Source organism: Serratia sp. TSA_105.2 (assembly GCF_052692115.1).
Window position 1 is genome coordinate 453629 of record NZ_JBQZFT010000002.1, and the last position, 54309, is coordinate 507937.

At 60.4% G+C, this 54309-nt stretch carries 60 protein-coding genes (2 of these 60 only partly in view); 28 read left to right on the plus strand and 32 right to left on the minus strand.

The window, feature by feature from the left end; all coding sequences use genetic code 11:
• The 5 genes from ACUTSC_RS08510 to ACUTSC_RS08530 all read right to left on the minus strand — a co-directional run.
• Positions 1-1786 carry the 5' portion of a molybdopterin cofactor-binding domain-containing protein gene (locus ACUTSC_RS08510; RefSeq protein ID WP_445653268.1) on the minus strand. Its footprint begins 458 nt before the window's first position, so only the first 1786 of its 2244 coding nucleotides appear in the window; it begins with the start codon at positions 1784-1786; its stop codon lies off the left edge, out of view.
• A gap of 2 nt (positions 1787-1788) precedes the next feature.
• Positions 1789-2241, minus strand: coding sequence for a (2Fe-2S)-binding protein (locus tag ACUTSC_RS08515; RefSeq protein WP_445653269.1), 453 nt, complete (start codon positions 2239-2241; stop codon positions 1789-1791).
• A 15-nt stretch (positions 2242-2256) separates the two neighbouring features.
• The gene (locus tag ACUTSC_RS08520; protein ID WP_197766662.1) at positions 2257-3588 is read right to left on the minus strand and encodes a c-type cytochrome; all 1332 of its coding nucleotides are present in this window, start codon (positions 3586-3588) and stop codon (positions 2257-2259) included.
• Complete coding sequence (locus ACUTSC_RS08525) at positions 3585-4109, minus strand: MarR family winged helix-turn-helix transcriptional regulator (protein WP_197766663.1); 525 nt, start codon at positions 4107-4109, stop codon at positions 3585-3587. Before ACUTSC_RS08525 ends, ACUTSC_RS08520 begins: the two co-directional genes overlap by 4 nt.
• Before the next feature lie 168 nt (positions 4110-4277).
• Positions 4278-5033, minus strand: a complete 756-nt coding sequence (locus tag ACUTSC_RS08530; protein WP_197766664.1) for a CDP-diacylglycerol diphosphatase — start codon at positions 5031-5033, stop codon at positions 4278-4280.
• Positions 5034-5269: 236 nt separating this feature from the next.
• On the opposite strand from ACUTSC_RS08530, the gene ACUTSC_RS08535 reads away from it, so the two are divergent.
• Positions 5270-6070 carry an alpha/beta fold hydrolase gene (locus ACUTSC_RS08535; RefSeq protein ID WP_445653326.1) on the plus strand — a complete coding sequence of 267 codons (801 nt, stop codon included), beginning with the start codon at positions 5270-5272 and terminating at the stop codon, positions 6068-6070.
• Between the two features lie 41 nt (positions 6071-6111).
• Here the strand turns inward: ACUTSC_RS08535 and ACUTSC_RS08540 are convergent, their stop codons facing one another.
• From ACUTSC_RS08540 to ACUTSC_RS08550, 3 genes are read right to left on the minus strand one after another with little or no spacing between them, the layout of a single operon-like run.
• Positions 6112-6714 carry a LuxR C-terminal-related transcriptional regulator gene (locus tag ACUTSC_RS08540; RefSeq protein ID WP_197766665.1) on the minus strand — a complete coding sequence of 201 codons (603 nt, stop codon included), beginning with the start codon at positions 6712-6714 and terminating at the stop codon, positions 6112-6114.
• Positions 6715-8004 (minus strand): O-antigen ligase family protein, encoded by a 1290-nt coding sequence (locus ACUTSC_RS08545; protein ID WP_445653270.1) that lies wholly within the window; start codon positions 8002-8004, stop codon positions 6715-6717.
• Between the two features lie 41 nt (positions 8005-8045).
• Positions 8046-8198 carry a hypothetical protein gene (locus ACUTSC_RS08550; protein WP_197766667.1) on the minus strand — a complete coding sequence of 51 codons (153 nt, stop codon included), beginning with the start codon at positions 8196-8198 and terminating at the stop codon, positions 8046-8048.
• A 346-nt stretch (positions 8199-8544) separates the two neighbouring features.
• Here ACUTSC_RS08550 and ACUTSC_RS08555 point away from each other — a divergent pair, with 346 nt between their 5' ends.
• A complete protein-coding gene (locus ACUTSC_RS08555; protein WP_445653271.1) occupies positions 8545-9342 on the plus strand; it encodes a winged helix-turn-helix domain-containing protein in 798 nt (265 codons plus the stop codon).
• Positions 9339-9854, plus strand: a complete 516-nt coding sequence (locus ACUTSC_RS08560) for a hypothetical protein (protein ID WP_197766669.1) — start codon at positions 9339-9341, stop codon at positions 9852-9854. Before ACUTSC_RS08555 ends, ACUTSC_RS08560 begins: the two co-directional genes overlap by 4 nt.
• Positions 9855-10005: 151 nt before the next feature.
• On the opposite strand, the gene ACUTSC_RS08565 is transcribed toward ACUTSC_RS08560, so the two are convergent.
• The 5 genes from ACUTSC_RS08565 to ACUTSC_RS08585 form a co-directional block, all read right to left on the minus strand.
• A complete protein-coding gene (locus ACUTSC_RS08565; protein ID WP_197766928.1) occupies positions 10006-10731 on the minus strand; it encodes a substrate-binding domain-containing protein in 726 nt (241 codons plus the stop codon).
• The gene (locus tag ACUTSC_RS08570; protein ID WP_197773765.1) at positions 10724-11503 is read right to left on the minus strand and encodes an ATP-binding cassette domain-containing protein; all 780 of its coding nucleotides are present in this window, start codon (positions 11501-11503) and stop codon (positions 10724-10726) included. Before ACUTSC_RS08570 ends, ACUTSC_RS08565 begins: the two co-directional genes overlap by 8 nt.
• Positions 11496-12497, minus strand: coding sequence for a FecCD family ABC transporter permease (locus ACUTSC_RS08575; RefSeq protein ID WP_049201062.1), 1002 nt, complete (start codon positions 12495-12497; stop codon positions 11496-11498). Before ACUTSC_RS08575 ends, ACUTSC_RS08570 begins: the two co-directional genes overlap by 8 nt.
• Entirely contained in the window at positions 12494-13543 is a 1050-nt protein-coding gene (locus tag ACUTSC_RS08580; RefSeq protein WP_197766672.1) for an ABC transporter substrate-binding protein, read from the minus strand. Before ACUTSC_RS08580 ends, ACUTSC_RS08575 begins: the two co-directional genes overlap by 4 nt.
• A gap of 185 nt (positions 13544-13728) precedes the next feature.
• Positions 13729-14121, minus strand: a complete 393-nt coding sequence (locus tag ACUTSC_RS08585) for a hypothetical protein (RefSeq protein ID WP_197773766.1) — start codon at positions 14119-14121, stop codon at positions 13729-13731.
• Positions 14122-14476: 355 nt separating this feature from the next.
• Here ACUTSC_RS08585 and ACUTSC_RS08590 point away from each other — a divergent pair, with 355 nt between their 5' ends.
• Both ACUTSC_RS08590 and ACUTSC_RS08595 read left to right on the plus strand, forming a co-directional pair.
• Positions 14477-14785, plus strand: coding sequence for a hypothetical protein (locus ACUTSC_RS08590; protein ID WP_443003005.1), 309 nt, complete (start codon positions 14477-14479; stop codon positions 14783-14785).
• Between the two features lie 6 nt (positions 14786-14791).
• Positions 14792-15505: a methyltransferase gene (locus ACUTSC_RS08595; RefSeq protein WP_445653272.1), complete on the plus strand. Its 714-nt coding sequence runs from the start codon at positions 14792-14794 to the stop codon at positions 15503-15505.
• Here ACUTSC_RS08595 and ACUTSC_RS08600 read toward each other — a convergent pair.
• From ACUTSC_RS08600 to ACUTSC_RS08610, 3 genes are all read right to left on the minus strand, one after another.
• Positions 15502-16425: a DUF7916 family protein gene (locus ACUTSC_RS08600; RefSeq protein WP_197766674.1), complete on the minus strand. Its 924-nt coding sequence runs from the start codon at positions 16423-16425 to the stop codon at positions 15502-15504. The genes ACUTSC_RS08595 and ACUTSC_RS08600 overlap by 4 nt on opposite strands.
• Before the next feature lie 71 nt (positions 16426-16496).
• Positions 16497-18794, minus strand: a complete 2298-nt coding sequence (bglX, locus tag ACUTSC_RS08605) for a beta-glucosidase BglX (RefSeq protein ID WP_197766675.1) — start codon at positions 18792-18794, stop codon at positions 16497-16499.
• A gap of 112 nt (positions 18795-18906) precedes the next feature.
• Positions 18907-19827 carry a LysR substrate-binding domain-containing protein gene (locus ACUTSC_RS08610; protein ID WP_197773767.1) on the minus strand — a complete coding sequence of 307 codons (921 nt, stop codon included), beginning with the start codon at positions 19825-19827 and terminating at the stop codon, positions 18907-18909.
• 118 nt (positions 19828-19945) lie between these two features.
• On the opposite strand from ACUTSC_RS08610, the gene ACUTSC_RS08615 reads away from it, so the two are divergent.
• Together ACUTSC_RS08615 and ACUTSC_RS08620 are read left to right on the plus strand one after the other, a co-directional pair.
• Positions 19946-21100, plus strand: coding sequence for a methionine aminotransferase (locus ACUTSC_RS08615; RefSeq protein ID WP_197766677.1), 1155 nt, complete (start codon positions 19946-19948; stop codon positions 21098-21100).
• A 34-nt stretch (positions 21101-21134) separates the two neighbouring features.
• The gene (locus tag ACUTSC_RS08620; RefSeq protein WP_060421038.1) at positions 21135-21914 is read left to right on the plus strand and encodes an ABC transporter substrate-binding protein; all 780 of its coding nucleotides are present in this window, start codon (positions 21135-21137) and stop codon (positions 21912-21914) included.
• 34 nt (positions 21915-21948) lie between these two features.
• Here ACUTSC_RS08620 and ddlA read toward each other — a convergent pair whose 3' ends face one another.
• Positions 21949-23052, minus strand: coding sequence for a D-alanine--D-alanine ligase (gene ddlA, locus ACUTSC_RS08625; RefSeq protein ID WP_197773768.1), 1104 nt, complete (start codon positions 23050-23052; stop codon positions 21949-21951).
• Positions 23053-23220: 168 nt separating this feature from the next.
• Here ddlA and ACUTSC_RS08630 point away from each other — a divergent pair, with 168 nt between their 5' ends.
• The 5 genes from ACUTSC_RS08630 to ACUTSC_RS08650 all read left to right on the plus strand — a co-directional run bounded on the left by ACUTSC_RS08630 (position 23221) and on the right by ACUTSC_RS08650 (position 28232).
• Complete coding sequence (locus ACUTSC_RS08630) at positions 23221-23424, plus strand: ParD-like family protein (protein WP_006324220.1); 204 nt, start codon at positions 23221-23223, stop codon at positions 23422-23424.
• Positions 23421-24215 carry a type I methionyl aminopeptidase gene (map, locus tag ACUTSC_RS08635; protein ID WP_063991218.1) on the plus strand — a complete coding sequence of 265 codons (795 nt, stop codon included), beginning with the start codon at positions 23421-23423 and terminating at the stop codon, positions 24213-24215. Before ACUTSC_RS08630 ends, map begins: the two co-directional genes overlap by 4 nt.
• A 125-nt stretch (positions 24216-24340) precedes the next feature.
• Positions 24341-26047 (plus strand): D-lactate dehydrogenase, encoded by a 1707-nt coding sequence (gene dld / locus ACUTSC_RS08640; RefSeq protein WP_197773769.1) that lies wholly within the window; start codon positions 24341-24343, stop codon positions 26045-26047.
• Between the two features lie 230 nt (positions 26048-26277).
• The gene (locus ACUTSC_RS08645) at positions 26278-26703 is read left to right on the plus strand and encodes a PAS domain-containing protein (RefSeq protein ID WP_060421025.1); all 426 of its coding nucleotides are present in this window, start codon (positions 26278-26280) and stop codon (positions 26701-26703) included.
• A 5-nt stretch (positions 26704-26708) separates the two neighbouring features.
• Complete coding sequence (locus ACUTSC_RS08650; RefSeq protein ID WP_445653273.1) at positions 26709-28232, plus strand: flavodoxin domain-containing protein; 1524 nt, start codon at positions 26709-26711, stop codon at positions 28230-28232.
• Between the two features lie 13 nt (positions 28233-28245).
• Here ACUTSC_RS08650 and ACUTSC_RS08655 read toward each other — a convergent pair whose 3' ends face one another.
• From ACUTSC_RS08655 to ACUTSC_RS08665, 3 genes are read right to left on the minus strand one after another with little or no spacing between them, the layout of a single operon-like run.
• Complete coding sequence (locus ACUTSC_RS08655; protein WP_197773771.1) at positions 28246-29253, minus strand: iron chelate uptake ABC transporter family permease subunit; 1008 nt, start codon at positions 29251-29253, stop codon at positions 28246-28248.
• Positions 29250-30206: an ABC transporter substrate-binding protein gene (locus ACUTSC_RS08660; RefSeq protein ID WP_443003001.1), complete on the minus strand. Its 957-nt coding sequence runs from the start codon at positions 30204-30206 to the stop codon at positions 29250-29252. Before ACUTSC_RS08660 ends, ACUTSC_RS08655 begins: the two co-directional genes overlap by 4 nt.
• Positions 30207-30222: 16 nt before the next feature.
• Positions 30223-30939: an ABC transporter ATP-binding protein gene (locus tag ACUTSC_RS08665; RefSeq protein WP_445653327.1), complete on the minus strand. Its 717-nt coding sequence runs from the start codon at positions 30937-30939 to the stop codon at positions 30223-30225.
• A gap of 64 nt (positions 30940-31003) precedes the next feature.
• Between ACUTSC_RS08665 and ACUTSC_RS08670 the strand changes: the two genes are divergently transcribed.
• On the plus strand, positions 31004-31294 hold the full coding sequence (locus ACUTSC_RS08670; RefSeq protein WP_445653274.1) for a hypothetical protein: 291 nt from the start codon (positions 31004-31006) through the stop codon (positions 31292-31294).
• Positions 31295-31538: 244 nt separating this feature from the next.
• Positions 31539-32390: an EamA family transporter gene (locus tag ACUTSC_RS08675; protein ID WP_197773774.1), complete on the plus strand. Its 852-nt coding sequence runs from the start codon at positions 31539-31541 to the stop codon at positions 32388-32390.
• A gap of 57 nt (positions 32391-32447) precedes the next feature.
• Here the strand turns inward: ACUTSC_RS08675 and ACUTSC_RS08680 are convergent, their stop codons facing one another.
• On the minus strand, positions 32448-33038 hold the full coding sequence (locus ACUTSC_RS08680) for a Yip1 family protein (protein ID WP_004939641.1): 591 nt from the start codon (positions 33036-33038) through the stop codon (positions 32448-32450).
• 205 nt (positions 33039-33243) lie between these two features.
• Between ACUTSC_RS08680 and ACUTSC_RS08685 the strand changes: the two genes are divergently transcribed.
• From ACUTSC_RS08685 to ACUTSC_RS08710, 6 genes are all read left to right on the plus strand, one after another.
• Positions 33244-33711: an acyltransferase gene (locus ACUTSC_RS08685; RefSeq protein ID WP_033637546.1), complete on the plus strand. Its 468-nt coding sequence runs from the start codon at positions 33244-33246 to the stop codon at positions 33709-33711.
• Entirely contained in the window at positions 33711-34253 is a 543-nt protein-coding gene (locus ACUTSC_RS08690; protein ID WP_063991211.1) for a GNAT family N-acetyltransferase, read from the plus strand. The genes ACUTSC_RS08685 and ACUTSC_RS08690 overlap by 1 nt, the downstream gene beginning before the upstream one ends.
• Before the next feature lie 104 nt (positions 34254-34357).
• Complete coding sequence (locus ACUTSC_RS08695) at positions 34358-35209, plus strand: N-acetylmuramoyl-L-alanine amidase-like domain-containing protein (protein WP_197766685.1); 852 nt, start codon at positions 34358-34360, stop codon at positions 35207-35209.
• Between the two features lie 130 nt (positions 35210-35339).
• Positions 35340-36152 (plus strand): MetQ/NlpA family lipoprotein, encoded by an 813-nt coding sequence (locus ACUTSC_RS08700; protein ID WP_049201095.1) that lies wholly within the window; start codon positions 35340-35342, stop codon positions 36150-36152.
• Between the two features lie 158 nt (positions 36153-36310).
• Positions 36311-36850, plus strand: coding sequence for a GNAT family N-acetyltransferase (locus tag ACUTSC_RS08705; protein ID WP_197766686.1), 540 nt, complete (start codon positions 36311-36313; stop codon positions 36848-36850).
• Positions 36851-36953: 103 nt separating this feature from the next.
• Positions 36954-37037, plus strand: a complete 84-nt coding sequence (locus ACUTSC_RS08710) for a membrane protein (RefSeq protein WP_016928643.1) — start codon at positions 36954-36956, stop codon at positions 37035-37037.
• A 42-nt stretch (positions 37038-37079) separates the two neighbouring features.
• Here the strand turns inward: ACUTSC_RS08710 and ACUTSC_RS08715 are convergent, their stop codons facing one another.
• The 5 genes from ACUTSC_RS08715 to ACUTSC_RS08735 form a co-directional block, all read right to left on the minus strand.
• The gene (locus ACUTSC_RS08715) at positions 37080-38000 is read right to left on the minus strand and encodes a DUF808 family protein (protein ID WP_197766687.1); all 921 of its coding nucleotides are present in this window, start codon (positions 37998-38000) and stop codon (positions 37080-37082) included.
• A 122-nt stretch (positions 38001-38122) separates the two neighbouring features.
• On the minus strand, positions 38123-39040 hold the full coding sequence (locus ACUTSC_RS08720; protein WP_197766688.1) for an AEC family transporter: 918 nt from the start codon (positions 39038-39040) through the stop codon (positions 38123-38125).
• A gap of 11 nt (positions 39041-39051) precedes the next feature.
• Entirely contained in the window at positions 39052-39837 is a 786-nt protein-coding gene (locus ACUTSC_RS08725; protein ID WP_204275824.1) for a TauD/TfdA family dioxygenase, read from the minus strand.
• Positions 39838-40225: 388 nt separating this feature from the next.
• Positions 40226-41236: an alpha/beta fold hydrolase gene (locus ACUTSC_RS08730; RefSeq protein ID WP_197766690.1), complete on the minus strand. Its 1011-nt coding sequence runs from the start codon at positions 41234-41236 to the stop codon at positions 40226-40228.
• 25 nt (positions 41237-41261) lie between these two features.
• Entirely contained in the window at positions 41262-41666 is a 405-nt protein-coding gene (locus ACUTSC_RS08735; RefSeq protein WP_197766691.1) for a VOC family protein, read from the minus strand.
• A gap of 76 nt (positions 41667-41742) precedes the next feature.
• Here ACUTSC_RS08735 and ACUTSC_RS08740 point away from each other — a divergent pair, with 76 nt between their 5' ends.
• A complete protein-coding gene (locus tag ACUTSC_RS08740; protein ID WP_033637538.1) occupies positions 41743-42198 on the plus strand; it encodes a GNAT family N-acetyltransferase in 456 nt (151 codons plus the stop codon).
• A 34-nt stretch (positions 42199-42232) separates the two neighbouring features.
• On the opposite strand, the gene pbpG is transcribed toward ACUTSC_RS08740, so the two are convergent.
• The 3 genes from pbpG to ACUTSC_RS08755 all read right to left on the minus strand — a co-directional run bounded on the left by pbpG (position 42233) and on the right by ACUTSC_RS08755 (position 45407).
• The gene (gene pbpG / locus ACUTSC_RS08745) at positions 42233-43162 is read right to left on the minus strand and encodes a D-alanyl-D-alanine endopeptidase (protein ID WP_149572059.1); all 930 of its coding nucleotides are present in this window, start codon (positions 43160-43162) and stop codon (positions 42233-42235) included.
• Between the two features lie 151 nt (positions 43163-43313).
• Complete coding sequence (locus ACUTSC_RS08750; RefSeq protein WP_197766692.1) at positions 43314-44417, minus strand: adenosylhomocysteinase; 1104 nt, start codon at positions 44415-44417, stop codon at positions 43314-43316.
• A 45-nt stretch (positions 44418-44462) separates the two neighbouring features.
• Positions 44463-45407, minus strand: coding sequence for a GlxA family transcriptional regulator (locus ACUTSC_RS08755; RefSeq protein WP_049234986.1), 945 nt, complete (start codon positions 45405-45407; stop codon positions 44463-44465).
• 91 nt (positions 45408-45498) lie between these two features.
• Here ACUTSC_RS08755 and ACUTSC_RS08760 point away from each other — a divergent pair, with 91 nt between their 5' ends.
• Positions 45499-46176 (plus strand): DJ-1/PfpI family protein, encoded by a 678-nt coding sequence (locus tag ACUTSC_RS08760; protein WP_197766693.1) that lies wholly within the window; start codon positions 45499-45501, stop codon positions 46174-46176.
• A gap of 50 nt (positions 46177-46226) precedes the next feature.
• The gene (locus ACUTSC_RS08765; RefSeq protein ID WP_142109449.1) at positions 46227-46790 is read left to right on the plus strand and encodes a DedA family protein; all 564 of its coding nucleotides are present in this window, start codon (positions 46227-46229) and stop codon (positions 46788-46790) included.
• Positions 46791-46806: 16 nt separating this feature from the next.
• Here the strand turns inward: ACUTSC_RS08765 and ACUTSC_RS08770 are convergent, their stop codons facing one another.
• The gene (locus tag ACUTSC_RS08770; protein WP_197766694.1) at positions 46807-47700 is read right to left on the minus strand and encodes a LysR substrate-binding domain-containing protein; all 894 of its coding nucleotides are present in this window, start codon (positions 47698-47700) and stop codon (positions 46807-46809) included.
• Between the two features lie 112 nt (positions 47701-47812).
• Here ACUTSC_RS08770 and ACUTSC_RS08775 point away from each other — a divergent pair, with 112 nt between their 5' ends.
• A complete protein-coding gene (locus tag ACUTSC_RS08775) occupies positions 47813-48250 on the plus strand; it encodes a PACE efflux transporter (RefSeq protein ID WP_149558848.1) in 438 nt (145 codons plus the stop codon).
• 436 nt (positions 48251-48686) lie between these two features.
• Positions 48687-50153: an L-asparagine permease gene (gene ansP / locus ACUTSC_RS08780; protein WP_070914074.1), complete on the plus strand. Its 1467-nt coding sequence runs from the start codon at positions 48687-48689 to the stop codon at positions 50151-50153.
• A 37-nt stretch (positions 50154-50190) separates the two neighbouring features.
• On the opposite strand, the gene ACUTSC_RS08785 is transcribed toward ansP, so the two are convergent.
• The gene (locus ACUTSC_RS08785) at positions 50191-50970 is read right to left on the minus strand and encodes a HalD/BesD family halogenase (RefSeq protein ID WP_197766695.1); all 780 of its coding nucleotides are present in this window, start codon (positions 50968-50970) and stop codon (positions 50191-50193) included.
• 116 nt (positions 50971-51086) lie between these two features.
• Here ACUTSC_RS08785 and ACUTSC_RS08790 point away from each other — a divergent pair, with 116 nt between their 5' ends.
• Positions 51087-51983 (plus strand): LysR substrate-binding domain-containing protein, encoded by an 897-nt coding sequence (locus ACUTSC_RS08790; protein WP_197766696.1) that lies wholly within the window; start codon positions 51087-51089, stop codon positions 51981-51983.
• Here ACUTSC_RS08790 and ACUTSC_RS08795 read toward each other — a convergent pair.
• Positions 51968-52720, minus strand: a complete 753-nt coding sequence (locus tag ACUTSC_RS08795; RefSeq protein ID WP_197766697.1) for an SDR family oxidoreductase — start codon at positions 52718-52720, stop codon at positions 51968-51970. The two genes, ACUTSC_RS08790 and ACUTSC_RS08795, sit on opposite strands and share 16 nt — an antisense overlap.
• A gap of 150 nt (positions 52721-52870) precedes the next feature.
• Here ACUTSC_RS08795 and ACUTSC_RS08800 point away from each other — a divergent pair, with 150 nt between their 5' ends.
• Both ACUTSC_RS08800 and ACUTSC_RS08805 read left to right on the plus strand, forming a co-directional pair.
• Positions 52871-53635, plus strand: a complete 765-nt coding sequence (locus tag ACUTSC_RS08800; protein ID WP_197766698.1) for an arylamine N-acetyltransferase — start codon at positions 52871-52873, stop codon at positions 53633-53635.
• Between the two features lie 123 nt (positions 53636-53758).
• Positions 53759-54309, plus strand: the 5' portion of a protein-coding gene (locus tag ACUTSC_RS08805; RefSeq protein ID WP_063991159.1) for a response regulator transcription factor. 79 nt of this gene lie beyond the right edge of the window; 551 of the gene's 630 nt are visible here — the first part of the coding sequence; it begins with the start codon at positions 53759-53761; its stop codon lies beyond the right edge, outside the window.

Here is a 54309-nt window from a genome sequence, read left to right on the forward strand (position 1 = left end):
GCGGCGGTTCGTGCTGCCAACCCGCCGCCGCCGCGGTGGCGTCCAGTACGCGCAGCGCTTCCGGAGTGTCCTGCAGCAGATGCCGCCGATACTGATACTCGTCCCGCTTGGCCTTATGGCTGAGTTCGCTGATAAAGCTTTCCAAAAAGAACAGGCTGGCGACGCTGCCGACGCCGCGCAGATAGCTCAGGGAAATCGGCTGTTCGACGATGCCGGCCTCTACCTTCAAATGAGGGATGCGATACGGCGTGCTGTAAACGCACTCCACCATACTTTCATCCCATCCCCCGGCCTCGTGTACCGTTTCGCGCCGCATTTGCCAGAATAGAGACTGCCCGGCATAGCGCGCCCACAGCGCCTGCGGGTAGCCGTTTTCATCCAGCAGCGCCCGATAATGGCTGATGCAGGCCGGACGATAATATTCATGCCGCATGTCAATCTCGCGCGGATAGATCACCTTGACCGGTTTTCCCACCGCCCGCGAGGCGGCGGTAGCATGCATTACGGCATCCGGCAGATATTTGCGCCCAAAGCTGCCCCCCAGGTAGGTCGTATTCACCACCACATCCGCCGGCTTCAGCCCGAACATTTTCGCCAGAACGTTGCGCACCATGTCCTGCCCCTGGAAAGGGCCCCAGGCTTCGATACGGCCCTCTTCATAATGGCTGGTGGCGTTGCAAGGCTCCAGGGTGGCATGCGCCACATAAGGCGCGCTGTAACGCGCCTCATGCAGGCGCGAACCCTGCCCAGCGTCATGGATCAACGCCGACGCCTCGCCGCGATCGACCGCCGGCACCAAGGTATCGCCGTCCAGCATCGCCAGATTCTCCGCCGCAATCGTGCTATCGGTCAGCGCTTGCCCTGCGCCCGGCAGCCAGTCAACCTCCAGTAAATCCGCCGCCTTTTTGGCCTGCCAGTAGCTCGCCGCCACCACGATCACCGTATTGAGCGACATATCGTGATCCAATCCGACCATGTTGTTCATCGACCACTGCCGGGTCAGCACCAGATCCACCACGCCGGGCATGGCCCGAATCTGCCGTTCATTACGCACGGCGACCAGCTTTCCGCTGAGGTCGGGCACCATCCAGGGGACGCCGATCAGCATCTCCGGCAGGTCGATATCGATACCGTAAATCGCGCTGCCGTCCACTTTCTCCGGCGTATCGACCCGCAACAACGGCTTGCCGATGAAGCTCTCTTGCTCTTGCGCTTCGCTCTTTAAACCAGGCTGCGGATCCAACGGCAGCTCGGCGGCATAGCGCACCAAATCGCCGTAGGCGACCTTGCGCTGCCCGCCCTCCTCAATCACCCAGCCTTTCTCCGTGCGGCACTGCTGCGGTGAAAGCGCGAGATGTCTCGCACCGGCCCGCAGAAAGAAATCTCTCGCCTGCGCGCCGGCCAACCGGGTGCGCTGATAAAATTTGGTCATGGAGGTTGAAGCGGCGACAAATTGCGCGAAAGCCTCGCCCCCGGCAACCTGACGGTAGGCATCGCGGCCGGTGACGAACTTCACCGTCACCTGCGCCCAATCGGCATCCATTTCCGCCGCCACCACTTCGGCCAGGCCGGTGTAAATCCCCTGCCCGACCTCACATTGCGAGACGCCGATAACGATGCGGCCGCCGCTATCAATCCAGATCCAATCATTCAATTCGTACTGACCGTCGGGCGGCGCCGCGTCCTGTGAAACCACGGCCGCCAGGCTGCGCGTCGATATCGGCAGCAGCATGGCGGCCACCGCCAACGCGCTGCCTTTTAGCAAGGTTCTGCGGGTGATCGCCATGCTTAGGATTCTCCCTTGTCGGCGGCGCGGTGCACCGCCGCACGGATACGGTGGTAAGTGGCGCAGCGGCACAGATTGGTCAGGCCCGCCTCTATCTGCCGGTCGTCCGGCTTCGGGTGCTCCGCCAGCAGCGCGCTGACCGCCATGATCATGCCCGATTGGCAGTAGCCACACTGCGGCACATCCTCCGCAATCCAGGCCTGCTGCACCGGATGACTGCGATCGGTGGACAACCCTTCGATGGTAGTCACCTGCCGATCGCGTACCAATTGCCGCGGATAGCAACATGAACGCACTGCCTTGCCGTCGACATGTACCGTACAGGCACCACAGGCGCCGATACCGCAGCCGAACTTGGTGCCGGTTAACTTAAAATGTTCCCGGATCACCCACAGCAGCGGCGTATCCGGCTCGCCGTTAAATTCGACCGCCTGGCCGTTCAGATTGAACTTCATGCCATCCTCCCTCAATCAATGCTTCATCCGACGTTTCACCCACGCCCCGATGACGATCAATGTCAGCAATACACCGCCCCAGAACACATAAGGCAGTGACGCGATCAACAGCGGTTTCTCACCGCCAGCCCGCAGCTGCCCCACCTGCTCCGGCGTTATCCTGACTGCCGGATTGCCGAATTGCTGCAATACATAGTTGCCCAACTCAGCCAGTTGCCGATCATCCAGGCTATCGGCGAATCCCGGCATCCAGGTTTGCAGCGTCTCTCCCTGGCGCTGCACGCCATGCAGCATTACCATGACCAGGTTATTGGCCCGCTCGCTGCCGACGGTGGAATTGTGAGTCAAAGAAGGGAAATGGCCGTCGTAGGCGCCTTCGCCGCCCAGGCGATGACAGCTGGCGCAGGCAGCGGCATACAGCGCCTGCCCGGCTGCACGGCCTTCACCGCCCCCCTGGTATTGATAGGCCGCTTTCGTTCCTTGCACGGTGACGATCGGCGGCGTCTGTTTAAGCCAGTCGGCGATGGCGTCGAGATCGTCGTCACTCAGGAAACGCAGGCTATGCTCCACCGCCTCCGCCATGCCACCGGCCGCCTGGGCTTTGTCATTGCGCCCGGTGCGCAGATACTGCACCAACTCGTCCCGTCTCCAGCCGCCGATGCCGCTGACGGGATCCGAGGTGATATTCGGCGCGATCCAACCGCCGGCCTCCCCTCCCGCCAGATAGCGATCGTCGCGTTCGGCCATCATCCCGTTACGCGGGCTGTGACACGCCGAGCAATGCCCCAAAACATCCACCAGATAGCGACCCCGCGCTTTTTTCTCATCGTCATCGCCGGGCCTTTTTTTCAGAAACAGCCAGTTCCAGCCGTGGATCGCATAACGCCAGGAAAAAGGGAACGTCAGTTGGGTCTCAGGCACCGCACGATCGGCCGGTGCGACCCCGGTCATAAAATAGCGATACAGCGCGTGCAGATCGTCATCGCTCAACCCCTGATAAGCGGTATAAGGCATGGCGGGATACAAGGGTTGACCGTCCCGCCGGATGCCCTGCGTTAACGCGCGGCGAAACTCGGGTTCACTGTAGTCGCCGATGCCGGTTCCTTTGGCGGGCGTGATATTGCTGGCGATGATATCGCCCATCGGCGAAGCGATCGCATAACCGCCGACGTAAGGGGCATCCTGTTGGCTGCTGCCGCGGTGACAAGCCGCGCAATCTGCGGCGATCGCCAGGTATTTTCCGCGTGCGATGAGCTGTTGGTCATTCAGGCTGGCGAAGACCGGGCAGGAAAAGATCCCCAACGCGATAACGCACAGCTGTCGTGCTCTTCGCCAGCCGCCGTTCACGCTTCACCTTCCGGCTTCACCGCTCCCGCGCGCTCCTCCGCCAACAGCGCAAACTCGTCCGGCAACAGATTTTCCTGTTCGAGCATCGCTATCGCGTTATGTTTGATGCCAAACAATACGCGATAAAAAGCCTCCAGATCGCCGGCCGAAATACCGTTGAGCAGCTTTTGCCGCGCCTGTTGGCTGGAGTGATCCAACTGCGCCAGCATCTCCTGCCCGGCCACGGTCATTCTCACGCCTTTAGCGCGCTTATCTTCAGACAGGGCATCGCGAGCGATCAGCCGATTTTTTTCCAAAAACAGCAACGCACGCGACATCGTCGAGACTTCGGCGTTCAAATGCTGCGAAACGTCTTTCAGGGTGCAGCCATCCCCCAAATCGGCAATCGCACTCAGCGCCAGCCAGTGCGGGCGCGTCAGATTGGTCATTTTCACCGACTGGTCCATCGCCGTGCGCCACAGGCGATTGGTCACATCCAGATGGATGCCCAGTGCAGCAGGAAGTTTGCGTGGTTGTGACATACCGGATTGCTCTCGATTATTTATTTGCTTGTGCAAACAAATAATAGATCGGACGTTATGACAGGATCAAGCAGATGTCGCAGAATAAAATAAAATCTAATTAATACAGATCGGTATAGCGCGTTTTAACAGATTCGCTCCCCGGCAACGGGGAGCGATAAGAAAAACTCAGTTGCCCGCCACCGCACATTGGTAGTCCTGAATTTCGCCGGCCGAGCCCAGATTCAGATCGGTCAGCTTCAAACGGTTCGCCAACAGCAGCATCTCGCCCTGTGGGCTGACCGCCAACGCCAGGCCATAATTGCCGATGCTGTCGCCCTGCTCGACCACATAGTTCTGCAGTAACCGGAAAGGATCTTCCTGGGTTAAATCGGTGCCCGCCAATTTTCTGGCCAGATATTGGTGGCCGACCAATTTCACCGCCAGCGGGCGCCACTGCTGATCTAATTGTTCCGCCTGCTGCCCCAGCGCGTTATAGACATCCTGACGCAGGCAGGCAACGTGAATATGCAGCTGATTCTGAGAGCGGCCATATTTCGAATTGACCGCCAGAGAAAGCCACGCATCTTTTAACGGTTTACCCTGCTCGCCGGATATATGTCCCCGGTTATTCCAGGCCTGGGCGAAATAAGGCGGCGCGTGCTCCGTCTGCAATGCCGGGCTCTCGATGCCGCTGACCTTTTCTGTTGGCATCACCAGATCGTGATAGGGGCCTTTACTGTCCTTAAACAGCACATAACCCTCGGTTAAATCAACCTTTAAGCAGGGCGCCGGATCGTTGTTCTGCTGCTGATTGGGCACGCACTGTTGGCTGACGATTTGCCACAGCGCATTCGGATTACCACGCCCGAAGAACCACCACAGCACCGCCGCCAGCAGCAAAATGACAAGCAAAATAATTAATAGTCTGAAAAGTCTTTTCATCGTAACTCCCTGTTTACCTATTCCATCTTGAAAGGAGCGCCAGCATAAACCAAGGCTCTTATCGTCACCAGAATATTATCCTTAGCGTTACCTTTCATTGACGTCTTGTTATCAATAGAAATTAAAAATAAGGGTTTACTTAAGTAATTTAAGGTAAATTAATACCGCAGGTTGAATATGAGTGTGATATAAGCAGCCGGACTCTCTTTATATAAGGAACCGATAAGATGCCAACGATGGGCAAATCCCTGCATTATCTCGACGTGGGCTCAGGCTTTCCGTTGCTGCTGGGCCACAGTTATCTGTTCGATCTGAACATGTGGGCACCGCAGTTCGAAGCGCTGGCGAAACGCTACCGCCTGATCGTGCCGGATCTCTGGGGCCACGGCGACTCACCGGCGCTGCCGGCCGGGCGAAACAGCCTGTCGGATATCGCCGCCGATCATTTGGCGCTGATGGATCATTTGGATATTGAAGAGTTCGGCATCGTCGGCCTGTCCGTCGGCGGTATGTGGGGCGCCGAACTGGCAGCACTGGCGCAGGAGCGGGTCAAGGTGCTGGCGCTGATGGACAGCTATCTGGGCGACGAAACGCCGGAGGCGCGGCAGCGTTATATGGGCATGCTGGCGGCCGTTGAACAGGCCGGCGCCATCACCTCGCCGTTGCTGGAGTATATCGCCGCGCAGTTTTATTCCGACGAAGTACCCGATACGTTGTCGCAACCATTGTTGGTCCATCTGCAGAGCCTGCCCGCCGCTCGCCTGCGCGAGAGCATCGTCCCGCTGGGCCGGATGATCTTCGGTCGCCCCGACAAGCTGCCGCTGCTGAAAAACATTACCGCCGCCAGCATCGTCATCACCGGCGCGCAGGATAAACCGCGCCCGCCGGCTGAAGGCCAGCGCATGGCCGATCTTCTCGGCTGTCGGCACGTGCTGATCCCCAACGCCGGGCATATCAGCAACAAGGAAAACCCGACGGCGGTCAACGAAATCCTGCTGGCGTTTCTGGCTGAAAACACCACCCCGCTGTTCTGGTAAGATGCCCCGGGCCGTCTGGCCCGGACCTGCCTCCTCAGGGTTCAGATAACGCTATTCCCATTATCTCCTCGATTGAAATCACCGAAACGCAGCCACCGATAAAGTTCCGCATCTCGCTGAAAATGCATTTTTTTCATCACCGCGCGCTTATGCGTGCTCACTGTCTTAATACTGACCTTCAGACGGCGAGCAATGGCGGTCGGCGTCATCTCCCAACGCAGGTACTGCATCACCGTTTTCTCCTGCGGCGTCAATTGCAACGGCTGGCACCAAGAGCAACAATCCGCACGGCATGCACGGCGTTTTTTGCTTCGTAGGGCACGCTTCACCGTCTGCAACAATTTCTCGACACCTTCATTGCGATACACCTTGCCCGCCTCTCTTGAACATCCAGCAAGCGAGCAGCCATGTGCCTCTTTGAGTTCGCAAACGGAAAAATAGATCCCATCAGGCTCGCAAAAACGATGACAAAACCGGCCTGAGTCACCTTTGGCAACGGCCTGGAAAATCAATTCGGCACCGACGTGTCCAGTGAAACGCGCTTCGATACCGCGCTCGTCAAAATAGTCGCTCAATGCGCATCTTGCCCCGGCAACAAAGAAGCTGTCGTTATCCAGAAAAGCGATATTGATAAACATATTCATTCACTTCCCCCCAGCGTTAGGGGAAGTGAATCGAACGGCCGCCGAACGGCCTTGCCCATCCAATACGGCGAGCAACAGTGTCAATATGACCCAATGGCATGACGATAGCCCCAGCGGGTAAACGAACTTCACATGGAACAAGATGGGCAGCACAGTCAGCCCGAGCGACACGGCCTCTCCGGCTGACGGGCTTTGCACTCGATAAGCGATAACCTCCCGCCGCCATGCCTCACGCATCAGCACAGTCACCCCGGCCAGTAAGCAAAATATCCCCGCCAATGCGATGCTTCCACCTTCAGCCCACCACAGCAGCAGTTCATTGTAAGGCGGCTGCACACCGGCGAATGTCGATATCGGCAGCAGCGCATGAACACGCAAGTGCGTAAAACCATGCTCAAATCGCCCATACCCCCAACCCAGCCAGGGCTTTTCCACAATCATCGCCAACAAATCAAACAGCCTGTCATCGCGTACCGGTTTCAACAAAGGGACATGGGAAAAATGCCTGTTGAGGTTCAACTCATCCACCAATATCGCCAGGCAGAAACCCAGCGCCGTCATCAGCAACGCGAGTAGGCAATACAGCGGATATCGGCGTAGGAACAGCAGGGTAAAAAGGCCGGAGCTAAGCAACACGCTAAAACAAACGGTTTGCGACGCCCCCCCAGCCACGGAGAAGGACAAGCCGACTAAAAGGGCTGACAACAGCAAAACACGCCACTGTTCACGATCTCGGCGCAGAGAACGAAACCGTGGCAATATCATCATGGTCCACCCTGCCAATAATCCAGACGCTAACAAGCTACTCACGACATCGGGCCACCCAGCGCCCATGCTGGCGCCGCCACCCTTAGCATCAGCAGGAATGGAAAAGCATAACAGCGCTCCTGCCGTCGCGGTAAATAACAGCGTATATAATAAGCACGTGCGCAAGCGTTGCGTTATCCGGTATTGCAATAGTAGAAAATAGATAACCCAACTGCCGAATAGCAACGTTAGACGCCCCACAACCTCAGCGCACCACGCCGAACGAGGGTAGAAAACCGGTATCAATAATATCACTGCGCCAGCGGCAAAGAATAAACAAGCCGGTGTTATAATCATTTCCCTGGAGCGGAGAAAGATGAACCCAACGGTCATAGCAATCGCTAGAATAAAAAAATAGCCAACCCAATAATATGGCACAACCAAAAATTGACTTTTCATGTCATGTTGGTAAATGTAAACACCCAAGCCTAATAGAACACAGAGATACGTTGCCACTAGGATCTTAAAATACGCGCTGGACATAACTCAATTCATCCCTATTCAATGTTAGACAAAATCATGCATTAAAGCAGGCCCAGGAACTTATCAATCACAAGAAACAGCATGACGGCGCCCAGCAACAGTAAGCCAATCAGCACCATCAAGATCCCTACGGACTGAGCAGCGTCGAAAACCTTGCGCTTATAGCGATAAAATATCCTTTTCCTTTTCAACATATCGCCTCCATACCCTGCATCGTTTTACTGAAAAATACCCACTATTAAAGGAAGGCTTTAACCCTCATTCACGTTGATAATGGTAACTACTCATGCGTCATTCAAAAAAATTGTATCGCCAATGACACATAAAACAGTTTTTTATCTTTCAATAAATTTAAAATAAGGAATTTAAAACCAACAGGAAGAGAAATAGATATCTTAAAACTGACTGCTTTTCCACATGTGGATTTGCGCCAAAAATTTCACAACATAAAAAAATCTCCGCCATCTTGACGAATAAAAAATAATGTATAACCCTGTCGAAGGATCAATCTCGCCGTGTACATAAGGTAAGTGCTTAATCATGGAATACGTTATTAATCAGATGATTGTTTTTTCACCTGCTGAACGCGCGTTGTTTCTTATCAACGAAAGGGAATCTTTTATGCCGCTTTCTAACCCCGCAACTCGCCTGTTGTCAGAGTTGGTAAAGAACAATAGGGAAATGCTTACCCGTAGGCATCTCATGCAGCGTGTTTGGGAGGATAACGGCTTTGTCGGCTCAAATAACAATTTGAATGGCTGCATCAGTGAAATTAGAAAGGGGTTTGAATCGTTGGCGGTCGATCCGCAGATAATTATTACCGTACCCAAACTTGGATTTATTCTTGAAGCAGATATATCACCCGGCACGCACTCTATAGAAAGAAAAAAAGCCCCAAAGAAAATCCTCCTATGCAGGCTCGCAACACGCCTCTCGATCGGGAAAGATAAAGTTAAGAAAGAGAAAAAAACGCTTGGCGTAGCAGCGATTATCATATCCTGCTGTGGTCTTGCATTCGCCTGGTGGTTGTTAAAAAAGCCCGATAACACCTTCAAAAAAAGCCATCTCGATTATCTCTACAAGTATAAACAATGCAATGTGTTCGCCCTGGAAACCAACGAACTGCATACGCGCAGCGAAACGATCGCGCAGGCGGCCGCCATGCTGAAGAGTGAAGGCATCGACTGCAGCGGCATCGCATCCGATATTTTTTATTCGAGTATTTCCAACCCCACTCTCCCCTTCCGGGTCGCATTTATGGCCATCTGTAGTCGAACTGCCCAAGGGAAATATGGCCGCTGCCAAACGATAAAAAACACTGATGACGTCACGCCATGATGAAAAGAAAGACAACTCTCGTTCTCGGCTTGTTACTGCTCATGCTGGCAGTGGCGGGTTATTTCATGCAAAAACCACGCCCCCTTAAAACGCTGCTGCGATGCGATGCGGAGATCACTTCACGCAACAGGCTAAGGGCAACAGGGGAACCTTCCGCCGTTCTAAAAACGAAAATGTACTTCTTCCTGTACAGCAACGGGACGGGGTTCATCAGGCTAAATGGTTTTATCGAACACCAAAGCAAAACTTATGTTCTGAATCGCGAACTGCACTACCTTTATGAGATCGACGATAACGACACGGGAAGCGAGGACAGTGGCGGCGTTTACACGCTAAAATTTAATGCCGATCGCAAACATACCGGGGATTCAGTTCCCACTCAGCTATGGGAACATTTTTTACAATCGGAAGATTACCAAGTTTCATACCATGTCACGATCGGACACATGATCGATAATCTTTACTTTGTCCGCACACTACCCAGTCCGACATTTGTTTGTCGGCGTTACTAAAACCGGCGTTGGCATTCAGGAAAGGAAAAATAACAAGATGCGAGTCCCCACTTAACGATGGCCGGCATGCTCGTATCTCCCGTTGCAGACCGCCAACCAAACACCACCCCGCTGTTCTGGTAAGAATCTCCGGGCCGCCTGGCCCGGCGAGTCATTCCGCGCGCCGCATAAACCCGTGTCGGCTCAGGATTGCCTGCCCCGTTTCACTCAAGATAAATGCGGCCAACCGCTGTGCGCCGTCATCCAACAGGCATAAACCATAATCCGCCTCAATGTCCAGCGGCGGCGCCAACGGCCGCACCGCCAACGTCGGGTAGGCGGCTAAAGCCGGAGCATAGCTGGCGTAGCCGAGAAAAATATCCGCCTGCCCGTCGCCTATCAGATATTCCGCCGCCAGCCGGCCCGCCGGCACCGGGGCGGAATCCATACCGCCAACCAACGGCAGTGCCCGGCGGCGCAACGCTTCCCCTTGCCCCGGCCAGTATTGCTCACAGCGTTCGAAAAGCCGCTGCGCATAATCGCCGGAAGGATCTGCCCCCGGTGTCGAGGTGGCAAGGCGCCAGTGCGGATCGAACAGCACCTCCGGCAGCGGACGTTCGGTTAATGCCGGCACGTTGCGAACCGTCACGCAGAGCCGATTGCGCACAAAAATCTGCACCGCCCCCGCCATCCCAAGAGCCGCCAACCTTTGCGGGTGCGCCACGTTGGCCGAGGCGAACAGCTGTGGCCGCTCGCCATTCTCTATCCGTTGGCGCAACAACCCCGCCGGGCCGAATTCCGCCGTGACTTTTTGCCCGGCGTGCCGCTGAAACGCCGACAGCAGCGGCGCAAACGCCAGCCGCAGGCTGCCGGCGGCAAACAGCAGGATATCACTCATCATGTCGCTCCAATTGGCTGCGATACAGCGGCACCAGCGTCGCGTAGCGGCGGCCCGCCACCGTCAGCGGCACCCGTTCGATCGCCAGCTCGAACAGAGGTGACAGGGATTGCGCCGTTAACACCTCGCGACAGGCCCCGAGCCGGCTGCGCCCCTCCTTGCCCAACAGCAAAGCCCGATCGGCCACCGCGTGTGCATGATTGGGCTGATGCGTGGAGAACACCACCGCCAACTGCTGCTCCCGCGCCAGGCGGGCCATCAGGCTCAACACCCGATCCTGGTAATGCAGATCCAGCGCCGAAGTTGGTTCATCCAGAATCAACACCTCGCAGCGCATTGCCAACGCGCGGGCGATCATCACTAATTGACGTTGGCCGCCGGATAGGCTGCCAAACTCACGCTCTGCCAGGTGCTGCAAATCCAACGACTGCAACGCTTCTCTCGCCAGCCGATGGTCCTCGGCTGACGGTAAACGGAACAGGCCGACATGGCGCGCCCGCCCCATCAATACGATATCCAGCACCCGATAGGCGAACGGCGGCGCAAAGTGCTGCGGGACAAAGCCCATCTCACCGCGGCGCTCAATCTCGCCGGATTGCGGCGTCAGGCTGCCTAACAACAGCTGCAGTAGCGTGCTCTTGCCACGCCCATTCGGGCCCAATATCGCCAGCACTTCGCCGCACCGCAGCTGAATGTCCAGATGTTGGAACAGCGGAGCCCCGCCCGGCCAGGCGAAACTCACGCCCCTGGCGGCCAATAAGGTGTCAGTCATGCCAGCCTCTCACTTGCGCGCGGCGCAGCAGCAGCGCGAACAGCGGCGCGCCAATCAGCGCGGTCAGAATGCCCAGCGGGATTTCGCTGCTGCTCAGCGTGCGCGCCAAATCGTCGATCAACAGCATGTACAGGGCCCCCAGGCAAAGCGAAGCCGGCAGCAGGCGCCGGTGATCCGGCCCCACCAGCCGCCTCGCCACGTGCGGGATCACCAAGCCGACCCAGCCGATGCTGCCGCTGACCGCCACCTGGGCGGCCACGATGGCGGCGCACAGCGTCAAAATCAGCCAGCGGGTGCGCTCCACGTTGATGCCCAATGCACCGGCATCCTCATCGCCCAACGACAGCAAATTGATGCGCCAGCGCAGCGCCAACAGCAAGCCGCCGGCCAACAGCAAAGGCACAAACAGCATCAGCAGCTTTTGCCGATCGGCGGTGGCAAAGCTGCCAAGCAGCCAAAACACGATGCTCGGCAGTTTCTCTTCGGTATCCGCCAGATATTGCATCAGGCTGACGCAGGCGGAGAAGAAGCCGCTGAGGATCACCCCCGCCAGTACCAAAGAGAGAATATTGCGCCGCGCGATGGCGCTGGTGAGAGTGAAAATCAGCAGCAGCGCCGCCATGCCGAAAACAAAAGCCGACAGCAGCAGCGCCGCCAACGGCAGGCTGAGCAGGATAGCCAGCGTGCCGCCAAAGGCCGCGCCGGACGACACGCCGATGATATGCGGATCGACCAGCGGGTTACGAAAGACGCCTTGCAAAGCCGCGCCGCACAGGGCCAGCGCTGCGCCGGCGCCCATCGCCAACAGCACTCGCGGCACGCGCACGCCCAGGATCACCTGGCGTTGGATAGCATCGATGCCGGCATAATGCTGCCCGGTGAACGGCTCCAGCAAAATCATCAGGCTGTGCGTCATCGGCACCTGAAAGCGCCCAACGCCGAGCGAAAACAGCGCGCAGCACAGCGTCAACAACGCCAGCCAGCCCAGCCTCATTGCCCGCTCTGGCAGCAGGTGGCGCGGTAATAACGTTGATAGTAAGCGTCGACCCGCTGCTGCAAATTGATATCGGCAAAGCGCTGCGGGTAAAGTTTTTTCGCCATCCACAACTCACCCAACGCCATCGCCTCCGGCATCGGATATCCCCAGGCCTTGGCGTACTCCGGCATCAGGTAGACCCGCTTATTCTTCACCGCGTCGATCGGCTGCCACTGCGGTGACGTCAGGATCTGTTTCACCACGTCCGGGTAGCGCTCCTGCACGAAAATCACCGCCGGATCCCACTTCAGAACATCCTCGATAGAAACCTGTTTAAACCCCTGAATGTCCTTCGCCGCCACGTTGAGCGCACCGGCGTGCCGCATCATCAACCCGGTATACTTGCCGGCGCCGTAGGTGGTGAGATCGGGGTTGGCCATATATACCCGCACCCGCCGATCTTCCGGCAGATCGCGCAGCCGTTCGGCGACCAGCGTGCGCTGCTGAATAACGTCCTTAATCAGGGCTTCGGCCTGAGGCTGACGCGACATCACTTCGCCGATCAGGCGAATGCCGTCCTGCAGCCCCAGCGTATAGGCCCGATCTTCATCGCTCAGCTCGGGATTCATTTTGCCCGCCTGATCGGCTGCCTCGCGGCGCAGCGAGATAGCCACCACCGGAATGCCCGCCCGTTCGATCTGCGCAATCATCTCCGGCGGCGCGTAGTTGGCCACGAACACCACCTGCGGATGCAGGCCGAGCAGGCTCTCGATATTCACCGACGTCAGATCGCCCGGCATCGGCAGGGTTGCCAACGTCGGCGCCAGCCGCAGGTAGTTTGGCCCCAGCTGCTTTTTCCAACTGCTGAGCACACCGACCACCTGAGGCATCGCATCAAGCTGCACCAACAGGTTCAACGTCTGGTGTTGCAGCACCACCGCGCGGGTGATGCGATCGGGCAACGTCACCTGGCGATTGAGCTGATCGGTGACCTGGCGATCCGCCTGGGCGGCGGTGGAAAACAAAACAAGCGCCAACAGCAGGCGCGGGAGAAAGTTAAACATGGCAGTGACCGGTTGATTATCGTTGTATAGCAAATAATATAGCGATGAGCATGGCGAAACAATCAGCGGGATCAAACCGGATGCGGGTACTCGGGAGGTAAACGAGGCGTGAATGCGCTCCTGGAAGCGGATCCGCCGGTATGGCGACGGATCCCATCGGCCCTGAAAGGGCGCGTGAAGAAGACTTATTGACCGATAGACGTCAGACCCTGGCGGATCCCTTCGTCAGCCTGCTGGCACCATGCCTGCAGCCCCTGCGGCGCTTCTTTTTCCAACGCAACCACTTTGCCGTCGTCGTTCAGCACATTGCCTTCACGGCCCATCGCTTCGCGCTTGTCGCCGTCGCGGGTGTCGACGCCGCCGGGAATAGCCGCCACGTAGGCCACCATTTTCTTGGCGTTGTCGAAGCTGTCGGCTTTCAGGAAACCTTTATCGACGCAGTAAGACATCAGCCCGGCGGTATTGCGCGTGATGTCATAAACGTTTTTCAATGCGGCAGGATCCATCCCTTCAGCATTAGCGGTGTTGAACAGGCCCAGAGTCGCGGCAATCATGCCGGTCAGAATGCTTTTTTTCATTGTTAACTCGTTTTAATAATTAAATAGTTAAGTTTGAATTATTCACAAAAAGAATGCGAACACCGCTACGGTATAACGGCGGCCTAGATTAGCACAACCCTAACGCGTTAATAACTGTGATTAAGTTAACCCCCGATAAAATAAAAACGCACGATAGGGCAATGACCTCCGCCCGATATCATTTTTTCACGCTCGATATTGGCCGCGCGCAATTCATAGTAAAAATAATCTCACCCAGGAATTATTTGCAACGGAAGCGTTGGCCTGCGGTTATTCGCGCTCCTGCCCTTTGCTAAAATCACCGGCGTAACATAGCCTGTTAAGACGCGCCATGCCTTAGTGGGAGGGGATTCACATGAACCATTCCGTCCGGCCGCCGCAATGCGACGACAAAACCATTCTCGATATCACGATGAATTTATATCTCTATCCGGCGGTGCTTATCGCGCATCGCCTGGGCATCTTTGAATTTATTGCTTTGCACCCCCGCAACCTGACCGATATATGCGCTCAGGCCAATGTGGAAAGACGCCCGGCGGAAACATTGGTCATGGCGTTATTGGCATTAAAATTGATAGACAGAGACGGTGAAACATTCTCTCTCACGCCAGAAGCGGAAACCTTTTTGTTAAAAAACAACCCGCATTATTTCGGCTACTTCTGAGATTTGATGGTTGAAAATAGCGAAATTTTCTCGCTGAAAAACCTGGAAAGCGCCATCAGAAAAAATACCTCGCAGGTGTACGGCGAGCAGGAGCTGTTTGAAACCCATACGTTCGACGCCGACAGAATGCGGCGGTTTACCCACGCCATGCACAGCCTGAGTATGGGCTCGGCCAGCGTTTGGCCGGCGCTGTTGCCCCTCGGTGCCTGCCGCGCGGCGCTGGATATCGGCGGCGCCTCCGGCGCCCATGCCATCAGCCTGGCGGCCCACTGGCCGACGTTGACCTGCACCGTGTTCGATCTGCCGGAGGTGTGCCCGCTCGCCGCCGACTACGCGCGCCATTACGGCCTCAGCCACCGCATCGGCACCCACAGCGGCGATATGTGGCGCGATCCCTACCCGGCGGCGGATCTGCACCTGTACTCCAATATTTTCCACGACTGGCCGATGGACAAGAACCGCTTCCTGGCGCAAAAGAGCTATGCGGCCCTCCCGCCTGGGGGCAGGATCGTGATCCACGAAGTGCTGTACAACGATGACGGCAACGGGCCGCCTGCCGCCGCGGGGTACAGCCTGATGATGATGGGATGGACGCAGGGCCGCCAATACTCCGGCAGGGAAATCGGCGACCTGCTGCGCGACGTCGGCTTCGGGCCTGCTCAGGTGCTGCCGTCGCTCGGCTATTTCAGCATCGTGACGGCGCAAAAACCCCAGGCTTAGCGGTTCACCGAGCGCGCCATGCGACTGTAGGTGTGGCGCACGCCGCGAATCGCCACGCTGTAAGCGAAGATGTTTTCCGGCAGCGCCAGCCCCAGATAGCCGGTATCGCCGATGTGGTGCAGATCCGCCCCGGCCATTTTGCTCATCAGCGCAATCTGCCGCACGGTCTGCACGTCGGCCCCCTCTTGCGAGGTGCCGATCGCCGTCATCGCCAGCGCGCCTTGCCGCTGGGCAAAGGCGATCAGCGCCGCCACTTTCTCCTGCGACATGCCGGGAATGGTGCCCGGCGCCGGCAACAGCACGATGTCCGCACCGTTCTCCACGAACAGCGCGATGTCCTGCTCACCGATCAGCTGGCTGCCGCTTTCGCGCACGATACCGGCCCCGTGCATCTTGCCGGTCACCAGCACCATCTCGTCGCCCACTTCATCGCGAATCGCTTTCAGCGCGGCGGCGATCGCCTGATTGCTGACGCCGTTGTTCGGGTTGCCGGTCAGCACCAGCATGCGCGCGCCGAGCTGATACAGCTTGCGGGCATTCTCGGCGGTGGCGGCGCGCCCCGCCGTCATCTGCCAGAAATCGTTATGTTCGGTGGCGAAGGCCGGATCGACGGCCTCCAGGTTCACCCCGATCACCCGTCCGGTCAGGTGCTGCAGCGTGCGCAGCGCCTCCTGCGGCGGCACGTCGGCGGGCAGGCCCGCGATGTGCGGCTGGTCGACGTCGAACAGGTTCAGCAGCAGCAGGTCGGCGCCCTGGCTGGCCGCCAGTTCGGCGTTGGTGACGTTATTGAGCAGCGGCTGAGTGACCGCGATGGTTTCGCTGACCAAAATGCGCCCTTCGCTGGCGCGGATGGCATAGAGCAGGTCGGCTTTGCCGATATCGGCCAGATCGCTGGCGCTGCAGTCCAGATAGCGTTTCATGAGGCAAGCTCCGATGACGTTAGCGGGAATGGATGCCCCCTCGCTCAGCGCGGCGAACGAGGGGGACAGGGTTACTTCAGCGTAAAACTTTGCGCCTGCACGTTGTCGGAGTCCAGGCCGACGAACACGTTGAATTTGCCCGGCTCCGCCCCCCATTTCAGGCTGGCGTTGTAGAACTTCAGATCGTCTTCGCTAATCGGCAGCTCAACCTGCTGCGACTGGCCGGCCTTCAGCGTCACTTTCTTGAAGTTGCGCAGCTCTTTTACCGGCCGGCTGACCGAGGCGGTCACGTCCTGCAGATACAGCTGCACCACCGTGGCGCCGTCGTACTTGCCGGTATTTTTCAGCGTGACGCTGGCGGTTAGCTTGCCGTTGCGCGCCATCGTCGGGCTGGACAGTTTCAGATCCGACAGGCTGAAGGTGGTGTAGCTCAGGCCGTAACCGAACGGATACAGCGGGCCGTTCGGCGAATCGAAGTAGCGCGAGGTGTACTTGCCCGGATTCTCCTTGCCGAACGGGCGGCCGGTGTTCAGGTGGTTGTAGTACATCGGGATCTGGCCGACCGAGCGCGGGAAGGTCATCGGCAGCTTGCCCGACGGGTTGTAATCGCCGAACAGCACGTCCGCCACTGCGTTGCCGCCCTCGGTGCCGCTGTACCAGGTTTCCAGCATGGCGTCCGCCTGCTCGCTCTCCCAGCTCAGCGCCAGCGGCCGGCCGTTCATCAGCACCAGCACCAGCGGCTTGCCGGTGGCTTTCAGCGCGGCGATCAGATCGCGCTGGCTCTGCGGGATCGTGATGTCGGCGCGGCTGGAGGCCTCATGCGCCATGCCCTGCGATTCGCCCACCACCGCCACCACCACGTCGGCCTTGTTCGCCGCCTGTACCGCTTCGTCGATCATCTGCTGCGGCGAACGGGTGTCGAACGCCACCGCCGGCTCATACTCGTTCAGGTAGTCGATGATGCCTTTATCCTGCGTGACGTTGGCGCCCTTGGCGTAAAGAATGCGCGCCTTGTCGCCCACCGCCCGCTCCAACCCCTCGCGCAGGGTCACCGACTGCTTGACCACTCCGGCGGCCGACCAGCTGCCCATCACGTCGCGCTGGCTGTCGGCCATCGGCCCGACCAGCGCGATGGTCGCCTGTTTGCTCAGCGGCAGCGTCTGCTTATCGTTCTTCAGCAGCACCATCGTTTTGCGTGCCACCACCCGCGCCTCGGCGCGGTGCAGGCGGCTTTCGGCGTTGGTGTCCTGCGGGTCGGAACCCGCCGGGCCCAGATGCATGTATGGATTGGTGAATAGCCCCATGTCGTACTTGGTGTTCAGCACGTCGCGGCAGGCGCGGTCGATATCGCTTTCAGGCACCAGCCCGTCTTTCACCAGACCCGGCAGGTATTTGTCGTAGAACTCGTCGCTCATGCTCATGTCGACGCCGGAGGTGATCGCCAGGCGTACCGCGTCGCGCGCGTCGGCGGCCACGCCGTGTTTTATCAGTTCTTTAATCGCGCCGTGGTCGCTGATGGTGATGCCTTTAAAGCCCCACTGCTCGCGCAACAGGTCTTTCAGCAGCCACGGGTTGGCGGTGGCCGGCACGCCGTTCACCGAGTTGAGCGACACCATCACCCCGCCGCTGCCGGCATCCACCGCCGCTTTATAAGGCGGCAGATAGTCCTGATGCATGCGCAGCGGGCTCATGTCGACGGTGTTGTAATCGCGGCCGCCTTCGACGGCGCCGTACAACGCAAAGTGCTTAACGCTGGCCATCACCGAACCGGGCTTGGCCGGATCGCCGTTCTGGAAACCGTCGACCATCACCTTGGCGATTGTCGATACCAGCCAGGTGTCTTCGCCGAAGCCTTCGGAGACCCGGCCCCAGCGCGGATCGCGGGTGATATCGACCATCGGCGCGAAGGTCATGTTGAGGCCGTCGTCGCTGGCCTCCTGCGCCGCCACGCGGGCGCTGAGCGCGATGGCTTCCAGATCGAAGCTGGCCGCCAGCCCCAGACTGATCGGGAACACGGTGCGCTGGCCGTGCACCACGTCATAGGCGAAGAACAACGGGATCTTGAGGCGGCTGAGCTGCATCGCCTGATCCTGCATCACCCGAATGTCCGGACGGGTGACGGTATTGAAGATGGCGCCGATCTGCCCTTTGCGGATGCCCTCGCGGATCGCTTCTTTCGGGTTATCCGGCCCGACGCTGATCAGCCGCAGCTGGCCGATCTTCTCTTCCAGCGTCATCTGCTTCATCAAATGGGACACGAAGGCGTCGCGCTGCTGGGCGTGAATGCCCTGCGTTATCGGCGTTTCCTGCGCAAAAGCCGGGCTGAGGGCCAGACCGGACAACATACTCACCACACAAAGCCATTTCATCTTGTTTTATCTCAGGCGTGTTTCCGCCGCCAAAGCCGCGGGGTTTAATCGGAGTGAAGAAACAGTTTGCCACACTCTGTTTCATCGCCAAGGGAATTCGCATCGGTAATGTTTACAAAGCATTACAGGTTATCGGCAGGTAGTTCTGCAGCCGGGCGCGGCTGTCGGCAGCCTCCGCCGCCAGAAAATCGACCAGTACGGTTAACGTCGGCGGCGCTACCGTGCGTTCAGGATAGACCAAATAATAGGCCGCACCGCTGCTGACGCAGAGCGGGAACGGCGTCACGATGCGCTGCGCCTGGATATCCTCCTCCAGCAGGCACAGATCGCCGATGGCGATGCCGAACCCCTGCAGCGCGGCGCTCATCGCCAGATCGAGAGTATCGAAATGCTGGGCCTTGCCGGAAGGCAGCGCATCGGCCCCCGCCGCCTTCAGCCAGCGCAGCCAGTCGCGGCGATCGCGCGTCGGGTGCAGCAGGGTTTTATCCGTCAAATCCGCCAGCCGGGGCGCCGGCGGCAGGAACGTCGGCGTGCAGACCGGCGTGAGGATTTCGTCGAACAGCAGGTGCGCGGCCAGCTTTTTACCCGGTGGCCGGCCGAATACCACCGCGGCGTCAAATTGCTCGGTGCTGAAATCCAGACCGTGCGACACCGAGGCGGTCAGCTCGATATGCATGTCCGGCCGTTCATTCTGCAGGCGAATGATGCGCGGCAGCACCCAGCGCATCGCGCAGGTCGGGCATTTGATGCGCAGCGCCCCCGGCGGGGCGGCGGCCCGCGTCAGCGCCTCGTCCAGTTGCCCCAGCGCCTGCTGCACCGGCGCCAGCAGCTGCGCGCCCTGCGGCGTCAGCGCCAAACCGCGCGCCTGGCGGCTGAACAGCGGATAGCCCAGACGCTGTTCCAGCCCGAGGATTTGCCTGCTGACCGCCCCCTGCGTCAGGTGCAGCTGCCGGGCGGCATGGGTAAAGTTGAGGCGTTGCGCCACCACCACGAAGGTTTTCAACACGTCGAGCGACGGCAGGGATATCGGCATAGCGGGCCTCGATTAGGTATGATCGTAGTGCATGGCAAGTATGACAAACTTTCCCTTGTCCGCCTACGCCGGCTGATGCTTAATCGCTCAACACTTCCTTGTTTGCCTGGAGCCCATCATGCAGAGCGCCTGCTCATCCCGCTCGAAGCTGCCGGACGTCGGCACCACCATTTTCACCGTCATTGGCCAACTCAGCGCCGAGCATCAGGCTCTCAATCTGTCGCAGGGCGCACCCAACTTCGCCGGCGACCCGCAGCTGATCGAGGCAACGGCACAAGCCATGCGCGCAGGTCATAACCAATACGCGCCGATGAGCGGCGTGGCGGCGTTACGTGCTGCTCTGGCGGAAAAAGCTGAACGATTGTATGGCGCACGCTATGACGCCGACGAAGAAATCACGGTGATCGCCAGCGCCAGCGAAGGGCTGTACTCGGCGATCAGCGCGCTGGTGCATCCCGGCGACGAGGTGATCTATTTCGAGCCGGCGTTCGACAGCTATGCGCCGATCGTGCGCCTGCAGGGCGCCACGCCGGTAGCGATCAAACTGTCGCTGCAGGATTTTCGCGTCGACTGGGACGAAGTGGCCGCCGCCATCAACGGCAAAACGCGCATGATCATCGTCAATACGCCGCACAACCCGACCGGCGCGGTGTTTGACGAGCACGACATCGAGCGCCTGACCGCCCTGACCCGCGACACCGATATCGTTATCCTGTCCGACGAGGTCTACGAACACGTGGTGTTCGACGGCGATATTCACCACAGCATGGCGCGCTATCCGCAGCTGGCGGAACGCAGCGTGATCGTGTCGTCGTTCGGTAAAACCTACCACGTCACCGGCTGGCGCGTCGGCTACTGCCTGGCGCCGGCGGCGCTGATGGACGAGATCCGCAAGGTGCACCAGTTTATGGTGTTCTCCGCCGATACGCCGATGCAACACGCCTTCGCCGCCGCGCTCGCCAACCCGCAGAGCTACCTGGGGCTGGCGGCGTTTTACCAACAAAAGCGCGATCTGCTGGCCAGCGCCTTGCAGGATTCGCGCTTTGAGCTGCTGCCCAGCCGCGGCAGCTTCTTCATGCTGGCCCGCTTTAGCGGCTTCAGTCACGAAAGCGACAATGATTTCGCCGTACGCTTGATCCGCGAAGCGAAGGTGGCGACGATCCCGCTGTCGGCGTTCTACAGCGACGGCACCAATACCGGCCTTATCCGGCTGAGTTTTTCCAAAGATAACGAGACCCTGCTGGAAGGCGCGCGCCGCCTGAGCCAGGCGTAATTTTTTGTCCGACCATGGGAAAGGGGCACTGCCTATGAAAGCACTGAAAACGCTGTTCGCCGCCGGATGCCTGCTGGCCGCCGGCACTTCGCTGGCGGCGGAAAACAGCCTGCGCTTCGGCCTGGAAGCGCTGTATCCGCCGTTCGAATCCAAATCCGCCAGCGGCAAACTGGAAGGGTTCGACATCGAACTGGGTGACGCGGTGTGCGCCGCCGCGCAGTTGAAATGCAGCTGGGTGGAAACCTCGTTCGACAGCCTGATCCCGGCGCTGCAGGCGCGCAAGTTCGACGCCATCAACTCGGCGATGAACGTGACCGAACAGCGGCGTCAGGCGATCGCCTTTACCGACGCCATCTATCAGGTGCCGAACCGCCTGATCGCCAAGGCCGACAGCGGCCTGCTGCCGGACGCCAAATCGCTGGCGGGCAAACACGTGGGCGTGCTGCAAGGATCGATTCAGGAGATTTACGCCAAAACCCATTGGGCGCCGGCGGGCGTGGACGTGGTGTCTTATCAGGATCAGAACCAGGTTTACCTCGATCTGGCGGCCGGTCGGCTCGATGCCACGCTGGTGATGGCGCCGTCGGGGCAAAGCGGCTTCCTGTCGCAGCCGGACGGCAAAGGCTTCGCCTTCGTCGGCGAGGCGGTGCGCGACGACAAAATCCTCGGTGAAGGTATCGCCTTCGGCCTGCGTAAAGGGGATGAGGCGCTGAAGAAAAAACTGGATGCCGCCATCGCCAAAGTGAAACAGCAAGGCACGGTGGCGGCGCTGTCGAAGAAGTATTTCGGCGACATCGACGTGACGGTGAAGTGATAGACGGGGGCGGCACCGCCGCCCCCTGCCGCGTTTAGCGATCGAACACCGAACTGTTCAGCGCGCGATCCTGCTGGTGGCGCTCCAGCGCCAATTCGATCAGGCGCGTGATCAGCGCCTGATAGCTGACGCCGCTGGCGGCCCACAGCTTGGGATACATGCTGATATTGGTGAAGCCCGGCAGCGTGTTGATTTCGTTGATCACCACCTGGTTGTCCGGCGTCAGGAACACATCCACCCGCGCCAGCCCGAAGCACTCCAGCGTGCGGAACGCCTTCAGCGCCACCTCGCGGATGTGGTCGCTCACTTCCGGCGCGATTGCCGCCGGCACCACCACCTGAGCGCCCTGCTCATTGATGTATTTGGTGTCGTAAGAATAGAAGGCGTCACTCAACACGATCTCGCCGCACACGCTGGCCTGCGGATCGTCGTTGCCCAGCACCGCGCACTCGATCTCGCGGCCGACGATCGCCGACTCCACCAGCACTTTGTGATCGAAGCTGAAGGCCAGCGATACCGCCGCGTCGAACTCGGCGCGGTTTTCCGCCTTGCTGACCCCGACCGAGGAGCCCTGGTTGGCCGGCTTGACGAACAGCGGCAGGCCGAGGCGCTCACTCAGTTGCTCAAACGTGAATCCGGCGCGGTTGGCGCGCGTCAGGGTGACGAACGGCGCCACCGCCAGCCCGGCGTCGCGCAGCAGGCGCTTGGTCACGTCTTTATCCATGCTGACCGCCGAGCCGAGCACGCCGGCGCCGACGAACGGCATATTGGCCATGCGCAGCAGCCCCTGCAGCGAACCGTCCTCCCCCAGCGTGCCGTGCACGATCGGGAAGATGACGTCCAGTTGGCCCAGCGCGCCGGCGCTGCCCGCTTCGATCAGCTGCTGTTTTTCCTGGCCCGGGATCAGCGCCACGTTCTTGTTCGAGCGGTTCAGCGCGATCAGCGCCGGGTTCTCGGCGTTGAGCAGGTAGTTGGAGGCGTCGTTGATGTGCCACTGCCCCTGTTTGTCGATCCCCAGCAGCGTGACGTCAAACTTCTCTTTGTCGATTGCATCCACAATGTTTTTGGCCGACTGCAGCGACACCTCATGCTCCGCCGATTTACCGCCAAAAATCACCCCAACACGTAGTTTAGTCACGCCTTAAATCCTTCTGAAAAATCATGGCAAAAAAGTCGTTCATCACAATAAACGCATTGCCTGGCGGCGGCAATCCTTGTTGCCAGAATCTTCTTACGCCACAGAATGCCACATCATGACCATCCTAAACGTATACACTTCATATATCGTTCACTTAGGGAGACGCCGATGGGCATCGTAAAAATTTCAGACGCGCTGCACGACGATCTGCGCCTCGCGAGCCTGACCATGACGCGTTCGATCAACGCGCAGGCCGAGTACTGGATCAAGATCGGCATGCTGGCGGAGTTCCATCCGGAACTGACCTACCCGCAGCTGGTAAAAAAGATGATGAAAGATAACGCGCTGACGCTGAAGGAGATTGTCGGGTGAAACAGATTGTGATTAAAACGCCGGAAGAGATTGCCAAAATGCGCCATTCCGGCGCCCTGCTGGCCAAAGTGTTTGCTATGCTCGATGAGGTCATCGTCGAAGGCATCTCCACCATGGAGATCAACGACCGCGCCGAGGCGTTTATCGTCGACGAGCTGAAGTCGCGCCCGGCCAGCAAGGGGCAGTATGATTTCCCCTATGTGCTCAACACCTCAATCGACGACGTGGTGTGCCACGGGGTGCCGTCGGCCAGCAAAATCCTGCGTTCCGGCATGATTATCAACGTAGACATCACGCTGGAAAACGGCGGCTATATCGCCGACTCCAGCAAGATGTACTGCGTCGGCCAGGTGACGCCGCTGGCCAAACGGCTGGTGAACAACGTCTATGAATCGATGTGGCAAGGCATTCGCGCGGTAAAACCGGGCGCTACCCTGGGGGATATCGGCCATGCCGTCCAGCGGCACGCCGAGCAAGCCGGTTACAGCATCGTGCGGGAGTATTGCGGCCACGGCATCGGCCGCGATATGCATGAAGAGCCGGCGGTGCTGCACTACGGCCAACCCGGCAGCGGTCTGGTGCTGCAGGAAGGCATGGTGTTCACCATCGAGCCGATGATCAACCAGGGCGACCGCCGCATCAAGCAGAAGAAAGACGGCTGGACGGTGGTGACGCGCGACAAAAAACTGTCGGCGCAGTGGGAGCACACCGTGGCGGTCACCGCCGACGGCGTGGAGATCCTGACGCTGCGCGACGAAGAGCGCCGGGCCGGCTACGCCGAGCGCTACTAAACCCGCAAGCCATTAGCCTGGTAAGCTGATAGCTTAATAAGTTATTTAAATGATAACCTCTTAGCTTATGTGCGGCACTCCGGCGCCGCGGTTAAAGCGACGGAGATGACAGGGAGACAGGCAGCATGCAGTTAGGCAATCAGACGTTTATCAATCAGCTCAAGGACATCGTCGGCGGCCCGCAGTTGTTAACCGGCGATCGCAACACCGAGCGGTATCGCAAGGGGTTCCGCTCCGGCGAAGGCCAGGCGCTGGCGGTGGTGTTTCCCACCAGCCTGCTGCAGCTGTGGCGCATTTTGCAGGCCTGCGTGGCCGCCGACAAAATCGTCATCATGCAGGCCGCCAATACCGGCCTGACCGAAGGATCAACCCCCAGCGGCAACGACTATGACCGCGACATCGTCATCGTCAGCACCCTGCGCCTCGACCATATTCAGGTGCTGGACAACGGCAAGCAGGTGGTCGGCTTCCCCGGCAGCACCCTGCACCACCTCGAGAAATTGCTCAAACCCTACGGCCGCGAACCGCATTCGGTGATCGGTTCCTCCTGTATCGGCGCCTCGGTGATTGGCGGCGTGTGCAACAACTCCGGCGGCTCGCTGGTGAAACGCGGCCCGGCCTATACCGAAATGGCACTGTACGCCCAGCTAGGGGAAGACGGCCAGCTGCGCCTGGTGAACCATTTGGGCATCCGCCTCGGCGACACGCCTGAAGAGATCCTTACCCGGCTGGAAAAAGGCGACTATCGCCCGACAGACGTCGAGTACGGCGAGCTGCGCGCCTCGGATAACGAGTACGCCAGCCGGGTGCGCGACGTCGATGCCGACACCCCTTCCCGCTTCAACGCCGACAAACGCCGCCTGTACGAGGCCTCCGGCTGCGCCGGCAAGCTGGCGGTGTTCGCGGTGCGGCTCGACACCTTCGAGAAAGAAGGCAAAGAGCAGGTGTTCTATATCGGCACCAACGACACCGCGGTGCTGACCGAACTGCGCCGCCACATGCTGAGCCAGTTCGAAAACCTGCCGGTGGCCGGTGAGTACATGCACCGTGATATCTTCGACATCGCCGAGGTATACGGCAAAGACACCTTCATGATGATCGACAAGCTCGGCACCGATCAGATGCCGCGCTTCTTCACCCTGAAAGGCCGTATGGACGCCAGCCTCAATAAGCTGCCGCTGCTGCCGCACAACCTGACCGATCGGTTGATGCAGGGCCTGAGCCATCTGGCGCCGAGCCACCTGCCGAAGCGTATGAAGGAATACCGCGAACGTTTCGAACATCACCTGCTGCTGAAGATGGCCGGCCCCGGCGTAGACGAAGCGCAACGCTACCTGACCGAGTACTTCGCCCAGGCCGAAGGCGCTTTCTTCGCCTGCACGCCTGACGAAGGCAAAAAGGCCTTCCTGCACCGCTTCGCCGCCGCCGGCGCCGCCGTGCGCTACCATGCGGTGCACGCCGACAAGGTGGAGGATATTCTGGCGCTGGATATCGCCCTGCGCCGCAACGACACCGACTGGTTCGAAACCCTGCCGCCGGAGATCGACAGCCAGCTGGTGCATAAGCTGTACTACGGCCACTTTATGTGCCACGTCTTCCATCAGGACTACGTGGTGAAAAAGGGCGTCGACAGCCACGCGCTGAAGGAAAAGATGCTCGAGATCCTTAACCGGCGCGGCGCCGAGTACCCGGCGGAGCATAACGTCGGCCACCTGTACCACGCCAAGGCGGATCTGCAGGCGTTCTACCGCGCCGCCGATCCGACCAACAGCTTCAACCCCGGCATCGGCAAAACCAGCAAACGCAAAGGCTGGGCCGAAGGCCCCCGCTAAGACCGCCCGATTAGCCCGCCGCCGCACCCGGCGCGGGCTTCCTCCCCCCTGCCTGCCTCGTCGTGATCTTTCTGCGCCCTTAAAGATGCATTTTTATTGCAACTTATAAACTTCCCGATTACCATTCACCACATAATCGCAAATGAGAATCAATTACAAAGCTGTCATGACGGATACATGGCATCCGCCGTGGCAATCACCGCGAAGTTGTTAATGAGAAGGAACCTACCATGAGTCAGACCCTCGATTCCGCCCAGCTGTTGTCCGCGCTCGATAAAGTGATGGTGATCTCCACCACCGATCTGCAGGGCACCATCACCTACGTCAACGATCTGTTTTGCCAACTGACCGGCTTTTCCCGGGAAGAGCTGGTGGGTCAGCCCCACAGCATCGTGCGCCACCCTTCCGTGCCGAAAGCGGTTTACAAAGCGATGTGGGACACCATCAAGGCAGGCGGCATCTGGACCGGCATCATTCCGAACGTCGGCAAAGGCGGCGTGCTGTACGTGGTCGACACCACGGTGCAGCCGCTGTATGACGCCCAGGGCAATATCGCGGCCTATATCAGCATCCGCCGCGTGATCAACGATCTGATGACCGACTTCGAATCGGTGGAATTCGCCAAAGAACAGTTCGACAACCACTACGACAAGTAACCGCCATGGCCGACCTTATCGAACGCATCCTGATTGGTTACGGTTCGGAGTCGGGCAACGCCCGGGCGCTGGCGATGCGCCTGGGCGAGCAAAGCAGCCTGCAACCCTACCGCCCCGTCGTGAAAGAACTTAACGCCATCCAGCCCGCCGATGTGGGCGAACGTGACGCCCTGCTGATCGTCTCCAGCTCATTTGGCGACGGTGAACCGCCCGCCAACGCCGAGCGCTTTTCCGACGCGCTGGCGCAATGGCCGGATCGCCACCGGTTGCGCTACGCCATCTTCGGTCTCGGCGACACCGCGTACCCGCATTTCTGCGGCTTCACGCAGGCGCTGGATGCGCGTCTGACGCAATACGGTGCCCGCGCCATCATCAATCGCGTCGACGCCGACGTTAACTTCGAACCGTTCTTCGCAACCTGGCTGACGACGCTGGAGAAGGTGCTGGCCGGCGATACCCAGGTCGGCCGCGATTTGCATCTGCGCGTGACCGCCTACGGCGAAGACCATGCGTTCAGCGCCCCCCTCCTCGAACGGCGGCCGCTCAGCGCACGCACGCCGCAGGCCTGGCACCTGCGGCTGAATATCGCCGGCAGCGGCATCGTTTACCGGGCGGGGGATACCGTCTATCTGTTGCCGGAGAACGACGAAGGATTATTGATCCGGCTGGCAGACTGGCTCGGCAGACCGGAGGCCGCCGACGCGCTGCGCCGCCGGGAGCTGCGCCAGCTCAGCAAAACGACGCTGCGCGAACTGGCGCAGTTGGCCGACAGCGAAGAGCTCAAAGGCTTGCTTAAGATCCGCCAACGCAAAGCCCTGGAGAGCTATCTGTACGGCGCCGATCTGCTGGACGTGCTGCACGATTTTTGCCCGCCGCACGCGGTCACGCTGGAGAACCTGTTGGCGCTGCTGCCCGTTTGCCTGCCGCGCGCCTACTCCATCGCTTCGGCAACGCGGGCAGAGAGCCTCGATCTGTGCGTGCGCGACGTACATTATGAACGCGGCGGCCGCATCCGGCGCGGCACGGCGACCGGCTGGCTGCTCAGCCAACCCGGCCCTTTCCGCCTCTTCTGCCGCGCCAACCCCGGCTTTTACCTGCCGCGCGATACCACTGTGCCGGTGCTGCTTATTGGTACCGGTACCGGCATCGCACCCTTGATAGGCTTGCTGCGCGAAATGGCCGCCCAGGGTGAACGGCGCGAAACCGTGCTGATCTTCGGCGAAAAACGGCGCGATGAAGATTTCCTGTATCGCGAGGAGTTGGCTGCACTGAACGCGGCGGGCGTGCTCACGCGCCTCATCACCGCCTTCTCGCGCGACGCCGCCGCCAAATACTATGTGCAGCATGCGATCGGCGATCATGCCAATGCCATCAGCGGCCTGCTGCGCCGGGGAGCGCATGTCTACCTGTGCGGCAATCGCCAGTATCTGGAACATGCCGTGGCAACGGCGCTGGAGCAAGCCTGCGGGGCGGAAAATCTGTGGCAGACGCTGATTGAGCAGCAGCGCCTGCATCTGGAACTCTATTGAGGCAGGGTAGCGTTCATCGTTCCGCGCGCAGCAGCAAGGACACGATGAACGCGCCCCCCAGCCCCGCCGTAATGATGCCGATGGGCAGCTCCTGATGGGGGATCAGGCTGCGGCTGAGCATGTCGCCCCCGGTCAGCAGCAGCGCCCCCAGCAGGCCGCACATCGGCACGGCCAAACGGTGGCGCACGCCCACCAGGCGCCGGGCCAGATAGGGCACCATCAGCCCGACAAAGCCGATCACGCCCGTCAGCGAAACGAGAAACGCCGTGGACAGTGCGCAGCACAGAAAGGTCTCGGTGCGCAGCCGCGCCACGTTGACCCCCATCGAATGGGCGGTTTGTTCGCCCGCCAGCAGCGCGTCCAGCGCCCGCCAACGCAGCGCCGTAAACCCGGCCAGCAGCACGAAACTCGCCAGCGGAATGAACAGATTATCCCAACGCGCCAGCCCCAACCCGCCGAGCGACCAGAACAACACCGAACCGGCCGCCCGCTGATCGCCGGAAAACACCAGGTAGCTGGTGAGCGCGCTGAACAAAAACGAGACCGCCAGGCCGCAAACGATCAGCTGCTCGGCGCGCCTGACCCGGCCGACGCGAAACAGGATCATCACCGCCAATGCGGACAAAATGCCGCCGACGAAAGCGGACAGCGGCAACGTCAGCGCGCCGAGCGCGTCGCCGAAGCGCGTGATGACCAGCACCGCGCCGGCGGAGGCGCCGGAGGAGAGCCCAAACAAAAAAGGATCGGCCAGCTCATTGCGGGTGGTGGTCTGCAGCAGCGCGCCGGTCATCGCCAGCCCGGCGCCGGTCAAGGCCGCCAGCAAGGCTCTGGGCACCCGCAGTTGCACGACGATGGTATCCAGCATGCCGGAGAGGGGCACCGATGAAAGCCCCAATGCCGCCATCGTCTGCCGCCATGACAGCGCGACGCTGCCCAGCTGCAGGCTCCAGATCATTAACCCGCACAATACCGACAGTGCCAACGGCGCGAGCAGCATAAACCGCCGGGTCGGCGAGTTCATTCAGCCTCCGGCGCGTACAGCGCCCGCGCCAGCTTTTCCACCGCGCCGATGTTGGCCGGCCCCGGCGTCAGCTCCGCATACTGCAGTTTCAGATAGCGGTGGTGCCGTACGGCAGGCGTCAATTTCATCAACGGGTGGGACTCGAGGAAGCGCCGCAGCGCATCGGCACCCGATCCGGTCTGGTAATCCAGCAGAATAATGAAGTCGGGTTCGGCCGCCGCGACCGCCTCCCAGGACGCCGTCGTCCAGCTCGCCGGCAAGCCGTCCATCACGTTGCGGCCGCCCGCCGCTTCGACGATCGCCGTCGGCATAGCGTATTTGCCGCTGGTGAAAGGCTTCTCCTCCCCCGAGTCATAGACGAACACCTTGAGCGGCGGCTGGCCCGCCGGCCTGGCGGGCAGCGCAGCCAACCGGCGCTTCCAGCCCTCAACCAGCGCGGTGGCCTCTTGCCGCTTGCCGAAAATCTTGCCGAGCTTCAGCTCATCGTCATACAGCAGGTTCATATCGGCCTTCTGCGGCCGCCCGCCGGCCTGTACGCAGCTCTCGCTCAGCACCAGCGTTTTGATGCCGAACGGCGCGAGTTTCTCCGGCGTGACGTCGCCGCCGATCTTCATGCCGTAATTCCAGCCGGCGAAAAAGAAGTCCGGCTGTGCCGCCAGCAGCGTTTCCAAAGCGGGATATTTCGGCGCCAGTTCGGGAATGGCGCCCATCGCGGCCTTGAAGTCGGGCGTCAGTTTGTACCAGCCGGTGATGCCGGTCAGCCCGACAATGCGATCCTGCAGATGCAGTGCAAAGGCCATCTCGGCCATGTTGATGTCGTTGATGACGGCGCGCTGCGGCGCCTGGTTGAAGGTGACCGGCACACCGCAGCTTTCTACGGTGACGGGAAAATGTTCGGCCGCCGCCGACCTGGCGGCCAGCAGCAGAAGCAGGATGAATACGCGTGCGTTCATGTTTCTCTCTGGTTTATCAAGCGCAATGGGGAACGTCAAAAATGCGCAGCGTTTTCCCGCTGACGGGATGCGCCACCTTGAAGCTGTTCATGCCGAACACCGGCAAAATCACCGAGGTCTGTAACACCGCCTCGGGCGTACCACAGGCCACCTGACGGCTTTCGTTGAGCACCAGGATCCGATCGGCAAACGCCTCTGCCACGGGCAGGTCATGCAGTACCGCAATCACGGCGATGTCTTTATTTTTCACTAACGACAGCAGCGCCGAGCGCCCGGGCGGATCGAGGTGATTGGTCGGTTCATCCAGCAACAACAGATCGGGAGACTGCGCCAACGCCCGAGCCAGCGCAGCGCGCTGACGCTGGCCGCCCGAGAGCCGCCCCAACGGATGGTGCCTGAGCGGCGCCAGCCCGGCTTCCCCGATGGCTTCGTCAACGATGCGTTTTCCCGCCGCAGAGCGTGCACCATGCGGCAAACGGCCCAACGCCACGTAATCCTCAACCGACAGCCGCAAATCCGGCGAATCGTTTTGCGCCAGAAAGGCGATGCTTTTGGCACGTTCCGCCGCCGGCCACGCGGACAAGGCGTGCCCTCGCCAGTAAATGCCGCCGCTGTCCGGCCGCATTTCGCCGATTAGGGCACGCAGCAGGCTGGACTTGCCGCTGCCGTTAGGGCCGATCACCGCCAGCTTCTCACCGGCGCGCAGCGCGAAATGGATGTTGTCGAGTATCAATGCCTCACCGTGGCCGGTCAGGCTAACCCCATCAACGTGGAGGATGTCGTGAATTGAATTCATCATGCTTAAATTGTTATATTATAACATATCAATGTTTTTACCACGATTACGCGCCTTCTGCAAAAACGAATCGCAACGTCTTTTGCCGCACGTGCTGCGTGGAGCCAGGCAGGGAGCAAGCCGCGCCCCTGCGTCAACACTGCGCGACCAAAGCAACATAGCACAGCCTTTTATTAATGATAATGATTTTCATTATCAATTAAATCATAGTGATTTCCGATTGCGCACCCCGGCGAACTTGGTTATGTTTGAAGCGATTAGTTTCATTGCCGATTTTCAGGAACTCACATGACCTACCTGGCGCACAGCACAGATCCGACAGACGCGACCATTCCGGCCGTCGTTTTGCTGTGTGCTTCCTCCGCCCCACCCGCCGTTTCCTCTGTCGTTTCAGCGGTTGCCGCTTACCCGCCACGCATTGTGGTCGTGCGCTAAGCAAAACCGACTTTTTACCTCCGGCTTATTGATCTGTAGCGTTCAGGCGTAGACCGCCGCGCGCGCCGGAGCCTGTAATTTTCACGACAGGTGAAATTGACATGCGATTACCTTCTCTCTGGGCCAATGCCGGCCTGGCTACGCTGTTCGTCCTGCTTTGGAGCAGCGGCGCGATCTTCTCCCGTTGGGGGTTGGAGCACGCCTCCGCCTTCGCTTTTCTGTTCTTCCGCTGCGCCATCGCGCTGGCGGTGCTGTTGGCCATCGGCCTGTGGCAGCGCCAGTGCCTGCCCGCTCCCGGCACCCGCCGGCGCGTCGCGCTGATTGGCGTGTTGATGATTGGCAGCTATCAGATCGGCTATCTGCTGGCGCTGGAACAGGGTATTACGCCCGGCGTGCTGGCGACGTTGCTCGGCGTACAGCCGATCCTCACCCAGTTCATCACCGAACGGCGCTGCACCGGGCTGCGGGCGCTCGGCCTGGCGCTGGCAATGGTCGGGCTGACGCTGGTGGTGTACCAAAGCCTGATGGTCGCCCACTTCTCGCTGAGCGGCATGCTGTTCGCCTTTATCGCGCTGGGCTGCATGACCGCCGGCACTATGCTGCAAAAAGGCATGACGCAGCCGCCGCTGGCGGTCTTGCCGCTGCAGTATGCCGTCGGGTTGCTGATGTGTACGCTGGCACTGCCGTTTGAGCCGCTGCGGGTCGAATGGCGGCCGGCGTTCGTGCTGCCGCTGCTGTGGATGGCGGTGGTGATCTCGGTGCTGGCGACCTTCTTGCTGTATCGCCTGATCCAACGCGGCAACCTGGTGCAGGTCACCAGCCTGTTCTATCTGATCCCGGCGGTGACCGCCCTGCTGGACTACCTGTTGCTCGGCCACGCGCTGGCGGCGCTGAGCCTGCTGGGCATGGCGGGCATCGTGCTCGGCGTGATGCTGGTTTTCCGCCGCGTATAAAAGCAAAAGCCCCCGCGCCGTTCCACCGGCGCGGGGGCGATAACAACAGCCGTTAACTCAGAACAACCAGGAACCGTACCCCCACAGCAGCACCGTCACCCCAAGCAGCAGCTCGAGCAACAGGATGCCGATAGCGAAGGTCGAGCTGGAGAAGATGAACCCTTCCTTACTGTCGATATTCAGGAAGTGCGGGATCCCCAGATTCAGCAGATAGCCCGAATAGCACAGGCCGATAATGCCGACAAACAGACACAGCCAGACGACCGGATAGAGCGCCACAATCCCGCTGAGGAACATCGGGGTCGCCACGTAGCCGGCGAACACCATGCAGCGGTGCAGGCTGGGGCGCGATTCATAGCGCCGCGCCATCCAGTGAATGACTTTCCCCATGGCTGCTACGCCCGCCAGCATCAGCAGGTAAAACGCCACGGCGGTATAAAGCGCGGTAAACATGTCGAGCCTGATGGCATGTCCCTCGCCGGAGAGCCAGCCCAACTGGGTGGTGCCGATAAAGGCGCAGACCACCGGGATGGCTGCCAAGAGCAACACGTGATGGGTGTATAGGTGCGAGACGCTTTCATTCTCGCTTTTGATCTGTTCGAACTCGGCGCTGGGATGCGCCAGAAGTCCCCAAACATGACTGACCATGAGACACCTCCTATCTCGCCGTAGGCCGCGATCGGCGAACGAATTTCACACCTCCGACGGACTGCTACCCGTGCGAGGATTGCGGCCACGGGGCTCTCTCCCCTGTACTAATTATAGTCTTTCGGCGAAAAAACGTGCGGAAAGCGCAACGCCGCGGCGCTTTGTCTTATACTCCCACCATAAAAACCAGGCTGCGAGGAAGGTCATGTCATCCGTTATCACCACCCGCCAGGCGGGGATCGTCGACGTCGACGCGGGGCGCAACGTCACCGTTGTCGAACCCTGCAATCTGTACGGCTGTCGGCTCGGCGACGATGTCTTCGTCGGCCCGTTCGTGGAGATCCAGCGCCACGTCAGCATCGGCGCGCGCAGTAAAATTCAGTCACACAGCTTTATCTGCGAATACGTCACCCTCGGCGAAGCGTGCTTTGTCGGCCACGGCGTCACCTTCGCCAACGATCTGTTCAAAGACGGCGCGCCCAATGCCGATCCGGCCAGCTGGGGGCGCACACGCGTCGGCGATCGGGTATCCATCGGCTCCGGCGCCACGATCCTGGCGGTGGAGATCTGCAGCGACGCGGTGATCGGCGCCGGGGCGGTCGTGACCCGCGACATCACCCGCAAGGGGATTTATGCCGGCAACCCGGCGCGCCTGCTGCGGGAGCTGCCGTAATGACCCCGGCCATCCGCATCGCAGCCATTGAGGCGCTGCCCGATGATTACCTGACGCGCGGCGATTTCGGCTTTACCATCCGCTGTTACGCCCTGCCGCAGTTCGACACGCCGGTCGACAGCTGGCCAACCCACCCGGTGGCGCCGTTTCGCAAGCAGTATCCCCTGGCGCCGTTCGCCAACGAAGACAGCGCTACTTTCCTGGCGTATCGCCAGGACGACGCCGTTGGCCACATCACGCTGAGCAAAAACTGGAACGGTTATACCCTGATCGACGAGATCGCGGTCAGCGCTCACGCGCGCCGTCAGGGCATCGCCGGGGCGCTGCTGGACTGCGCCAAACAGTGGGCGCGGCAGCAGGAAACCTCGGGTATGATGCTCGAAACGCAGAACAACAATCTGGCCGCCTGTCGCTGCTACCAGCATTACGGGTTTATTCTCGGCGGCATCGACCGTTTGCTGTACCGCGCCGAGCCGGAGATCGCCGATCACGAAATCGCGCTGTTCTGGTATTTGCCGTTCAATAGCGAAATCGGTTACTGATTTATCGGCCGCCATTGAGGCTATGTTTACTTTTTAACCCCTACCATCGGATGAGAACTGTTATCACTGACTCTGATAAACCAGCGACACCCAGGGAGGGCCGTATGAACCAGAACAAGGTTGTTTTACTGATGTTAGCTATCGCCATGAGCGGATGCGCCGATCGCCCCGCCGCCGTCCCCCCCGCAACGCCGCCGACCGACGTCACCGCTTCGCCGCCGGGCGTGCAGCCTGAGATGGACGCCAGCACCCGCAGAAAGCTGCGTGAGATCCTCGCGCTGCGCGCCGGTTGGCCCGCCGCACAGCCGCATGGCCGCACCGTCGATTTGATTTCGCGCGAATTTCTCGGCACGCCCTATCTCGCCAACCGCCTGATCGGCTCGCAGAGCACGCCCGAGAAGTTGGTGATCGACTTCCGCGGGCTGGATTGCTTCACCTACATCGATTATGTGGAAGCGCTCAGCACCGCCCGTAGCGAGGGCGAGTTCGTACAGCGTCTGGTAGACATTCGCTATGTCGACGGCAAAATCGCCTTCCCGCAGCGCAAACACTTCTTCACCGACTGGGCGCAACGGCCGCACCAGGTGGCCGAAGACATCACCGCGCAGCTCAGCCCGCACGCCGTCACCCTGGTGAAAACCCTCAACCGCAAGGCGGACGGCAGCAGCTACCTGCCCGGTTTGCCCAACGTACAACGCAGCGTGACCTATATCCCCAGCGACAACCTCGACGACAAGGTGCTGGCCCAGCTGCGCACCGGCGATTACATCGGTATTTACACCAACCTGGACGGGCTGGACGTGACCCACACCGGCATCTTCGTGATGACCGACAACGGCCCGGTGCTGCGCAATGCCTCTTCGCGCAAGGCCAACATGCGGGTGGTCGATTCGCCCTTTATGGATTACGTGATGGCTACGCCGGGCATCGTGGTGCTGCGTTCGCTCAGCCGATAATCCCCCGCCGCATAACGGCTATAAGCTATAGCCGTTTATGCTGAACGAGCGTTTGACTTCATCGGCGGTTCAGGCTTAGCTGTAAGGACAAAAAACAACTGATTTTATTGTTCTTTTCAGGGAGACTTCGATGACCTTACGCTGGCGTATCACCCCTCTGGCGGCGGCCTTTGCCGCCGTATTGGCGCTTCAGGGCTGCGATCAAAAAACCGATCGGGATCATATCAAGGTCGGCGTCATCAACGGCGCGGAACAGGACGTGGCGGAAGTCGCCAGACAGGTGGCGAAAGAGAAATACGGGCTGGACGTCGAGCTGGTCGGCTTTAGCGGTTCGCTGCTGCCGAACGACGCCACCGACAAGGGCGAACTGGACGCCAACGTGTTCCAGCACCGCCCGTTCCTCGAACAGCAAAACAAAGATCACGGCTATAAGCTGGTGGCGGTCGGCAACACCTTTGTCTTCCCGATGGCCGGCTACTCGAAAAAGATAAAATCGCTCAAAGAGCTGCCGGACGGCGCGGTGATCGCCATTCCGCTCGATCCGACCAACCTGGGGCGTGCCCTGTTGCTGCTGGAAAAAACCGGGTTGATTACGCTGAAACAAGGCAAGGGGTTGCTGCCCACCGCCCTGGACATCAGCGCCAACCCGCACCATTACCAAATCATGGAGCTGGAAGGCGCCCAGCTGCCGCACGTGCTGGACGATCCGAAAGTCACCGTCGCCGTCATCAGCACCACCTACATCAACCAGACCGGTCTGACGCCGACCAAAGACGGCATCTTCATCGAGGATAAGGACTCGCCGTACACCAACATCATCGTCACCCGCGAAGACAACAAGGACGCGCCGAACGTGCAGAACTTCATCAAGGCCTACGAGTCAGACGAAGTGGCCAAGGCCGCCGAGAAAATCTTCAACGGCGGCGCGGTGAAAGGCTGGTAATTCCGGGCACAGCGCCACAGGGGGTCTCCCCAAAGAGCCCCTTCCCGCTCACCATCGACTTTTCTTATCTCACCATAAGAAAACCCGATTTACCCCGACGGCGAGCGGCGCGCATAATGGCGCTTATCCGCTGATTTCCAAGGTAAACAGGCATTACCATGACGCTCTCCGTTCCCGTACTCAGCCTCCTCGATGCCACGCCGGACGATATGGCCGCCGTGCTGCGCATTTACACCCACCACGTGCTGTACGGTGCCGCCTCGTTTGAAGAACAGCCGCCGAACTTGGCGGAAATGCAGCTGCGGCTGAGCAAGGTGCAAGAAGCCGGGCTGCCCTGGCTGGTGGCGAAAAGCGAAGGCCGTATTGTAGGCTACTGCTATGCCACGCCGTATCGCCCCCGGCCGGCCTATCGCTTTACCGTGGAAGACTCGGTGTATATTGCCGAAGGGCAACAGGGCAAAGGCGTCGGCAAGGCGCTGCTGAGCGCGCTTATCGCCCGCTGCGAACAAGGCCCCTGGCGCCAGATGCTGGCGATCGTCGGCGATTCCGCCGCCAACCGCGGCTCGCTGGCGCTGCACCAGTCGCTCGGCTTTACCAGCGTCGGAACGTTAAAGGCCGTGGGATTCAAACTGGGGGAATGGCGCGATACCCACATCATGCAGCGTGCGCTGGGCGCGGGCGACAATCAGCGCCCGTGAATGATTGACGACGCACGATAGAGAGTTAGCGTCTATAGTGAAGAGTGATTTCATTGAGTTAGCGCCAGTTGCGCGCCACATTTAACCGGTAAGGGAGAAGTAAATGAAAATTATTCTGTGGATTGTCGCCATCATCTTCATCGTGGGTTTGTTGACGATTACCGGCGTTCTCAAACTGATCTTTTAATCCGTCTCATACGTCCCGCCCCTCTCGGGGCGAGACTTTTCATCATGCCTTGAAACGCGCGCGCACCGCCCCCAGCGCCGACACCACCGCCAGCACCACGCCGCCGGCCACCAGCCCGAACGCCACGTTCAGCAGAGCCGGAACCACTCCCTGCAAAAGATGGCCAAACGTCGGCACCACGGTGGTGTACGAAGCCCAGTCTTCGAACAGATGATGCACCGGCGGCAGGCCGTGGGTCAGGATGCCGCCACCGACCATAAACATGGCAATGGTGCCGACGATCGACAACGTCTTCATCAGATAAGGCGCGGCACGCACGATGCCGCTGCCGAGGGAGCGTGCCACCGCGCTGCTTTTACGGCTCAGATACAGCCCCAGATCGTCCAGCCGGACGATGCCGGCGACGATGCCGTACACGCCGAGCGTCATCACGACGGCGATGCCGCACAAGACGATCACCTGCTGGCTGAAGGTGGCGCCGGCGACCGTGCCCAAGGTGATGGCGATAATCTCGGCGGATAGCACGAAGTCGGTGCGTATTGCGCCTTTCACCTTACGTTTCTCATAGGCCGCGGCATCCTCATTGGCGCCGGGACCGTCCGATTTTTCCTCCTGTGACGCCTTGCCGTGGCTCAGGCTGTGAAACACCTTTTCGAACCCTTCGTAGCACAGGTAGGCGCCGCCCACCATCAGCAACGGCGTGATCGCCCAGGGCGCGAAAGCGCTGATCAGCAGCGCCAGCGGCACCAGGATTGCCTTGTTGATCAACGAGCCTTTGGCGACGCTCCACACCACCGGCAGTTCGCGGTCGGCTTTAACGCCGGTGACCTGCTGCGCGTTGAGCGCCAGATCGTCCCCCAGCACCCCGGCGGTTTTTTTTGCCGCCATCTTGCTCATTAACGAGACGTCGTCCAGCAACGAGGCGATGTCGTCGATGAGGGTAAGTAAGCTACTTCCTGCCAAAATGATTCATCCTTTTCATGTTCACGGGCCATTCTATGTTTAGCATAGCGGTAAAGCGTCATGAAAGGATATGGGAGGATCGCGGAAAATGCCGGGCGGGCGAATGCCGCCCGGCGCCGGCGTTAGAGCGCTACGCTGCCCAGGATGAACGTCACGGTGATAACCGACAGCAGCGTCGTCCAGGTGATAATGGAGGCCATCGCTTCATGATCGCCCCCCATTTGCCGCGCCAGAATATAGGCGTTGCCGGCACAAGGCACGGCGGAGTAGAGAATGGCGATGCTGGCCGGCACGCCGGTCGCGCCGAAATAGTGCACCAGCGCAATGGTAATCAGCGGCATGGCCACCAGCTTCAGCACGGTCGCATAAGAGATGGAAACCAGCTTGCGGATATGCATGCTGACGATCAACCCTGCGCCAACCGACATCAGGCTCAGCGGCGTGGCGGCGTTGGAGAGATAAACGAACAGCTGTTTAAGCGCGCCGGTAATGTGCAGGTTGCACAGGTTCATCAGCACCCCGAACAACGCGCCGATGATCAGCGGGTTTTTCGTCAGCGCCAGCAGCGCGCCGCTCAGGCTTTTCTTGCTGCCGGTGCCGTAGTGGTTCATCACCAACACGCTCATGATGTTGGTCAGAATGATCATATACGCCACGAAGAAACCGGACAGCGCCACCCCCTCGCTGCCGAACAGCGATTGCGACAGCGCGATGAATACATAAGAGTTGTATCTGACTCCGCCCTGAAAAATGGAGGTAAACAGATCGGCCGACGTATTGAAGAACAGTTTGCCAACGAAAATAATCAACGCGATGGCCAGCGTGGAAACAATGGTCGCCACTACGGGATAAAAGCTGTCCGCGCCGCTAAAATCCGCCTCGCTGATATCCAATATCAACAGCGCCGGAAAAAACAGGTAATAAACGAATTTGTCTGAGAAGCCCCAAAATACGGTGACATCTTTAACACAGAGTTTCGAACAATAACCCAGCACGATTAACAAAAAAATCGGCAATATAGAAAGAAAAACGTTCAGCATGAATAATAACCTTAAATCGAGAAAATGCGCTCTTCAACCTGATTGAGGTTGCGGTGATTCCACAAGCTTGCCGAAATGAAGACGCGTTGCACCCAGCGCAACGGCGTATCTCTTTCATCGAAAGAAGGCGTGAATTTATCGCGCGAATGCAGCGCAAAGCGGTTATCGATATACACCAAATCGCCCGGGCAAATATCGATGCCGATGGCGTTTTCTTTCACCAGCCCGTAGAAACGCTCCAGCGCAGCTTCCGCTCGTGGCGTGCTGGCCGCAATCATGCCGGGATAAAAGACGGCGCTCACATCCGGCAATACGTGATTTTGCGAAATCAACGGCACCAGCGCGGTTTCTTCGCGCCCGGCCTGGGTGGACTGGCGCCAACGGTATGGCAGCTTGATGCTGTACAGCGGGCTGGCCAGCGTTTCGACGTCCTCGCGGCTCAGTTGAGCGATAGCCAAACGCGAATCGGAGATGCGCGTCATCGGGCTGTGCGGATCGCGGCGCACGCCGGCCAGCAGCAGGCCCATCGGCGAAACGTTGAACTGTTCCAGGTGTTTCAGCGCCGCATTTTCAATATGGAAGTCCAGTTCAACATCGAACCCCAGACCGGTATACTCTTTTTTGGCTTCACGTTTGGGGATCAGATTATTAATCAGTTCCTTCCCTTCGAAATACATCGAATAGGGTTCGCCGATTAACGAAGAGATGCCGACCAACAGGTTTTCACTGATATTCCCGGACTTGGCCGAAGGCGTATACTGGTTCGGGCAAGGGGAAAAGAACACTTCTTTATCCACCGGCACATTTTTTAAAATAAGATAAGGCCGTGGTTTGATTGATGCCTTTTGCTGGCTTAATGCGGCGCTTAATCTGTGGGGCAAGTGGGTAATCATGGCCGATCGCATGGCGTGAATATACGCATCACCGCCGGCGGGATCGCAAGCAATTTTATCTAATGCCGAAAATAACTCGTTTCTTTCCTGATCCGTCAATTGAAAGACGTTTTGGTAATCCATCCTGAGCATTCCTTGACAATAAGAATATCATTAGCAAGCCTAATGAAAGCGGCGGGATGTTAACACTTTGCAATCAAATTCATAAAGATTTATTAACTAATTTCGTGATCTTAATCACCACTCCTCCGTCCAGTTAATGACGGAGAAGAAGTGGTTAATAAACAAACAGCTACGCGGATACGTCTCCATTAGATGCGACAGCGAATACGCGCGAGAGGTAGCGCATAACATGATCGTGGGCCTCAAAGACGCACGATAAATGCGTACTGCCCTCAAGCAAACCAAAGGCAACATGCACGCTGCCATGCTGTTCGACGAAACCCTGCAAGGATTGCGCGCTGAACAACTCATCCTGCGCCGCCGCCAGCAGCAAGGTCGGCAATCGCAGCGCCGCCAGTTGCTTTGCCGGGGTACGTGGCGTCAAGGCGTTAGCCATATTAACGCTGTATTGGCAGACAAAATCGGGGGCGGCGGCCAGCACGGCCGGGGGAAAATTCAGACTGACCGCCCGAGATTGCCCAAACCACCGTCCACCGCTGAGCGCATTGGCCACAAAAGGCCATTGGCGCACCTGGGCAAAGCGGGCCGCCGCCGGCAGATCGCGGGCCATCCCGGAAAATGGCCCCAGCTCGGGTGCCAGCAGGATCAGGCTGTCCGCCTGCTGTTCACAAGGATAGCGGGTCAGGTAGTTGAGCAACATCCCGGCGCCGCTGGAATGGCCAAGCAGGTGTCTGCGCGCCAACGGAAAACGGCGGCGAATTTCCGCCAGCATGACATCGACATCGCGCCAAATACGCTCAGGCCGCTCAACCGTCCCCCGCTCTCCCGTGGAGTCGCCATGCCCGCGAATATCGACCAGGCACACCGCGAACGTTGGCTCAGCGGCCAGCCGGCGCGCAAGAATGTCATACCCGGCGGCGCTGTTAACCCCGCCGCCGTGATAAACCACGATCACGTCTTCACTCTCGGCAGTTTGCCGATACAGGTGGTAGCTCAATCCCTCAACGCTGCCGGACGACGTGCCCACCTGTGCCCCCGGCCACTCACCGTAAGACCTCGCTTGCTCAACATAGCGGTCAAAATCAATCAATTCGCACCTTTCCCTGATGTTGTCGGTATTCCCCACGGCAGAGCCGCTGCCCCGGCGATAAGCATATGAAACAACAGCAGGAACTGCCATGCCTTTTGCACGCTCCCCCTTAGCCTCAGGGCAGATCCCCCGCCGGCACATTGAGCTGCCAGGAGAGACCAAAGCGATCGTTGAGCCAGCCGAAGCGGGCGCTGAAGCCGTAGTCGTCGGGCGGCATCAACACCTTGCCGCCCTCCGCCAGGCGGTGGAAAGCCTGCTCCAGCGCCTCTTCGTTAGGCAGATTGATGAACAACGATACCGCCGGGGTGAAGCTGAAATCATGGCTGATCGGGCTGTCGATAAACACCAGGTTCTGCCGATCGAAATCGATGGTGGCATGCTTGATCAATCGCCGGCCGTCCGGCGTCGGGTCGTAATGCTGCACCTGCATGAGCCGAAAACGCGCAAACACCTGGCTGTAGAGGTCGATCGCCTGCTGCGCCTCCCCCTGGAACATGACAAAGGTCGAAACCTGACTCATAACATCCTCTCCGGCAATCGTTGTGGTATTAATGGAGGATAGCGGATTACCGTTGAAGCGGCGGAAAGGAGCAACCATGAGCATCATTCATCGCCTGGCGCAGCCGGACGATCTCAACGGCCTATTGGCTCTGTATCGCGAGCTGCGCCCGCAGGACGCGCCGCTGCGCACCGACGACGCGCGCCGCACCCTGCAGCGCCTGCTGGACGATCCGGCGATCCGTCTGGTGGTGGCGGCGGACGAGGAACAGCCGATCGCCACCTGCATGCTGGCGTTGATCCCGGGGCTGGCGCACCAGGCGCAGCCGTTCGGCGTCATCGAACACGTGGTGACGGCGGAGCCCTACCGCGGCCACGGCGTGGCGCTCGCGATGATCGAATACGCGCTGCAGCTGGCCTGGCGCAAGGGCTGTTACAAGGTGATGCTGCTGTCGGGGCAGCAACGCACCGGCGCGCACCAGCTTTATCTCAAAGCGGGTTTCGACGGCGATCGCGAGCGGGGATTTGTCATCAGGCGGCCCGAGGGCCGATAGCGGCCTGCTGCAAACGAGCAGGCCGCCAGGCGGGTCATTCGGTGGCGTTTTTCGCCAGGCTGGCGTCTTTTTGGCGACGATAGTCGCGGGCGGCGGCCGGGATCGGCGTCACCTTGCCGGTTTCAATCCAGCTGCGCAGCCGGTTGGCGTCGGCGAAGTGGGTATATTTGCCGAAGGCGTCCAGCACCACCAGCGACACCGAGCGGTTACCGATTACCGTACGCATCGCCAGGCAGTGGCCCGCCTGGTTGGTGAAGCCGGTTTTGGTCAGCTGGATGTTCCATTTCGGGTTATACACCAGATGGTTAGTGTTGCGGAACGGCAGCGTATAGTTCGGATCTTTGAAGCTGGCCATGCGCTCGGTGGTGGTGCTGAGCTGGCCAATCAACGGGTATTGCTTGGTGGCGATCAGCAGTTTGGTCAGATCGCGCGCCGTCGACACGTTATGAATAGAGAGCCCGGTCGGTTCGACGTAATGGGTATTGGTCATGCCCAGCGCCCTGGCCTTGGCGTTCATCGCTTTGATGAAAGCGTTGTAGCCCCCCGGATAGTGGTGCGCCAGGCTGGCGGCGGCGCGGTTTTCCGACGACATCAGCGCCAGCAGCAGCATATCCTTACGGCTGATTTCGCTGTTCAGGCGCACCCGCGAATACACCCCTTTCATCTCCGGTGTCTGGTGGATATCCACCGCCAGCATCTCGTCGAGCGGCAGATGCGCGTCCAGCGTGACCATGGCGGTCATCAGCTTGGTGATCGAGGCGATCGGCACCACTTCATCCGGGTTGCGCGCGTACATCACCTTATGGGTTTGCATATCGACGACCATCGCGCTGCCGGAGGCCAGCTCCGGCTGGGTGGCGTGCAGAGCGGCGGCGTTGTCGCTGGCCAGCGCGCGCGGCGCAAAGCCTGCGCCCGCCTGCAAAGCGAGCAGGGTCAGAACCAAAACACGTATTTTCACAGGCATTACTCTGAAATGGGGGCTTGAACTCAGCGAATTATATGTGAGGGTTCAGCGCTTGGCACTGGGATTGTATGGCGGATTTGTGACAAATTCTGTCGGCCGAAAAACGACGCAGCCCGCGGGCGCTCTGGGATGAACGCCCGCATAGAAAAAGTTACAGCGCCGGCTGCCAGGCCGACTGCGGCAGCAGGTACAGCCCCGGCGTTTGCCGCGCCCCCGCGCCGACGATATGGCCGATGCCGGCCGCCATCACCGCCAGCGTCACGTCGAAGGCGTTGAGGCTGTCGCCGTAGCCGGCGGTCAGGTTGAACATCGAACCGTTGGCCAGCAAATAGACCGTCTTCTCATTGAGTTGGTAAGCGTTCACATAAGGCATCGGCTCGTGGTGCGGCAGGCCTTGCAGGAAGCCGACGTCGATCTCTTCCGCCACGTGGCCGACGTTGAGGATAAACACGCCGTCCTGCGCCTGCCGCAAATGCTGCGCCGAGAGCACGTTTTTCGCGCCGGTCGCGGTGGCGATCACGTCCGCCTGCGCGACCCCGCTCGCCAGATCCACCACCTGCCAGCCGTCATAACGCGCCTGCAGCGCGCGCGCCGGATCGATTTCCGCCACCATCACCTGGCCGCCGTAAGCCCTGGCCGCCGCCGCCGTCCCCTGCCCGACCAGGCCGTAGCCGATCACCAGCACGCGCTTTTCGTGCAGCGTCAAATGGGTGGTCTGGAAGAAGGTGTGCCAGGCGGTCAGCCCAACCATATGCCGATTGTGCAGCCCCTCTTTCACCGGCAGATCGTCCCAGTTGAAGATCGGGTAGCGCGGCGCCACGCCGTTCAAACGATTGATGCCCGATCCGGTGGCTTCCAGCCCGGCGACGATCTGCGGGCCGCTCGGCGATTGGTGCAAACGGGTGGTCAGATCCGCCCCCATTTCGCACAGGTGAGTCGGCTGCCAGGCCAGCGCGCGATCGAAAGATTCCGACCATTCGCCCGCGTTCATGTCACGCCAGGCATAGGCCTGCACACCCCGCCGTTCCAGCCAGGCCACCACATCGTTCTGCACCGTAGTGGGATTGCAGGTGGTCAGAAAGATCGCCGCGCCCTTGTCCAGCAGGCCGGCCACCAGCGGCGCCATTTTCAGATCCAGGTGCATATTGCACGCCAGCCGTACCCCGTGCAGGTCCGGCAACGCCGCCACCGCCGCCCGGGTGCGCGGCATATGGCGCATCGCCCAGTTCAATTCGCTCTCGAAATCCTGATACATCCGTTGCTCCTCTGGTATGCCCCGCCGCCAGGCGTGGCTAAAAAGTTATCCCGCGCGGCCGAGCCGGCGAATCGCCTGTGGCGACAGGCCAAATACCCGGATAAACGCCCGCCTCATGCGCTCCGGATCGCTGAATCCCACCGAGCGGGCGATCGCCTCCAGCGGCTCGGCGCTCTCTTCGATGCGCACCCTGGCCGCCTCCACCCGCAGCTGTTCGATCACCTTGGCCGGCGTCTGCCCGGTTTCGGCGCGGAACAGCCGGCCGAACTGGCGCTCGCTCAGGCAGGCGGCGTCGGCCAGATCCGCCACCGACAGCGGCAGGTGCAAATGCTCGCGCGCGAACGACAGCGCGGCGCGCATGCGATCCGACGACGGGTTCAACGCCAGCAGCAGCGAGTACTGCGACTGCCCGCCGGGGCGTCGGTGGTAAACCACCAGCTGCCGCGCCACGGCCGCCGCCAGGGTGGCGCCAAGGTCGTCTTCTATCAACGCCAGCGCCAGATCGATGCCGGCGCTGATGCCGGCCGAAGTCCAGATATCGCCGTCGCGAATGAAGATACGGTTGCTGTCGACGCGGATGCGCGGATAACTCTGCTGCAGCCGCGCCGCATGATACCAGTGGGTGGTGGCGCGCTTGCCGTCCAGCAAACCGCAGGCCGCCAAAATAAACGCGCCGGTGCACACGCTGGCGATGCGCCGCGCTCGCCGGCTGTGGGTGGTCAGGAACCCCGTCAGCGCCGGTGACTGCGCCGCCATCACGTTGCCACTGCCGCCGGCCACCACCAGCGTATCGAAACGCTCATCGCCGCACGGCTGCGTGGCGATCTCCACCCCGGCCGAGCTGGCGACCATCCCGCCCTGCGGCGAGATCGCTACGCAGCGGTAGGCCGGCGGGTCGGTAAACTGGCTGACGTTATCGAACGCCGCCAGCGGGCCGGCAAAGTCCAGCAGGTTGAAACCGGGAAAAACCACAAAACCGATCGTTTTCATGATGGCGCTTTTTGAGGGTTATCTGTCATATCAGCCAAAAACAGGGCGGCTATTATGGCCCAGGTCCAACGATAAAAATGAGGCGAATGTCATGTCTGAACCACTCGTGATTGTATTTCCCATCTATCAAGGCGTCACCCAGCTCGATTTCACCGGCCCGCTGCAGTTTCTGCGCCACATGCCGGGCGCGGAAATCATCGTCGCTTCGGTAGACGGCGCGGATGTCGAATCGGAAGGCTTGCACTTCACCCAGCTGCGCCCGCTGCCGGAGATCGCGCACTGCGACGTACTGTGCGTGCCGGGCGGCAGCGGCTGCACCCAGGCATTGCAGGATGAAGCGTTCATGCGGCAAATCCGGCGGCTGGGCGCCGATGCCCGCTACCTGACCTCGGTGTGCACCGGTTCGCTGATCCTGGCCGCCGCCGGCTTGCTGCCGGGCAAACGCGCCGCCTGCCACTGGTCGATGCGCGACAGCCTGGCGCTGTTCGGCGCCATCCCCAGCGCTGCACGCGTAGAGCGCGACGGCAACGTGATCAGCGGCGGCGGCGTCACCGCCGGCATCGACTTTGCGCTGGCGCTGATCGCCGAACTGCACGGCGAAGACACTGCCCAGACGATCCAGCTTTATCTGGAGTACGCCCCGGCCCCGCCGTTCACGGGCGGCACACCGGAACTGGCCCCGCCGCACATTTACGCCAAGGTACAGGCACAAATGGCGGACAACCTGGCACGGCGCAGAGCGTTGGTGGCCCAGATCGCCCAAGGCTAGCGATCGGGCGTATACTTGCCCTTATGCGTCAGTCACATAAGGAGTAAGGAATGACCGATTTGGCCCACTACATTACGGACTACGGCTACTGGGCGTTGTTTATCGGCTGCCTGGCTGAGGGAGAAACCATCACGCTGCTGGGCGGCATCGCCGCCCACGAAGGGCTGCTGCACTGGCCGTGGGTGATCGCGGTGGTGGCGCTCGGCGGCACGTTGGGGGATCAACTGCTTTACTTCGCCGGCCGCCGGTTCGAGGGCCGGGTCATCTCGCGGCTCAAAGGGCAGGAAAAGCGCATCGCGCGCGCCAGAAGGCTGATCGCTCGCCACCCGATGCTGTTCGTTATCGGAGTGCGCTTTATGTACGGCTTCCGCATCATCGGCCCGGTGCTGATCGGCGCCAGCCGCCTGCCGCCGTCGCGCTTTGTGCCGCTCAACATCCTCGGCGCCATTCTGTGGGCGACGATCTTCGTCATGCTCGGCTATTTTGGTGGCCAGGCGATCGAAAGCTTCTTTACCGGCTTCAATAAAAAACTTTCCAGCCTGCTGTTTGTCGCACTGGCGATCGCCGCCATCCTGCTGGTGCGCTTCTGGTGGCGCAAACGCCACGCGGAATAAGCCAGCGCGCCTGGCGTCAACTTTCCTGTGGCGCCGCGCGCATCAGCTCGACCAGCTCGCGCGCCGCCTTGTCCAGCGGGCGGCTCTTCAGCCAGATCAGATGCATCGGCAAGCGCAGCTCGTTCTTGGTGTTTTTGAATTTCAGCCGCACCAGCCGCCCCTGCGCCAGCAGCGGCTCGGCCAGCGACAGCGGGAAATTGCCCCACCCCAGGCCCGCTTCCACCATGTTCAGCGCCATCGGCAGGCTGTCGGTGCGCCAGTAGGCCTCCGCCACCTGGGGGCGCAGATCGCCGATCGGCAGATCGCGGCTGGCCACCATGATCTGCCGCACGTTGATCAAATCCTCGAGAAACAGCTCGCCCGCAGCGCCCTCCAGCGCCGGGTGCTGCGGCGACACCATCGCCACCAGCGACTCCGCGCCGACGGAGTGGAACTGCTCCGCGCTGTTGATGTTGAGCCCGCCGAACGCCAGACAAACGCCAATGCGCCCCTGATGCAGCATGTGCAGCACGTCGTCCTGCGGCGCGCTGAGCACTTCGATGTTCAGCAGCGGATAACGCTGCGACAGCGTTTTCACCGCCGCCAGCAGGCCAGTACCGTTGATATCCGATGCCACCCCGATCGAAAGCGTGCTTTCCAGCCCCTGGGAAAGTTCGATGGCGTGCACCTGCAGCTGCTTAAGCTGCCCGGCGATCAGGCGGGCGTGCGGCGCCAGGGCCAACGCCAGCGTGGTCGGCGTCGGTTCGCGGTGCGAGCGATCGAACAGCGCGAAACCGAGTTCCGCCTCCATGTTGGCGATGCCCATGCTGACGGCGGACGGCACGCGCCGCAGCGCGCGGGCGGCGGCGGAAAACGAACCGCGATCGAGCACCGCCAGAAACAGTTCGATATTGTCGCTGGAAAAATTCATCGTTCAACCTGTCAGAAAAACTGACAGCTCCTGACTTTTTCTATCAATGTGATTGACGCTATCTTAGCCGCCATCGCCACAGAGGCAACTAAAAACAGATCGGGAGAAAACGATGCAAGGCGTCAAACGCAAACTGGTGTATGTCACCGCTTATGAAATCATTGGCATGGCGATCTCGGCGCTGGGGTTGGCGCTGCTGTCGGGCCACGCGCCGAGCAGCACCGGGCCGCTGGCGGTGGTGATCACCACCATCGCGGTAAGCTGGAACTTTATTTACAACTATTTATTCGAGTGGTGGGAAAGCCGCCAGGCGTCACGCACCCGCACCCTCAAGCGCCGCATTTTGCACGCCGTGGGCTTTCAACTGACGCTGGTGGTGTATCTGATCCCGCTGATCGCCTGGTGGATGGGCATCACGCTGTGGCAGGCGCTGCTGCTGGACATCGCGCTGATCGTTATCATTCCTTGCTACACCTTCCTGTTTAACTGGGCGTTCGACAAGCTGTTCGGCCTGCCGGCTTCGGCTCTGCCGGCCGGTGAATCCGCCTAAAAAGCCCCCGCGTCCGATTCGCCTGCGCACGCTAATTACTGCGCAGGCGCCATCGCTTTATTTTCCGCCCGCCGTCCCCCTCACGCAAAATAACTTCCAAATCCCTTTAATTTGCACGGTAATTATTATTCTGTGATTTCAATCACTTTTATCGTTCGATATTTCCGTGTTGATAATGAGACTCATCTTACTGAATAATATGCGCTTTTGTTTTCAGTTTAAAAAATACACACAATTGTTCACGCTTTGTACGCAGGTTTTTTTGCCACCTTTATCGGGAAACGGTAGCATGCCACGCCGTTATCTAACGGCGGCTGTATACACGATAAACAGCGGAATGATGCCACGACCTCATTCTCATTACGATTGCTGATGGCAATCGTTTGCCCTGCAGCTCAGGGCGGCGTTCATCATAGACAGGTAAACAGGACGGATAATGCACTCACAAAAAAAGTCGGCGGACGATAAACACGCCGCCAGAAGACGCTGGCTAGACTCTCATGAATCCGGTTATCACAAAAGCATGGGCAACCGGCAGATCCAAATGATCGCCATCGGCGGTTCGATCGGCACCGGCTTGTTCCTCGGTACCGGCGGCCGTCTCGAGTTGGCCGGGCCGGCGCTGGCGCTGGTCTATCTGGTGTGCGGGATCTTCTCTTTCTTCATCCTGCGTGCGCTGGGCGAACTGGTGCTGCATCGCCCTTCCAGCGGTAGCTTCGTTTCCTACGCCCGCGAGTTTCTCGGTGAGAAAGCCTCTTACGTCGCCGGCTGGATGTATTTCCTCAACTGGGCGATGACCGGCATCGTCGATATCACCGCGGTGGCGCTGTACATGCACTACTGGGGCACCTTCGCCGACGTGCCGCAGTGGTTGTTCGCCCTCGGTGCGCTCGGCATCGTCGCCACCATGAACATGATCGGCGTGAAATGGTTCGCCGAGATGGAGTTCTGGTTCGCGCTGATCAAGGTGGTCGCCATCGCGCTGTTCCTGATTGTCGGCGTCGTCTTCCTCGGCACCGGCACGCCGGTCGCCGGCCACACCACCGGCATGCACCTGATCACCGAAAACGGCGGCATGTTCCCGCACGGCCTGCTGCCGGCGCTGGTACTGGTGCAAGGGGTGATCTTCGCCTTCGCCGGCATTGAGCTGATCGGCACCGCCGCCGGCGAGTGTAAAGATCCGGCCAAAATGATGCCCAAAGCGATCAACAGCGTAATCTGGCGTATCGGCCTGTTCTACGTCGGCTCCGTGGTGCTGTTGGTGCTGCTGCTGCCGTGGAACGCCTATCAGGCCGGCCAAAGCCCGTTCGTCACCTTCTTCAGCAAGCTGGGCGTGCCTTACATCGGCACCATCATGAACATCGTGGTGCTGACCGCCGCGCTGTCCAGCCTTAACTCCGGCCTCTACTCCACCGGCCGCATCCTGCGCTCGCTGGCGATGGGCGGCTCCGCGCCGAAGCTGATGGCCAAAATGAGCAGCCAGCAGGTGCCTTACGCCGGCATCCTGGTCACCTGCGGCATCTACGTGATCGGCGTGGTGCTCAACTACCTGGTGCCGTCGCAGGTGTTCGAGATCGTGTTGAACATCGCTTCGCTGGGCATCATCGCCTCCTGGGCGTTTATCATCGTTTGCCAGATGCGCCTGCGTAAAGCCGTGCGCGAAGGCCGCGCGCAGCCGGTCTCGTTCAGAATGCCGGGCGCGCCGTTCACCTCCTGGCTGACGCTGGCGTTCCTGCTGATCGTGGTGGTGATGATGGCGTTCGACTACCCGAACGGCACCTGGACCATCGCCACCATTCCGGTGCTGGCGGTGCTGCTGACGCTGGGCTGGTTCGGCCTGCGCAAGCGCGCGCAGGAAGTGAAGCTGGAGCAGCAGGCTCACGAAGAGCAGAACCCGCACTGAATCGACAAACCGCCCTCCGGGGCGGTTTTTTTATCCGCTATAACCGGCCGTAGAACGTCATTCTGGCGCTTTCCGACAGCATCACGTCCGGCTGCGCATTGTAGGCCAGCACCACCAGCATGCGCGTAGTGTCGCCTTCGGTCGGCGTCACTCGGTGCATGGCGTTGCGCCCGCGAAACAGCACCAAATCCCCCTCCTCCATCGCCAGCCGTTTGACCGCCCGCTCGCCGTCCAGCACCTGCGTGACCCCGGTATAGTTCATCTCGCCGCGATCGGCGTCGCGCAGGTTCTCCACGTACTCGAAACGCCCGCCTGCCGCCGGTTTCTGGATCAGCAGCGTGATGGCGAACGACGAGTTGTCAAAATGCCAGCCCAGCTCCTGGCCGGTGTGGGCGTAATGCAGGTTGATCGAGGATAGCCGATCGGCGTAGGGATACAGCTGCGCCTCATCCAACACCGCGCAGAGAAACGCGCGAAACGCCGGAGCGTCGTACAGCGCACGCAGCGGCGACTGCGGCGGAATATCTTCGTCGGTAATGCAGCCTTTGGACGACACCACCAGCCGGTTACGCGCATGATCGGCCGGTAGCGCGTCGTCCTGCGGCCGCAGATACACGTTGTGTTTGCTGGTGGCGTAAAACGCCGCGTGGTGCTGTTCGGCGCCTTCCAGCCTTACCGTCGCCAGCGCGGCGGCGCTCAGAAATCCCGGCAGCACCAGTGCGCCGCTGCGCTCCAGCGTTTGCCGGCAATGGGCGCGGAACGCGGCGTCGTCGATGGGATGGGCGGACAGATCGATAATATCGGCAAGTTGCGGCATGACGTTCCCCTCGTGTGCGATAGCCGGATGCCTCTCACTGTAGCGAATGCCGCATTGCCGCCATAACAAAAATACGTTATGGATAAGCTAACCAATTCTTAGCGATAGCCCTGCCCATGCACTCACCGTCCCGCGCGCGCTTGCCCAAGCTGAGCGCCATTCTGGCGTTCGAAACCGCCGCCCGCACCGGCAGCCTGGCCCGCGCGGCGGATACGCTGGCGTTGACCGCCGCCGCCGTCAGCCAACAGATCCGCCAACTGGAGCAACACCTGGGGATCACGCTGTTCATCCGCGCCAAAAGCGGCGTCACGCTAACCGAACAGGGCGCGGACTACCTGGCCTACGTGCAGGAGGCGTTCGAAACGCTGCGCGTGGCGCAGCAACACGTCGAGCGCCAGCGCGGCAAACAGGCGCTGACGGTGTTCGCCCTGCCGGCGTTGGCCTCCAAGTGGCTGAACCCGGCGCTGGGCGACTGGCTGGCGCAGTGCCCCGACGGCGATCTGCGGCTGCACGCGACCCATGCGGCGGTCGATTTCGCCCATTCGGCGGCGGACTTCGCCCTGTGCTTCGGCGATCAGGATTATCCGCTGCTGGAAAAGGTGCGGCTGTTTCAGGATCGGGTGCAGCCGGTGTGCAGCCCGGCGCTGCGCGATCGCGGCGACTGGACGCAGCTCCCGCTGATCCACGTCGACTGGGGCAAAGAGAGCCAGTTTCTGCCGGGCTGGCACGAGTGGTTTACCGCCGCCGATCGAATGCCGCCGGCGCGGCGCGGGCTGACCTATAACCTGACTTCACTGGCCATCGACGCCGCCGTGCAAGGGCGCGGGGTGCTGCTCGGCCAGCGGCGGCTGATCGGCCGTGAACTGGCGGAAGGCCAGCTGGTTACCCTGGCCGAACCGGCGCTGCCGCTCAGCAAGCCCTACTACGTGGTTTACCCGCCGCGCACGCTGGAAAAACCTGGCGCAGCGGCGTTTCTCCGTTGGCTGCAGGCGCTGGCTCAGCGCGCGGTATAACCACCGTCGATGCTGTAAAACGCGCCGGTGGTGAAACTGCTGTCGTCCGAGAGCAGGAAAGCCACCGTTTTCGCCACTTCTTCCCGCGTCGCCATTCTCCCCATCGGGTGCGAAGCGGCCATCTGCGCCCGCACCGGCGCCGGCAGCGTCCCCATCGCCGGCGTATCCACATAGCCCGGCCCGACGGCGTTGATGCGCACGCCGCGCATGGCGAATTCCAGCGCCGCCGAGCGCGTCAGCCCCAGCACGCCATGCTTGGCGGCGGTATAAGGCGCAATCCCGGCAATCCCCACCACGCCGTTGGCGGAAGAGAGGTTCACCACCGCCCCGCCGCCGCCGGCGACGATCGCCGGCAGGCCGTACTTCATGCCGAAAAACGTGCCGCTCAGGCAGGTGGCGATCACCTCATGCCAGTCTTCGACCGCGTACCGATCGATGTCCACCTCGTGCGGGCCGGTGATCCCGGCATTGTTGACCAGCAGATGCAGCGCGCCGCAGCGCCGCACCGTCTCTTCAATGCCCTGCTGCACCGACGGCGCATCGCGCACGTCCATCCGCAACGTCATCACCCGTCGACCGTCGGGATCGAGCCGCGCTGCGGCGGCGGCGAGAGGCGCTTCGTGGCGGCCGGTCATCACCACCGTGGCGCCGCGCCGAAACAGCTCGGCGGCGATCGCTTCGCCGATGCCGGTGGAAGCGCCGGTCACCAACGCCACCCGGTGTTTGAAATCTTGCATAGCCGTTCTCCTGCAACGTTGAACTCAGGGGAACAGGCTAGCGCCGGCCAGTGACAGTTTGCGGCAGCAGCGACAGCCAGCACGTAATGCGCTCACCAAAGCCGCAAAGCCCGCTATTTTATGCCTACCTTTTCTCATGCGAGACACCCTGTGGATACCCAACGCTACCTGCAGCATATCGGCTTTACCGGCGCCGCCCGCCCTGACCTTCCCACGTTGCAACAGCTGCACCATCGCCACATGCTGAGCGTCCCGTTCGAGAACCTGAGCATTATTTATCAGCAGGGCATCCGGCTGGCGCCGGAGGCGCTGTTCAGCAAGGTGGTCGAGCGCAACCGCGGCGGTTTCTGTTATGAACTGAACACGCTGTTCGCCCTGTTGCTGCGGGAGATCGGTTTCAAGGTGAGCTTCATCTCCGGCGAGATCCGCGCGCGCGACGGCCATTTCGGCCCGCCCTACGACCATCTGGCGCTGCGGGTGGATCTGGCGGGCCAGGCCTGGCTGGTGGACGTCGGTTTCGGCGATTCCTTCCTGACGCCGCTGAAGATCGTCGCCGCCGAGCCGCAACCGCAGGCCAGCGGCACCTTCCACCTGGAGCAGGAGGGCGAATATTACCTGCTGGAGCGCCGCAACGGCGACCAACGCTCGCATGCCAAAACCCTGTATCGCTTTACCGTTCAGCCGCGCGAGTTGCATGAGTTCGACGAGATGTGCCGCTTCCACAGCACCTCGCCGCAGTCGCATTTCACCCAGCACCTGGTGTGTTCACGGCCGACGGACCACGGCCGGGTGACCCTCAGCGACATGAAGCTGATCGTGACCGAAGATCACCAGCGCCACGAAACGACGCTGCATTCGGAAGAGGAACGGCGCGCCGCGCTGTGGCAGCATTTCGCCATCGATTTGGATCGTTGAGGGCGCCGGCGGCGCCCTTTTATTACGATTCTGTTACACCGATTGCATAACCGCGCTTGGCTGATTGCCAGCACCGCGGCGGCAGGCATCATAGGGCCATGATTCGGCAACAGAGTGCGAAAAATGATCCGTGTGATACTGGTGGATGACCATGTGGTGGTGCGCTCCGGCTTTGCGCAGTTGCTCAACCTCGAGGACGATCTCGACGTGGTGGGGCAATACAGCAGCGCGGCGGCGGCCTGGCCGGCATTGCTGCGCGACGACGTCAGCGTCGCGGTGATGGACATCGCCATGCCGGATGAAAACGGCCTGAGCCTGTTGAAGCGCCTGCGGGCGCAGAAGCCGCAGTTCCGCGCGATTATCCTCAGCATCTATGACTCCCCCACCTTCGTGCAGAGCGCGCTGGACGCCGGCGCCAGCGGCTATCTGACCAAACGCTGCGGGCCGGAAGAGCTGGTGCAAGCGGTGCGTTCCGTCGATATGGGCGGCCATTACCTGTGCGCCGACGCGCTGCGGGCGCTGCGCGGCGGCGAGCAGCCGGCCACGGCGCTGGAAGTGCTGACCCCGCGCGAGCGTGAAATCTTCGATCTGCTGGTCAAAGGCGACAGCGTAAAGGAGATCGCTTTCAAGCTCGATCTCAGCCATAAAACGGTGCACGTGCATCGCGCCAACGT

What these genes read in the sequence shown, in the direction of transcription:
- ACUTSC_RS08515 (WP_445653269.1), bottom strand. Translation starts at nt 2,241, where the DNA reads ATGAAGTTCAATCTGAACGGCCAGGCGGTCGAATTTAACGGCGAGCCG.
- ACUTSC_RS08525 (WP_197766663.1), bottom strand. Translation starts at nt 4,109, where the DNA reads ATGTCACAACCACGCAAACTTCCTGCTGCACTGGGCATCCATCTGGAT.
- ACUTSC_RS08530 (WP_197766664.1), bottom strand. Translation starts at nt 5,033, where the DNA reads ATGAAAAGACTTTTCAGACTATTAATTATTTTGCTTGTCATTTTGCTG.
- ACUTSC_RS08535 (WP_445653326.1), top strand. Translation starts at nt 5,270, where the DNA reads ATGGGCAAATCCCTGCATTATCTCGACGTGGGCTCAGGCTTTCCGTTG.
- ACUTSC_RS08540 (WP_197766665.1), bottom strand. Translation starts at nt 6,714, where the DNA reads ATGAATATGTTTATCAATATCGCTTTTCTGGATAACGACAGCTTCTTT.
- ACUTSC_RS08545 (WP_445653270.1), bottom strand. Translation starts at nt 8,004, where the DNA reads ATGTCCAGCGCGTATTTTAAGATCCTAGTGGCAACGTATCTCTGTGTT.
- ACUTSC_RS08550 (WP_197766667.1), bottom strand. Translation starts at nt 8,198, where the DNA reads ATGTTGAAAAGGAAAAGGATATTTTATCGCTATAAGCGCAAGGTTTTC.
- ACUTSC_RS08555 (WP_445653271.1), top strand. Translation starts at nt 8,545, where the DNA reads ATGGAATACGTTATTAATCAGATGATTGTTTTTTCACCTGCTGAACGC.
- ACUTSC_RS08560 (WP_197766669.1), top strand. Translation starts at nt 9,339, where the DNA reads ATGATGAAAAGAAAGACAACTCTCGTTCTCGGCTTGTTACTGCTCATG.
- ACUTSC_RS08565 (WP_197766928.1), bottom strand. Translation starts at nt 10,731, where the DNA reads ATGAGTGATATCCTGCTGTTTGCCGCCGGCAGCCTGCGGCTGGCGTTT.
- ACUTSC_RS08570 (WP_197773765.1), bottom strand. Translation starts at nt 11,503, where the DNA reads ATGACTGACACCTTATTGGCCGCCAGGGGCGTGAGTTTCGCCTGGCCG.
- ACUTSC_RS08575 (WP_049201062.1), bottom strand. Translation starts at nt 12,497, where the DNA reads ATGAGGCTGGGCTGGCTGGCGTTGTTGACGCTGTGCTGCGCGCTGTTT.
- ACUTSC_RS08580 (WP_197766672.1), bottom strand. Translation starts at nt 13,543, where the DNA reads ATGTTTAACTTTCTCCCGCGCCTGCTGTTGGCGCTTGTTTTGTTTTCC.
- ACUTSC_RS08585 (WP_197773766.1), bottom strand. Translation starts at nt 14,121, where the DNA reads ATGAAAAAAAGCATTCTGACCGGCATGATTGCCGCGACTCTGGGCCTG.
- ACUTSC_RS08590 (WP_443003005.1), top strand. Translation starts at nt 14,477, where the DNA reads ATGAACCATTCCGTCCGGCCGCCGCAATGCGACGACAAAACCATTCTC.
- ACUTSC_RS08595 (WP_445653272.1), top strand. Translation starts at nt 14,792, where the DNA reads ATGGTTGAAAATAGCGAAATTTTCTCGCTGAAAAACCTGGAAAGCGCC.
- ACUTSC_RS08600 (WP_197766674.1), bottom strand. Translation starts at nt 16,425, where the DNA reads ATGAAACGCTATCTGGACTGCAGCGCCAGCGATCTGGCCGATATCGGC.
- bglX (WP_197766675.1), bottom strand. Translation starts at nt 18,794, where the DNA reads ATGAAATGGCTTTGTGTGGTGAGTATGTTGTCCGGTCTGGCCCTCAGC.
- ACUTSC_RS08610 (WP_197773767.1), bottom strand. Translation starts at nt 19,827, where the DNA reads ATGCCGATATCCCTGCCGTCGCTCGACGTGTTGAAAACCTTCGTGGTG.
- ACUTSC_RS08615 (WP_197766677.1), top strand. Translation starts at nt 19,946, where the DNA reads ATGCAGAGCGCCTGCTCATCCCGCTCGAAGCTGCCGGACGTCGGCACC.
- ACUTSC_RS08620 (WP_060421038.1), top strand. Translation starts at nt 21,135, where the DNA reads ATGAAAGCACTGAAAACGCTGTTCGCCGCCGGATGCCTGCTGGCCGCC.
- ACUTSC_RS08630 (WP_006324220.1), top strand. Translation starts at nt 23,221, where the DNA reads ATGGGCATCGTAAAAATTTCAGACGCGCTGCACGACGATCTGCGCCTC.
- dld (WP_197773769.1), top strand. Translation starts at nt 24,341, where the DNA reads ATGCAGTTAGGCAATCAGACGTTTATCAATCAGCTCAAGGACATCGTC.
- ACUTSC_RS08645 (WP_060421025.1), top strand. Translation starts at nt 26,278, where the DNA reads ATGAGTCAGACCCTCGATTCCGCCCAGCTGTTGTCCGCGCTCGATAAA.
- ACUTSC_RS08650 (WP_445653273.1), top strand. Translation starts at nt 26,709, where the DNA reads ATGGCCGACCTTATCGAACGCATCCTGATTGGTTACGGTTCGGAGTCG.
- ACUTSC_RS08655 (WP_197773771.1), bottom strand. Translation starts at nt 29,253, where the DNA reads ATGAACTCGCCGACCCGGCGGTTTATGCTGCTCGCGCCGTTGGCACTG.
- ACUTSC_RS08660 (WP_443003001.1), bottom strand. Translation starts at nt 30,206, where the DNA reads ATGAACGCACGCGTATTCATCCTGCTTCTGCTGCTGGCCGCCAGGTCG.
- ACUTSC_RS08670 (WP_445653274.1), top strand. Translation starts at nt 31,004, where the DNA reads ATGCTTAAATTGTTATATTATAACATATCAATGTTTTTACCACGATTA.
- ACUTSC_RS08675 (WP_197773774.1), top strand. Translation starts at nt 31,539, where the DNA reads ATGCGATTACCTTCTCTCTGGGCCAATGCCGGCCTGGCTACGCTGTTC.
- ACUTSC_RS08680 (WP_004939641.1), bottom strand. Translation starts at nt 33,038, where the DNA reads ATGGTCAGTCATGTTTGGGGACTTCTGGCGCATCCCAGCGCCGAGTTC.
- ACUTSC_RS08685 (WP_033637546.1), top strand. Translation starts at nt 33,244, where the DNA reads ATGTCATCCGTTATCACCACCCGCCAGGCGGGGATCGTCGACGTCGAC.
- ACUTSC_RS08690 (WP_063991211.1), top strand. Translation starts at nt 33,711, where the DNA reads ATGACCCCGGCCATCCGCATCGCAGCCATTGAGGCGCTGCCCGATGAT.
- ACUTSC_RS08695 (WP_197766685.1), top strand. Translation starts at nt 34,358, where the DNA reads ATGAACCAGAACAAGGTTGTTTTACTGATGTTAGCTATCGCCATGAGC.
- ACUTSC_RS08700 (WP_049201095.1), top strand. Translation starts at nt 35,340, where the DNA reads ATGACCTTACGCTGGCGTATCACCCCTCTGGCGGCGGCCTTTGCCGCC.
- ACUTSC_RS08705 (WP_197766686.1), top strand. Translation starts at nt 36,311, where the DNA reads ATGACGCTCTCCGTTCCCGTACTCAGCCTCCTCGATGCCACGCCGGAC.
- ACUTSC_RS08710 (WP_016928643.1), top strand. Translation starts at nt 36,954, where the DNA reads ATGAAAATTATTCTGTGGATTGTCGCCATCATCTTCATCGTGGGTTTG.
- ACUTSC_RS08720 (WP_197766688.1), bottom strand. Translation starts at nt 39,040, where the DNA reads ATGCTGAACGTTTTTCTTTCTATATTGCCGATTTTTTTGTTAATCGTG.
- ACUTSC_RS08730 (WP_197766690.1), bottom strand. Translation starts at nt 41,236, where the DNA reads ATGGCAGTTCCTGCTGTTGTTTCATATGCTTATCGCCGGGGCAGCGGC.
- ACUTSC_RS08735 (WP_197766691.1), bottom strand. Translation starts at nt 41,666, where the DNA reads ATGAGTCAGGTTTCGACCTTTGTCATGTTCCAGGGGGAGGCGCAGCAG.
- ACUTSC_RS08740 (WP_033637538.1), top strand. Translation starts at nt 41,743, where the DNA reads ATGAGCATCATTCATCGCCTGGCGCAGCCGGACGATCTCAACGGCCTA.
- pbpG (WP_149572059.1), bottom strand. Translation starts at nt 43,162, where the DNA reads ATGCCTGTGAAAATACGTGTTTTGGTTCTGACCCTGCTCGCTTTGCAG.
- ACUTSC_RS08750 (WP_197766692.1), bottom strand. Translation starts at nt 44,417, where the DNA reads ATGTATCAGGATTTCGAGAGCGAATTGAACTGGGCGATGCGCCATATG.
- ACUTSC_RS08755 (WP_049234986.1), bottom strand. Translation starts at nt 45,407, where the DNA reads ATGAAAACGATCGGTTTTGTGGTTTTTCCCGGTTTCAACCTGCTGGAC.
- ACUTSC_RS08760 (WP_197766693.1), top strand. Translation starts at nt 45,499, where the DNA reads ATGTCTGAACCACTCGTGATTGTATTTCCCATCTATCAAGGCGTCACC.
- ACUTSC_RS08765 (WP_142109449.1), top strand. Translation starts at nt 46,227, where the DNA reads ATGACCGATTTGGCCCACTACATTACGGACTACGGCTACTGGGCGTTG.
- ACUTSC_RS08770 (WP_197766694.1), bottom strand. Translation starts at nt 47,700, where the DNA reads ATGAATTTTTCCAGCGACAATATCGAACTGTTTCTGGCGGTGCTCGAT.
- ACUTSC_RS08775 (WP_149558848.1), top strand. Translation starts at nt 47,813, where the DNA reads ATGCAAGGCGTCAAACGCAAACTGGTGTATGTCACCGCTTATGAAATC.
- ansP (WP_070914074.1), top strand. Translation starts at nt 48,687, where the DNA reads ATGCACTCACAAAAAAAGTCGGCGGACGATAAACACGCCGCCAGAAGA.
- ACUTSC_RS08785 (WP_197766695.1), bottom strand. Translation starts at nt 50,970, where the DNA reads ATGCCGCAACTTGCCGATATTATCGATCTGTCCGCCCATCCCATCGAC.
- ACUTSC_RS08790 (WP_197766696.1), top strand. Translation starts at nt 51,087, where the DNA reads ATGCACTCACCGTCCCGCGCGCGCTTGCCCAAGCTGAGCGCCATTCTG.
- ACUTSC_RS08795 (WP_197766697.1), bottom strand. Translation starts at nt 52,720, where the DNA reads ATGCAAGATTTCAAACACCGGGTGGCGTTGGTGACCGGCGCTTCCACC.